Origin of the sequence: Roseburia sp. AF12-17LB (assembly GCF_003479605.1) — a bacterium.
Taxonomy (GTDB): Bacteria; Bacillota; Clostridia; order Lachnospirales; family Lachnospiraceae; genus Roseburia_C; species Roseburia_C amylophila.
Window position 1 is genome coordinate 115,344 of record NZ_QUHR01000007.1, and the last position, 44,432, is coordinate 159,775.

At 39.3% G+C, this 44,432-nt stretch carries 41 protein-coding genes, 1 tRNA gene and 5 pseudogenes (1 of these 47 only partly in view); 10 read left to right on the top strand and 37 right to left on the bottom strand.

What is annotated here, in order from left to right; genetic code table 11:
* The 4 genes in view from DWV68_RS09945 to DWV68_RS09960 are tightly spaced (at most 56 nt apart) and all read right to left on the bottom strand, a layout consistent with a single transcriptional unit that may run on beyond the window.
* Positions 1–718: the 5' portion of a DNA polymerase III subunit gene (locus DWV68_RS09945; RefSeq protein ID WP_118665683.1), read on the bottom strand. Its footprint begins 272 nt before the window's first position; the window shows 718 of its 990 coding nt (coding positions 1–718); it begins with the start codon at positions 716–718; its stop codon lies off the left edge, out of view.
* Between the two features lie 49 nt (positions 719–767).
* Positions 768–1,208, bottom strand: a complete 441-nt coding sequence (locus DWV68_RS09950; RefSeq protein ID WP_022244281.1) for a YaaR family protein — start codon at positions 1,206–1,208, stop codon at positions 768–770.
* An 8-nt stretch (positions 1,209–1,216) separates the two neighbouring features.
* Positions 1,217–1,807, bottom strand: coding sequence for a guanylate kinase (locus tag DWV68_RS09955; protein ID WP_022244282.1), 591 nt, complete (start codon positions 1,805–1,807; stop codon positions 1,217–1,219).
* A 56-nt stretch (positions 1,808–1,863) separates the two neighbouring features.
* The gene (locus DWV68_RS09960; RefSeq protein ID WP_118665685.1) at positions 1,864–3,279 is read right to left on the bottom strand and encodes an aminotransferase class I/II-fold pyridoxal phosphate-dependent enzyme; all 1,416 of its coding nucleotides are present in this window, start codon (positions 3,277–3,279) and stop codon (positions 1,864–1,866) included.
* A gap of 393 nt (positions 3,280–3,672) precedes the next feature.
* On the opposite strand from DWV68_RS09960, the gene DWV68_RS09965 reads away from it, so the two are divergent.
* The 3 genes from DWV68_RS09965 (at position 3,673) to mobA (ending at position 7,165) form a co-directional block, all read left to right on the top strand.
* On the top strand, positions 3,673–4,455 hold the full coding sequence (locus DWV68_RS09965) for a sporulation initiation factor Spo0A C-terminal domain-containing protein (RefSeq protein WP_118665687.1): 783 nt from the start codon (positions 3,673–3,675) through the stop codon (positions 4,453–4,455).
* A gap of 595 nt (positions 4,456–5,050) precedes the next feature.
* Positions 5,051–6,082, top strand: a complete 1,032-nt coding sequence (locus tag DWV68_RS09970) for an ATP-binding protein (RefSeq protein ID WP_197420849.1) — start codon at positions 5,051–5,053, stop codon at positions 6,080–6,082.
* Between the two features lie 36 nt (positions 6,083–6,118).
* Positions 6,119–7,165, top strand: coding sequence for a molybdenum cofactor guanylyltransferase (gene mobA, locus DWV68_RS09975; protein ID WP_243089530.1), 1,047 nt, complete (start codon positions 6,119–6,121; stop codon positions 7,163–7,165).
* Positions 7,166–7,169: 4 nt separating this feature from the next.
* Here the strand turns inward: mobA and DWV68_RS09980 are convergent, their stop codons facing one another.
* Entirely contained in the window at positions 7,170–8,039 is an 870-nt protein-coding gene (locus DWV68_RS09980) for a hypothetical protein (RefSeq protein WP_147403597.1), read from the bottom strand.
* A complete protein-coding gene (locus tag DWV68_RS09985; RefSeq protein WP_117699118.1) occupies positions 8,039–8,653 on the bottom strand; it encodes a type IV toxin-antitoxin system AbiEi family antitoxin domain-containing protein in 615 nt (204 codons plus the stop codon). The genes DWV68_RS09980 and DWV68_RS09985 overlap by 1 nt, the downstream gene beginning before the upstream one ends.
* Before the next feature lie 196 nt (positions 8,654–8,849).
* Here DWV68_RS09985 and DWV68_RS09990 point away from each other — a divergent pair, with 196 nt between their 5' ends.
* Positions 8,850–9,362, top strand: coding sequence for a hypothetical protein (locus DWV68_RS09990; RefSeq protein WP_117842281.1), 513 nt, complete (start codon positions 8,850–8,852; stop codon positions 9,360–9,362).
* 194 nt (positions 9,363–9,556) lie between these two features.
* Here the strand turns inward: DWV68_RS09990 and DWV68_RS09995 are convergent, their stop codons facing one another.
* On the bottom strand, positions 9,557–10,978 hold the full coding sequence (locus DWV68_RS09995) for a D-alanyl-D-alanine carboxypeptidase family protein (protein WP_118665691.1): 1,422 nt from the start codon (positions 10,976–10,978) through the stop codon (positions 9,557–9,559).
* A gap of 159 nt (positions 10,979–11,137) precedes the next feature.
* Between DWV68_RS09995 and trmB the strand changes: the two genes are divergently transcribed.
* Together trmB and DWV68_RS10005 are read left to right on the top strand one after the other, a co-directional pair.
* Entirely contained in the window at positions 11,138–11,788 is a 651-nt protein-coding gene (gene trmB / locus DWV68_RS10000) for a tRNA (guanosine(46)-N7)-methyltransferase TrmB (RefSeq protein WP_117699115.1), read from the top strand.
* A 194-nt stretch (positions 11,789–11,982) separates the two neighbouring features.
* Positions 11,983–12,816 carry a bacteriohemerythrin gene (locus DWV68_RS10005; protein WP_118665693.1) on the top strand — a complete coding sequence of 278 codons (834 nt, stop codon included), beginning with the start codon at positions 11,983–11,985 and terminating at the stop codon, positions 12,814–12,816.
* A 74-nt stretch (positions 12,817–12,890) separates the two neighbouring features.
* Here the strand turns inward: DWV68_RS10005 and DWV68_RS10010 are convergent, their stop codons facing one another.
* The 10 genes from DWV68_RS10010 to DWV68_RS14440 form a co-directional block, all read right to left on the bottom strand.
* Positions 12,891–13,526, bottom strand: a complete 636-nt coding sequence (locus tag DWV68_RS10010) for a DUF1638 domain-containing protein (RefSeq protein ID WP_117842350.1) — start codon at positions 13,524–13,526, stop codon at positions 12,891–12,893.
* A gap of 324 nt (positions 13,527–13,850) precedes the next feature.
* Positions 13,851–13,923 (bottom strand) — tRNA-Lys (locus DWV68_RS10015).
* 81 nt (positions 13,924–14,004) lie between these two features.
* Positions 14,005–15,390, bottom strand: coding sequence for a hypothetical protein (locus tag DWV68_RS10020; RefSeq protein WP_118665695.1), 1,386 nt, complete (start codon positions 15,388–15,390; stop codon positions 14,005–14,007).
* A 206-nt stretch (positions 15,391–15,596) separates the two neighbouring features.
* Positions 15,597–17,285 (bottom strand): EAL domain-containing protein, encoded by a 1,689-nt coding sequence (locus DWV68_RS10025; RefSeq protein ID WP_118542282.1) that lies wholly within the window; start codon positions 17,283–17,285, stop codon positions 15,597–15,599.
* 85 nt (positions 17,286–17,370) lie between these two features.
* Positions 17,371–19,089 carry a methyl-accepting chemotaxis protein gene (locus tag DWV68_RS10030; protein ID WP_117842347.1) on the bottom strand — a complete coding sequence of 573 codons (1,719 nt, stop codon included), beginning with the start codon at positions 19,087–19,089 and terminating at the stop codon, positions 17,371–17,373.
* Between the two features lie 150 nt (positions 19,090–19,239).
* Positions 19,240–20,631, bottom strand: coding sequence for an MATE family efflux transporter (locus DWV68_RS10035; RefSeq protein ID WP_117699328.1), 1,392 nt, complete (start codon positions 20,629–20,631; stop codon positions 19,240–19,242).
* Between the two features lie 23 nt (positions 20,632–20,654).
* Positions 20,655–22,373: a glycoside hydrolase family 13 protein gene (locus DWV68_RS10040; RefSeq protein WP_118665697.1), complete on the bottom strand. Its 1,719-nt coding sequence runs from the start codon at positions 22,371–22,373 to the stop codon at positions 20,655–20,657.
* A gap of 517 nt (positions 22,374–22,890) precedes the next feature.
* Positions 22,891–23,229, bottom strand: coding sequence for a hypothetical protein (locus DWV68_RS10045; protein WP_117842344.1), 339 nt, complete (start codon positions 23,227–23,229; stop codon positions 22,891–22,893).
* A 101-nt stretch (positions 23,230–23,330) separates the two neighbouring features.
* Positions 23,331–23,525 (bottom strand): hypothetical protein, encoded by a 195-nt coding sequence (locus DWV68_RS10050; RefSeq protein ID WP_117691176.1) that lies wholly within the window; start codon positions 23,523–23,525, stop codon positions 23,331–23,333.
* A 199-nt stretch (positions 23,526–23,724) separates the two neighbouring features.
* Positions 23,725–23,886 carry a hypothetical protein gene (locus tag DWV68_RS14440; protein ID WP_156454684.1) on the bottom strand — a complete coding sequence of 54 codons (162 nt, stop codon included), beginning with the start codon at positions 23,884–23,886 and terminating at the stop codon, positions 23,725–23,727.
* A gap of 108 nt (positions 23,887–23,994) precedes the next feature.
* On the opposite strand from DWV68_RS14440, the gene DWV68_RS10060 reads away from it, so the two are divergent.
* The 3 genes from DWV68_RS10060 to DWV68_RS10070 all read left to right on the top strand — a co-directional run bounded on the left by DWV68_RS10060 (position 23,995) and on the right by DWV68_RS10070 (position 25,056).
* Positions 23,995–24,435: a S24 family peptidase gene (locus DWV68_RS10060; RefSeq protein ID WP_242986250.1), complete on the top strand. Its 441-nt coding sequence runs from the start codon at positions 23,995–23,997 to the stop codon at positions 24,433–24,435.
* A gap of 83 nt (positions 24,436–24,518) precedes the next feature.
* Positions 24,519–24,800 carry a helix-turn-helix transcriptional regulator gene (locus DWV68_RS10065; RefSeq protein ID WP_117699037.1) on the top strand — a complete coding sequence of 94 codons (282 nt, stop codon included), beginning with the start codon at positions 24,519–24,521 and terminating at the stop codon, positions 24,798–24,800.
* A complete protein-coding gene (locus DWV68_RS10070) occupies positions 24,793–25,056 on the top strand; it encodes a hypothetical protein (RefSeq protein ID WP_117947892.1) in 264 nt (87 codons plus the stop codon). Before DWV68_RS10065 ends, DWV68_RS10070 begins: the two co-directional genes overlap by 8 nt.
* Positions 25,057–25,159: 103 nt before the next feature.
* Here DWV68_RS10070 and DWV68_RS10075 read toward each other — a convergent pair whose 3' ends face one another.
* The gene (locus tag DWV68_RS10075) at positions 25,160–26,578 is read right to left on the bottom strand and encodes a methyl-accepting chemotaxis protein (protein WP_117699035.1); all 1,419 of its coding nucleotides are present in this window, start codon (positions 26,576–26,578) and stop codon (positions 25,160–25,162) included.
* A 225-nt stretch (positions 26,579–26,803) separates the two neighbouring features.
* Between DWV68_RS10075 and DWV68_RS14995 the strand changes: the two are divergent.
* Positions 26,804–27,413 (top strand): annotated as a pseudogene (locus DWV68_RS14995) (ISL3 family transposase).
* Between the two features lie 144 nt (positions 27,414–27,557).
* On the opposite strand, the gene ftsH reads toward DWV68_RS14995, so the two are convergent.
* The 19 genes and pseudogenes from ftsH to DWV68_RS10185 form a co-directional block, all read right to left on the bottom strand.
* Complete coding sequence (gene ftsH / locus DWV68_RS10090; RefSeq protein ID WP_118542252.1) at positions 27,558–29,372, bottom strand: ATP-dependent zinc metalloprotease FtsH; 1,815 nt, start codon at positions 29,370–29,372, stop codon at positions 27,558–27,560.
* A 50-nt stretch (positions 29,373–29,422) separates the two neighbouring features.
* Positions 29,423–30,031 (bottom strand): annotated as a pseudogene (locus DWV68_RS10095) (linear amide C-N hydrolase); the annotation flags it as partial.
* Between the two features lie 277 nt (positions 30,032–30,308).
* Positions 30,309–30,392: pseudogene (locus tag DWV68_RS10100) on the bottom strand (CDP-alcohol phosphatidyltransferase family protein); the annotation flags it as partial.
* On the bottom strand, positions 30,377–31,426 hold the full coding sequence (locus tag DWV68_RS10105; protein ID WP_118057504.1) for an FUSC family protein: 1,050 nt from the start codon (positions 31,424–31,426) through the stop codon (positions 30,377–30,379). The pseudogene DWV68_RS10100 and the gene DWV68_RS10105, both read right to left, overlap by 16 nt.
* 31 nt (positions 31,427–31,457) lie before the next feature.
* Positions 31,458–32,501 carry a HAMP domain-containing sensor histidine kinase gene (locus DWV68_RS10110; protein ID WP_118665700.1) on the bottom strand — a complete coding sequence of 348 codons (1,044 nt, stop codon included), beginning with the start codon at positions 32,499–32,501 and terminating at the stop codon, positions 31,458–31,460.
* Complete coding sequence (locus DWV68_RS10115) at positions 32,501–33,211, bottom strand: response regulator transcription factor (protein WP_117699027.1); 711 nt, start codon at positions 33,209–33,211, stop codon at positions 32,501–32,503. The genes DWV68_RS10110 and DWV68_RS10115 overlap by 1 nt, the downstream gene beginning before the upstream one ends.
* Positions 33,190–34,623 (bottom strand): phospholipase D family protein, encoded by a 1,434-nt coding sequence (locus DWV68_RS10120; protein WP_118057502.1) that lies wholly within the window; start codon positions 34,621–34,623, stop codon positions 33,190–33,192. The genes DWV68_RS10115 and DWV68_RS10120 overlap by 22 nt, the downstream gene beginning before the upstream one ends.
* A gap of 196 nt (positions 34,624–34,819) precedes the next feature.
* On the bottom strand, positions 34,820–36,379 hold the full coding sequence (cls, locus tag DWV68_RS10125; protein ID WP_118057501.1) for a cardiolipin synthase: 1,560 nt from the start codon (positions 36,377–36,379) through the stop codon (positions 34,820–34,822).
* Positions 36,380–36,414: 35 nt separating this feature from the next.
* Positions 36,415–37,095 (bottom strand): GTP pyrophosphokinase, encoded by a 681-nt coding sequence (locus DWV68_RS10130; RefSeq protein WP_118057500.1) that lies wholly within the window; start codon positions 37,093–37,095, stop codon positions 36,415–36,417.
* A 38-nt stretch (positions 37,096–37,133) separates the two neighbouring features.
* Positions 37,134–37,259: pseudogene (locus DWV68_RS10135) on the bottom strand (choloylglycine hydrolase); the annotation flags it as partial.
* 322 nt (positions 37,260–37,581) lie between these two features.
* On the bottom strand, positions 37,582–38,346 hold the full coding sequence (locus tag DWV68_RS10145; protein WP_242988791.1) for an SdpI family protein: 765 nt from the start codon (positions 38,344–38,346) through the stop codon (positions 37,582–37,584).
* Between the two features lie 176 nt (positions 38,347–38,522).
* The gene (locus tag DWV68_RS10150) at positions 38,523–38,927 is read right to left on the bottom strand and encodes an arsenate reductase ArsC (protein ID WP_117699022.1); all 405 of its coding nucleotides are present in this window, start codon (positions 38,925–38,927) and stop codon (positions 38,523–38,525) included.
* Entirely contained in the window at positions 38,920–39,474 is a 555-nt protein-coding gene (locus DWV68_RS10155; protein WP_015526525.1) for a DUF5714 domain-containing protein, read from the bottom strand. The genes DWV68_RS10150 and DWV68_RS10155 overlap by 8 nt, the downstream gene beginning before the upstream one ends.
* The gene (locus DWV68_RS15190; protein WP_330416233.1) at positions 39,471–39,710 is read right to left on the bottom strand and encodes a hypothetical protein; all 240 of its coding nucleotides are present in this window, start codon (positions 39,708–39,710) and stop codon (positions 39,471–39,473) included. Before DWV68_RS15190 ends, DWV68_RS10155 begins: the two co-directional genes overlap by 4 nt.
* A 228-nt stretch (positions 39,711–39,938) precedes the next feature.
* Positions 39,939–40,223 (bottom strand): ArsR/SmtB family transcription factor, encoded by a 285-nt coding sequence (locus DWV68_RS10165; protein WP_117699020.1) that lies wholly within the window; start codon positions 40,221–40,223, stop codon positions 39,939–39,941.
* A gap of 121 nt (positions 40,224–40,344) precedes the next feature.
* Positions 40,345–41,079, bottom strand: coding sequence for a MerR family transcriptional regulator (locus DWV68_RS10170; protein WP_117699019.1), 735 nt, complete (start codon positions 41,077–41,079; stop codon positions 40,345–40,347).
* 37 nt (positions 41,080–41,116) lie between these two features.
* Complete coding sequence (locus tag DWV68_RS10175; protein ID WP_117842336.1) at positions 41,117–41,452, bottom strand: cysteine hydrolase family protein; 336 nt, start codon at positions 41,450–41,452, stop codon at positions 41,117–41,119.
* Between the two features lie 136 nt (positions 41,453–41,588).
* Positions 41,589–43,295, bottom strand: a complete 1,707-nt coding sequence (locus DWV68_RS10180) for a methyl-accepting chemotaxis protein (RefSeq protein WP_117699365.1) — start codon at positions 43,293–43,295, stop codon at positions 41,589–41,591.
* 379 nt (positions 43,296–43,674) lie between these two features.
* Positions 43,675–44,031, bottom strand: a pseudogene (locus tag DWV68_RS10185) (ParA family protein); the annotation flags it as partial.
* Positions 44,032–44,432: the final 401 nt, after the last annotated feature.

Below are 44,432 nucleotides of genomic sequence, written 5' to 3' on the forward strand. Positions count from 1 at the left end.
GTTTGATGGCTTCCTTAAATTCATAAAGCTCAATCTCATGGATTCGCTTTAATAACTGCACGGCTGCAGCTTTCAGCTCCTGAAAATCATCCGAAGATGCCAACGCCATTGCCTTTCCCACATTTCCCTGGGCAAATGCCACACACACATCCGCCTGATAATCCGGCACTTTACAGTGTTCCATCAGATATTTTCTGATTTTATCATCGGAAACTACCTTAAGGTTCAATACCACACACCGGGAAAGAATCGTCGGTAAAAATGCATCCGCATTGGTAGTCAGCAGAATGATAACCGCATATGCCGGCGGCTCTTCGATGGTTTTTAACAGTGCATTCTGCGCCTGCTGGTTCATTTTCTCTGCTTCATCTACAATATAAATCTTATATCTGCTGCTGTATGGCTTCACATCTACATCATTTACAAGCTGGCTGCGGATATCTGCAACGGAAAGCGTATTCGGCTTCTCATGTGTGACATAAATGATATCCGGCTGGTTGTGGTTCACTGCCTGCTTACAGGAATGGCACTCCATGCAGGGCTCAATGTCGTACTGTTCACACTGCAGGGTCTGGGCAAATGCCTCCGCCAGCATTTTCTTGCCGGATTTGTCCGGTCCGTTCAATATATATGCATGGGATATTTTATCCATTTTTATTGCATTCTGTAAATGCTCTATAATCTGTTCATGTCCAATGATTTCTGCAAATCCTGCCATGTGCGCTCCTTTCTCCTGAAGCTTCCTGCTGTCTTAGGCTGCCCTGTTTTTACGTGAAAATATCCAACAATAATCCTGCAATTTCCCCGATTTTATCCAATATGGTAATGTGGTCCGACTCATCCTTCACCAGCTCTTCTGCCAGTTCGTCTAAGTTCTTATCCACCAACTTGACGATTCCATAGACACGATGACGGCCTTTCCGGTCGAGAAAGTTCTCTCTGGAAAATTTATGGGAACGGGTTACGACTTCATTTAAGAAATCCTTCACCAGTCCGCGGTATTTCTTCATGTCCCGGATGTCCATATGCTGTGCAATAAGATTACCCTGCTTGGTAATGTCATCTAAGAGGCTGTTCAACCGCTGCTGAAGCTCCTGCTCTTCGATTGCACTGGTCAATGTAAATTTAAAGCTGCCGTCTCCGGTGTCTACCGGCGTGGTTCCGGTGGTCTGATTCACCGGTGCAGTGTCGTTTACTCTAATCTCCATTTTATCACCTATCCATTATATGATAGCACAAAAGCTGCAATTTCCTCTACTGTCTTTTGCAGATTATCATTCTCAAAATGTCTGGTAATTCCTGCCTTTTCCAATGCTTCTTCTGCAAAATCCGCATCATCTGCAAGAAATCTCCTGCAAAGCTCTGTATACTTTGGCTTATCCTGCATCCGCTCCCGGTCCAATGCCCGCTGCAGACGTAAACCATCTTCTACTTCTATATATATCGGTACGATTGCGTCTTTTCCATAATAGGCACAAAGCTGTGTATACACGGCAAGGGTGCCAATCAGAAGATAACTGTGCTCCGACAGATTGACCTGCCCGTCTGCAATTGTGGCATAGCGCCAGATTCCGTATATAGTATCATATGCGCGCTGCTCTATGACTTTTCCTTCTTTTTCGAGATTCAAAAGCCTTTGTTCATCAATAAAATGATACTCTACGCCCTCCGTCTCGCCGGCACGGATCGGCCGGGTAGTATATGGTACAATCGTCTGAAGCTGCAACGCTTTCTCATCCCGCAGCATCTTATATATGGTATCTTTTCCTGTTGAGCTCTTGCCCATCAGGCAGAAAATCTTTCCCATGTGTAAATCTCCTGTTTCTACGGTTTTGCCGTCTGTTTTCTAGTATAAAATAATTTTCAGGAAATGACAACTTTTATCTTTCCGTCCTCAGTCACGCCATGAATACGAAATGCATTCTCCCGGCAGGTTTTTATCACTGCCACCGCCTCTTTGGAAATCTCTTCTCCCGGCACCAGCATCGGGATGCCCGGCGGGTAAAGATAGACAAATGCTCCTGCCGTCTTGCCAACACTTTCCTTCAGCCCCATTTCCGCTGTCTTTGCATCCTGTGCTTCTGCAATGGATATACGGACCGTCCGCTTTGCATAGGCTTCGGTCAGAAACTGCGGCGTTATTGTTCTTCTTGCTGCGGCTTCTTTTTTATCAATTTCTTCCAGTGCCGCATACAGCCGGTCAAAACCTTCCTCGCTGTCAAAAATACTGGTCATTGCCAACGCATAATCTCCCTGACACATCTCTAACTGCAAATGGTATTTCTCCCTGAGCAGCTGATACAGCTCTTCCCCGGAAAGTCCGGCTTTCGTGGCACGGAGTACCAGCTTCGACGGGTCTTTGGCAAAGCCTTCTGTCTCTTTTAAATCCACTTCTCCCATGACTTCCACATTAGAAAAATGGGATGCTTTTTCATAAAAGTCTTTCATATGCTTCTCATATGCATCAAAATACTTCTCTTTCTCTTCCGTCAGCAGACGCACACATTCATCTATACTGGTCAAGAATAAGTAGGATGGAGAACTGGTTTCATAGATATTTAAGAACCACTCCAACCGTTCCTTATTTATATAAGAAGAATTCCAATGCAGAATTGCAGTCTGTGTAGGTGCCGGAAGCGTCTTATGCAGGCTCTGGATTACCACATCTGCTCCCAGTGTAATAGCTGATTTTGGGAAATACGGATGAAAACCAAGATGCGCACCATGAGCTTCGTCCACAATCAGCGGAATCCCATGCTGATGGGCAATTTCTGCTATTTTTTCTATATCTGATACGATTCCATCATAGGTTGGTGATGTAAGAAACACAGCCTCAATACTTTCATCCGCTTCTAATGCAGCTTCTACCTGCTCCGGCAGTATTCCACCCTGTATCCCGAATTCTGTAAAGACCGGATAGAGATATGTCACCTGCAACTCTCTTAAATATGCTGCATGATATGCTGCCTTATGGCTGTTTCGTGCCATCAGAAGATGTCCCTTTTTCGGTAATGCGGCACTGAGTGCTGCTAAAATACCGCAGGTACTTCCATTTACCAGAAAGAAAGAACTCTTTGCGCCCCATAATGCGGCTGCCCGCTCCTCGGCTTCCTTTATGATTCCTTCTGCGGCATGTAGATTATCAAATCCATCTATTTCTGTAATGTCATATGTATAAGGATTGATGTCACAATCCAGTCTCCGCTTATGTCCCGGCATATGAAGGGGATACATATCAGAGGATGCAAGTTTACATAATTCATCTTTTATATATGTCATGGTTCACCTGGCCTGTTATTATGGTTTCATACTCTTTGAATAATAGCTGATTTTCTAATTGATATTGCTATTTCTATAGTACGGCTTGAGGCAGGAAAAGACAAGGGATTTTTCCCTCCAGAAACGACTTTCGGGTGACCGCTTTGAAAGCAGCCACCCGAATCTATATGATAACTTTACACAACTCAAATTTTTTATCGATACTCCTTACTGGGTAGTTTACCACTTTTTTCCAACACAAACTTTATGCTTTTGTTGTTGGTTTTCGTTGGTTTGTATTGTTTTTTGTTGTTTTAAAGGGGTTTTTGAGATATAATAAGCTTAATTTTAAAGATGCCTTGTGAAATGTTATTTTATTGAAACGATATATGAGTAAATCAGGAGGACTTGTACATGGAAAAAACACTCCACATTTTATTAATCGAAGATGATATGAACACCTGCAATCGTATTTCAAACTATATTGCAACTAAAGATAATATGGATTTAGCCGGCGTCACCAATAATTCTTATGTTGGCATTCAATATGTACAGAATACACTTCCTGACGCTGTTATTCTTGATCTGGAATTGCATCATGGTGGTGGAAACGGACTGTTTTTCCTCTCTGACTTAAATAAACTGGGCTTAGAGAAAAAGCCTTATATTCTTGTCACTACTTACAACTCCAGCAAAATCACGCTGGAATCTGCCAGAAGACTTGGTGCTGATTTCATTATCGGCAAATATGAAGATTCTTATTCTCCGGAATCTGCTGTTGATTTTCTCGAACAGCTTCTTCCTATGATTGAAATGACAGAATCCACATCCAATACTTCTTATATGAAAGATAATCAAAAAGATTTAGAGCAGGGACTTATCCGCAGAATCCACCGGGAACTGGAGCTCATTGGTATCAGTCCAAAGGTTGTTGGTTACAAATATCTGACCGATGCCATTATGATAACAATTGATGGACCGACCACAAACATTTCCCAGATTCTTGGTAACAAGTATAAGAAGAGTAATTCCAGTGTGGAACGTGCCATGCAGAATGCCATTAACCGCGCATGGAATTCCAATGACACCGAAACTCTTCTTACCTGCTACACCGCCCACATTAATCCTGACCGCGGAATGCCTACCATTAAGGAGTTCATTTACTTTTACGCGGAAAAGATTACGGATGGACGTTAATGTTTGATAAACTGCTTGATAAAATCTAATAACCAATCCATTTCTATTCCTCCTTTTCAAAAATGTAAGGAGATTATAGAAAAATTCGGAACATTTCTTAGGTTTAAAATCGGGTTGGTTTTTATATGATTTTTAATACATTTATATGAGGTATTGTATGATTCAAAATATAATTCGTTGGTTCTTTGACCTTTTATGTTGCTACTATTTATATTTTAAATTATTAAATTTTAAACTTTCGCAAAAGAAATATGCTATTCTTCTTTCTTTTATATTCATTGGTGAAGCTTTCCTATTTAATTTTATCAATGCATGTCTGCCTCTATTTGCAATCCCTGTCTTTGTCCTTTTAAATGCTTTTATACTTACTTTGGTAACTAAGATACAGCTTACATTAAGTCTGCTATCCTTTACCATTTCTCTTAGTGTAAATTTCATTTTTCTTGCAATTTCAGGTGTTCTTATAGGATTCGCACTATTACCCTTCTTTTATGGAAATTACAACCTGCCATATGCTCTGATTCAAATTTCAGGTGGACTTCTTGAATTGCTCTTAATATTCCTTCTTTTCAAAATCAAAAGGCTCCGCCGCGGCATGCCATTTCTCTATCAAATCGGCTCTTCTGCCACAGGTTTTATCTTAAGCTGTTTTATTCTGCTCATTGTTACCATAATCAGCTTTTATGATTCCATTCCTGACATGCAGTTCCTCTTTCTCCTCATCGCCCTTTTCCTGATTGGACTTCTGCTTTATTGCTGGTGGCGGTTCCGGATTACCCGCGACTACCGGGAGAAGCTGCGGCAGGCGGAGCTTAGGGCTTTACAGAATGAACTCATTGAGAAAGATAACCGCATCCGGAAATTAGAGGAAAATAATGATGCCCTGGCTAAGATTATTCATAAAGATAACAAGCTGATTCCGGCAATGGAGCTGGCTGTCTGCGAATACTTAGAAACGGAAGCTACAGACGATGATACCAGAAAGAAGGGCGAACAGCTTGCCAGCGGGTTAAAGACCATGGCACAGGATCGGAAAGGTACGCTGAACTCCTACCGCCATGATGAACACACTCTTCCGGTGACCGGGGTCTGTGTTTTAGATGCGCTTTTTACCTATATGCAGCAGCGTGCCCTGGCACAAAATATCAACTTTTCCCTGCATATCACAGGCAATATTGTAAAAATGGCGGAAGATATCATTTCCGTGGAAGACCTTTCCCACCTTCTGGCGGATTTGCTGGAAAATGCCATGATTGCCATTGGTGATAATGAGGTGCGCAGTCTTTCTGTCTGCCTTTGTCATGACGAAGATACTTCCACCCTGGAGATTTCTGACAGTGGGAATGCCTTTGATGTGCAGCTCTTTGAGGATTTTGGTCAGACCCGGCACACCACCCATAAGGACAGCGGCGGCAGCGGAATCGGTCTTATGGACATCTGGAAGATAAAGAAACAATACCGTGCATCCCTGCACATCATTGAATATACGCCGGGAACTTCCACATTTACGAAAAAAATTTCCCTGGTCTTTGACCGGAAAAATCACTATCTGATTCAGACCTACCGCCGTAATGAAATTGAACGGGTACATATGCGAAATGATATGTTTGTTTTACAGTCAGACTGATTTATGTTATGATGGAAGAACTTTTGAGAAGGTAAAATGTTACATGAGGTAAATGTTATGAGTCATGCACTGGTTATACTATGTGGTGGAAAAAGTACAAGAATTGGAACGGACAAGGCTTTGCTCCCTTTTGGGGACTGCTGCCTGATTGAATATCTGGTCCGGAAATTTCAGCCGGATTTTCCGAAAATCTACCTTTCTGTCCAGCAGAAAAATGATTATGCGCATCTGAATCTTCCGGTGACAACCATTGGAGACATCTATGGAAATGCCGGTCCGCTGTCCGGTATCTTCAGCGCACTTTCCATGATCTCTGAGGAACGTGCCTTCTTCATTTCCGTAGATACACCTTTTGTAGAACCGGCACTGGGGCTTTACCTGCTGTCACAGCCACAGGAGCATCCTATCTGGGCGATTGAGCGCGCCAATGACCAGTTGGAGACTCTCTCCGCTGTCTACTCCAAAAGCTGCATTCCGCAGATAGGAAAAGCCATGCTGTTTCACCAGTATTCCTTTAACCGGCTTCATGAGAAATGCAATGCCGGCTATGTCCCGGAAAACGAGCTGGCAAATATATGTCCGGTTCCACTGAATGAACAATTTTTTAACATCAATACCCGCACCCATTATTATCATGCCTTAAAGCTGCTTTCCGAGCGGGGAGAGCTTTTTGATGAAGACAGCAATCTGGAGCTTCCGGCAACAGGCAATATTATTTCTTTTATTCCCGTGGTATCGCTGGTGGGGGATTCCATCATTGATAAAAAGACCTTCTGCATCCAGCTATTGGAGGCATTAAAAAAAGATGGCATTAAGGCTGCCATCTTTGATTCAGAAAAAGATTTTTCCAATATTACGAATGTAGACCTCATCCTCACCTGTGATTTAGAGGATGAAGACTGCTTTAAAATCGAGCTTTTGAGCAGTGAGTTAAATGAGACTCCGCTGCATCCCCTTTCCGGTCTTGTTGCCATCGCCAGTGATTTCGGTTACAAATGCGAAGAAGTTCCTTGCTTTGACTTCCGCAAGCCAAAGTCACTTCTTGGCTTCTTAAAGACGCTGATCCGCGACTATAGCCATTAAGTATCTACAGGAAACGGCACAGCTCCGGCATCCAGTCTCCGATAAAAATTTCATCTCTGATAATTGCACGCCAGACCGGTGGGAAGAAGGCTTCCAAAAGAGTCATCACTTCCACCCAGTCTGGCTCTTTTTTTCGCTCCCGCTTTAAGTATGCCGCCCATTTCCGCTTCATATAAGTATAATCCTTATAGTGAAGGACGGTATCCAGCCGGTCTTTTCCAAAGGCCAGCTCTCTCTTTGTTCCAATTTCAATAATCTGCTGCTCAACCTTTCTGCCATCTAACGCCTCTTTCTTTAAGATTCCATAAATTTCTTCATAGCAGGACAGATCGTTGATTAATTCCATTTTCTCTAAAATTTCCACAAAATTCTCTGCCACAACCTGCTCATAAGGATATTGCAGAAACTGGATTACCGTATTCTCCTGTAAGAAAAATGGCAATTCTCCATGGGCAGGCTGCATCTGCTCGTCCCGAAGCTCCTGAAAACGCAGGGTAATGGGAACTTCATGCTCCTTTGATTTTGCCAGCACCTCTATCTGATAGCTTCCCGCCCTTTCTTTCTCTATCTGATAGACATACTCCGGCTTCCGGCTTAACACCTCTTTCATGAGCTGCCCTAACTGCATTTCCGTTAAATGCTCATCCTTTACCACCTGATAATAATAGGAAAGGGAAAAGACTCTCTTCCGGCGGTAATTCTCCACACCGAGGCTGCTGCCATTTCTAAGATAAAGCTTCTCTGCAAATGTTGATTTACTTATCTGATATAGAAAATACTCGGTTACCGCAGAAGGAAGCAGGTCCACAAAAGGGATTTGCAAGTCCTCACTTCTCTGCCGAATCAATGATTCTCTCAGTATGCACTCTGCCACTACAGCCACACTCCAATTCTGCTCTGAATCTTTGCCACAACCTTGCGGGCTCTGGCATATTCCATTAATTTTGCAATATCTTTCTTTGGCTCATTGATAAATGCCAGCAGCGCCTTCTTTAAATCCTCCCGCTCCAGACGTTCCTCGTACTTGAGGCAATCACAGATAAGGCGCTCCTTTTCGTAAATCTTCATCTCGCCACCGGCAAAAGGAATGGCCGTTACACCAAGCTCCATGACTTCCGGCTCTGTATAATATGGTTTCACCACCGGATATTCCATGCGGAACCTTGACTTCGAAGTATTCTTGCTAATGGCAATACTCCATTCATAAGGACGCTTCTCAATATAACCGTAATAGTAAAGGGCGCTGTCCATACATAAGATTCCATCCGGAAACAGTCCCAGAATAATTTCTTCCTGCGGCTTCTCTTCATACCCCATGGAATAATATCCACTCTTTACATGGTCAAGTATGCCGGCTTTCACCAGTCCCTGAATACTTTTATAGGTCAATCCCAAAGGATATAATTTTTCGGCTTTCACAATGCCATTATTTTCTTCTAAAAGCTTCTTTATCTCTTCAATGGTCTGCTCTTTCTGCTTCGCATTCATAGATATCGCTCCTTCGCATTTTTCTTCTAGTATAAGTTAATTTTTGCCGCTTGTCAATTTCTGTTGCAATTTGTCTTATATTTTTCAGTTTGTCGTTGTAAAAGTTGTTTTCTTGTCGTATAATTTATTTGGAACAATATTTAATGTCGTATATGTCTATTTGAATATACGCTTGTTTTTAATAAATGAGGTATCTATGGAAACAGAAAATACTACCCGAAAAAACCCTTCCCGGGAAACCTGCCAGAAGATTATCAAACGTATTCTGGTCACAGAAGTATTAGAAAAGGGCTGCAATGAACATTTCCGTCAGGCTTCGGATTTTATGGGATATTTCCAGTCCCTGTACCCCGCTTCCGATGCGCTGACCAAACAGGTGCAGCGTGCCATCAAGGCAATGGATATGCCCCGGGATGAGAGAGGTTACTTTATTGTAAATAAAACATCCGAGCAATTTGAGCAGGACAAAGAAATCAGCCGCCTGCTGCAATCCAGTGAAGCTTCTTTAAAAAGTCTGGAGGAATCCGAACCGGTACTGATTGAAGTACCAACCGAGCTTGCCGATTATCTGATGTATACCTTAAGTTCTTCCATCAGCTTAAAGGGACATTATGATACTATGGTAAAGGCTTATAATGGCATCATTATCTACACCAGGGAGCGCAGCCGTATCCTTTCCTACCTCCAGACTCTGTTATCCACAAATTGATGATAATTATCCAAATAGTGTGGATAACTCTGCTACGATAACAGAATAATAATGGATTTATCCACAAATTATCAGAATATAACTCGTCCTAACTTTAATGTCCAAGATAACGTAAAACGACAATATTTAAATTTAAATATTGTCGTTTCTTTTTATTCTTGTCTTTTTCAGTTGTTCTATAGCAATTTTCGAGACTATTTTCTTCTTCTGTGCCGTCTTCTCTTGCTGCGATAGTTTCTCTTTATAGTTTTGTAACGCTTATCCGGTCTGCTCTTTGAGAAATATTTGTGTCTGATAATATAGAAATTATCCGCAAATCTCCGAATCAGAAATGCTATGACCACAAGGGCTGCGATACCGAGAATTCCCAATAACACTTTCCAGATGTTTATCTGGAACTTATGCTTCGTAGTGGTCCTGGTTCCTGCTTCCGTAGAAATCTCTTCTGATTTTACATTATCAAAAGAGAACGTATCTGCTTTTACTCCGGTGGAAACAATATCCGCACCGCCTACATCATGTCCTGCAAATGTATATCTGATATTTGCCAACACATCATCCGAAGTATTATCATAGCTTACTGTTGGCGCAGCTTCGCTGAATTCTGCACTCTTTGGCAGAACGATATTTCCCGCCGGGTCTATTTTTACAAAGGAGGAATTGGTATTGAGCATTCCTGTATCCATTTCTCCATTTTCAAGCCTTGTCTCATTCTGTGCTACATTATATAGCGAAAAGTTCTCAAAATAATAATTATACAATGCAATACTGTCTGTCCACTGCGCTGGCGACTGGGCATTCATAATGACACAGATAAGTGTCATATCGTCCTTTTCTGCAAAGGTAACCAGCGTACTGTTTGCCGCTGTGGTGTATCCGGTCTTACCACCTACACAGTATTCATAGAGATACTGTCCTCTGGTTTTAAAGGCATGAATCATTTCATTATGATTCTGCAGATAGGTGATCTCATCATGCTTGTTGGTTGGTGGAATCTGATAGGTCTTTGTTGCTGTAATCGCACGGAAAGTCTCATTCTGGTAAGCCGCCTTTGCAATCAGTGCCATATCATAACAGCAGGTGTAGTGAAGGGTTGCATCCTCTCCCTCAGATAGTCCGTGTGGATTGTTAAAATGTGTATTCACACAACCTAACTCTGCCGCTTTATCATTCATCATCTGAACGAAATTCTCAACGGTTCCGCCTACATGCTCCGCTACCGCATAGGCACATTCATTGGCAGACTCCAGCATGACTGCATAAAGACATTCCTCCATGGTCATCTGCTCTCCCACATCCCTGGAGATTCCGGAACCATGGGTGTTATAAACCGCCTCTTTGGAAAATGTTACTGTCTCATCCAGCGAACAGTTTTCCAGTGCCAGAAGCGTGGTCATAATCTTCGTGATACTTGCCGGACAATGCTGCTCCGTGGAATTCTTATCATAAAGAACCGTTCCTGTGCTCTCTTCCATCACAATCGCATTGGGTGATTCGGTTTCCGGGTCCTGGGGCCAGTACTCTGCCGCCTTTACCTTTTGTGTGTTTATACCCAATAAGCCAATCAGACAACACACTGCCAGTCCGACGCTTAATATTTTCTTTTTCTTTTTCATTTTCTGCTGCTCCTAAATTCTTCTTAACTTTAAGTATATATCAATCCATTTCCATGGTGCAATACCTTTCCATTAATATTCACAATTCTCTTTCTTTTAAACCATAAATATGATAAATTGTTTTCGAAAGATATATATAAGTAGAAAGGATTTCATATTATGAGACTTCGCAATATCCCGGCGGCTGCGCCGGCTGTAGAAGCCAGTGACCTCTGTATCAAGGATGCCGCTTCCCATAAAGGACACTGGAATGAAATATTTGGAAATGACCACCCGATCCGCATTGAAATCGGCATGGGCAAGGGACGCTTTATCATGGACTTAGCTGCCCGGAATCCGGATATCAACTATCTTGGCATGGAACGTTACGAAAGCGTATTGTATCGCGGACTCCAGAAATTGGAAGAAAATCCACTGCCAAACTTACGCCTTCTGTGTGAAGATGCGGCACTTCTGCCGGACTTTTTCGAAAAGGGCGAGTTAGACCGCATTTATCTTAATTTCTCCGACCCATGGCCAAAGGACCGCCATGCCAAAAGAAGACTGACCTCCCGCCAGTTCTTAGAGCGCTATGACAAAGTCTTAAAAGATGACGGACAGATTGAGTTTAAGACCGATAACGTAGGACTTTTTGACTTCTCCTTAGAAGAAATCGATGCTGCAGGCTGGAATCTGGACGCATTTACAAGGGATTTACACCATGATACTGCCATGAACGAAGGCAATATCATGACCGAATACGAAGAGAAATTCTCTTCCAGGGGAAATCCTATCTGCAAGCTGATTACTTCCAGAAATATTCCTTTATGACCTTTCCGATAGTGCCAGTGCACGGACACTGCCAGATGGCATGACCCATGAGATGAACCATTTGCCTGAGCATCCGGAGTTGGTTTATCAGTGAAATTTTTATAAATTTTTCTTTTTTTATTGTGGCTTATCTTCTGAGGGTTTATAATACGTCGTAGCATAAATCATTGATACAATGTAAGGAGATGTATACCATGTACGAATTTACAGAAGATTGTTTGATTCATATTCCACAAATTGATGAGGAACACCGCAAATTATTCCAGATGATAAATGATGCTCTTTCCCTTGTTAAAACAACCGAGGATATTTCCGGAACTGCCCAGAGCCTGCTTCTTCATCTGAAGGATTATGCGAATACACATTTCGCCCATGAAGAGGCTTATATGGAAGAGATTCATGACCCGGAGCTTCCTCTTCAGAAAAAGGAACATGCTGAATTTGCTGAGAAAATCAATTCCTTTATTTTAGATAAGTCCTCAAAAGAGGCTGCCAGAGCATCTTTCGAAGAACTGCTTTCCTATCTGGTACGCTGGCTGTACCACCATATCTTAAGCAGTGATATGATGATTGGAAAAATGTCCGCAGTTGAAGGGACTTCCGAAGACCCATTTGCCTTTACGGACAAATACAAGACCGGCATTGACCTTGTAGATAAAGAGCACCGCCGTCTCTTTGAAATTATAAAAGAGACCAATGACCTGATTCAAAACGATCTGCTGCATGACAAATATGATGAAATTATGCGGCTTTTAGTGGAATTAAAGGATTATACACAATTTCATTTTGCTGATGAGGAAATGCTGATGGAGAAGATACACTATCCGGAACTGGCTGCCCAGAAGCGTGCCCACACTGTTTTCGTTGAACGCCTGGTAGAAATTGACTTCTCAGAACTTGACGATATGGACAATAACCAGCAGACTTATCTTCTGGAACTGATCCAGTTTCTGCTGGGCTGGTTATCCAACCATATTATTGGTATGGATAAAAAAATTGCTGTCTATATGGACGAAATGAAAAAATAATAAACTGCAGAGCATACAGCATAAAACCGGCTTCCTGATATTAGACTTTATTCTAAATTAGAACGCCGGTTTTCTTATATAAAGTGTCTTTCTGTGACACGCTCTCCTTTTTCAAGATGAACGAAATTACAATCCCATTTTCCAGATAAAAGCTTTCTTATAATATTGCAGTCGGATGGCTCCACCGCCAGCTTCTTATTTAGAAGTTCTGCAGGTCTTTTCAGTCCATCTTTGGTTTTCTTTATATCATAGCTTTGCGTATCTATTAAAGTAATCTTCTCATAACCGCCATAGATTGTATCTAAAACTTCCATCCCCCGTTCTCTGCCATAAGCAGCAAGAACGGTACTGCACTGGCCTCCAATGGACTCCTTGTCAATTGTCCACGCTCTTGTCGCATAAAGAGAATTCTTATCCACATGATTCTCCAAAAGCTGGTGGATGCAGTCGTGGAAACGTGGCATTACAAGTTCGGTATTCCAGCTCACAATCCCTTCCGTGCCCCGCCCGCACAATCCATAGGTGAGCAGGATTATATCCACATCCTGGTGCCTGTCAATCTCCTGCTGCAGCAGATTTCTTAATACAGACGGGTTTCTATGCAATCCACGTTGCAGATATACAACAGGATATGTTATATTTAATTGTTTTCTGTACTTTTCAATTTCATCCTGCTGCATTGCACAGGCAATCAGAATTTTCTTTTCCAAATGATTTCCTCTTTATTTATATATTTTTCCATATCCTCTTGCATATAATATCTAAAAAAGGGTATGCCTCATGAAATTCAAATCAAACTGCTTTTCCAGAAAGGCTTTGCTTTTTTCCTACCGTAAGCCTGCCCTGCATACTAAATTTACTACAATTCAAAGGTCTTTGAAAGAAGTAAAAAATATACTGAACAAATAAACGATATCTTCATCATTCCTTATTTACATCTACAGAACCTGCCACGGGCAGCTTCTTACGGATTTTTTATAACAAAAAAAAGCACCAACCCCATGGCTCCACGTCCACAAAATCGGTACTTTACATGCGCCACCAGGGGTTCGAACCCTGGACACCCTGATTAAGAGTCAGGTGCTCTGCCAGCTGAGCTAGTGGCGCATTGCTTAACGCAAGGACTATTATATAATAGAATTTATCGAATTGCAAGTAATTTTTTATTTTTTTTAAAAATTTTGTAAATTACATATTAGCAAATAATGCCGCAATTTCTTCCGGTGTCATCATATGATTCGGGTCAGAATTTGCCTCGATAACAGGCTCTGCTGCCGGTTCTTCCACAACCGGTTCTGACACAGGTTCCTCTTCCGTTATCGGCTCAGATTCTTCTGAAATAGCATCTTCTGTTACAACTGGTGCTTCTTCAGCTGCTGAATCTGCATTTGCAATCAAAGCTGCAATCTCTTCCGGTGTCATCATATGATTCGGGTCGGAATTCATTTCCATAACCGGTTCATCAATGGTATTTACCATTTCTTCTGTAAATGCAGGTTCTTCCGGTTCTTCATCTGCAAATCCAAGTGTATCATCAAAACCAACTGGTTCTTCTGGTTCCGGTTCATTGTTTTCTTCTGCAGATCCGGTTTCTTCTGCTACTTCTTTTGTAGTCTCAGCTGCTTCGTCATTTCCGAATAAAGCATCTATATTTAATAAATCATCTTCTGCTAAATCCGGCATATCCTCTACAGTTGTCTCCGGTTCTGTTGCCGGTTCTTCCGGCATTACTTCGTCGATTGGTGCTTCCGGTTCTTCCGGCATTACTTCGTCGATTGGGGCTTCCGGTTCTTCCGGCATCACTTCGTCGATTGGTGCTTTCGGTTCTTCCGGCATCACTTCGTCGATTGGTGCTTCCGGTTCTTCCGGTGTTACTTCCTCAACTGGTGCGGCTGATGATGGCTGTACCGGCGCTGCTGTATAAGCAACAGCTGGCGCACCATTTATTTTTCCAACTTCAGCTAATATGGTATTGTGGATGGATAATTCCATTTCTTTCACGAAAGCTGCCATTTCCTGCTGTTTTAGCAGAAGGTCTTTATTGGCATTCTCAACTATGATACGCTGCTGCTCTAACACGTTCTTCTCAAGATTATCCAGACGGTCGGAAAGATTAAATATCTGCTCTAATAATTTGTCGTTGGAATTCATCAATGCATCGGAATTTTCTTTGTTACGGCTTATGGTAACTTTGGCAATGGATTTCTGTGCATCTATGATGTCCTTTGTCGGTGAACCGGCTGCCTCTTCGATACGATCAAGCTGATCCGCAATATCTTCAAAAGATTTGCGGGTTACAAGATAAGAAGCTTTTTCTGACTTAAACAGATTATCATACTGTTCGTACTGGTCAATCTCTTTCTTATAATTTTTCTGGATTGCACTGGCAATCAGAATATAAATATCAGCCAGTGCTACAACTGTAAGTACAATCAATGCCACATAATTGGACGGATAGTTAATCATCACATATAATTCCCCTAAAACCAGCACGGTTAATACCAGTACAGCCGTCACAATTCTCAGATTGTAAGAATCCTTCTTTTGTTTGATGTTCTGCTTTGCTTCTTCCATTGTAAAAATCCTCCATGATTTTTTATTTTTCACTAAATAGCAGGAGCAAACCGTAAAAACCTGCCACTATACTGGCAGTTCCCTGGATATGTCCTGCAGCCGGGTACTTACTTTCCCTGTAAGTATAATTAATTTTATTCTATCACAGGTAGAATTTTCCTTCAAGAAGCCTTTTTCAAAATAGAAATGAAAATTAAGATAGTTTGCTAGTTGATACCTTTACATATGAACTGATTTAAAAACTGATTTTTATCACATGGTCTGCCAAAAAGATAGCCCTGCAGATAATCAGCATGTATTTCTTTCAGCTTTTGATACCACTCTTCTTTTTCTATACCTTCTATACATATTTTGATATCTACACTATGTACCAGTTCAACTATTTTTTTTAACAGCTCAAAATCCCTTGTTTGACTCATAGCTTTTGCTGTAAAATGATTATCCAGTTTCACATAATTAGGATTCATGTTTACAATACAATGTAGATTCGAAAAACCTGTACCAAAATCATCCAGAATAAACTGTATTTTTTTCTCTTCGAATTTCTTCCGAAGCGTATAAAAATACGGTGTCATATCCGTATATCCGCTTTCTGTCAGTTCCGCACACAGGCTCTCCGGCGGAAGATTATATTGTTCTATAGACGAAAGTATGTCCTTCCAGATATCACTTTTCATCATCTGAATATAAGATATATTTACATTAACCTTAAATCCCGGTATATACTGCCGCATTTCATGGCACATTGCCGCAGCTTCATTTAATACAAATCTTCCGGCCGGAATAATAAGCCCGGTTTCTTCCAGTAATGGTATAAATTCCACAGGCGAGATACTTTCTTTTTTTCCACCTGAATACATGGAAAACCTCATAAGCGCTTCCGCACCAATTATATTTCCCGAGGAACAATCTATAATCGGCTGATAGTATACTTCAAATCCTTCAAATTCATTTGTCACGGCACCTCGAAGTGCACTTTTTATTTTCTCTTTTTTTAAAAATAACTTATAATCTTCTTTTTCAAAAAAATATACTCCGTTTCCTCCCATGGATTTTGCCTGTTTTAAAGAGAAAACCGCTATTTTACGATACTCGTCATAATATTTTAAAAGCTTCGTTGCATGAATAATTCCGGTAGATACTGTAAAAACCACCTTATATTTTTCAGAAATAATAAAATCTTCTATTTTTTTACATATTTCCTTCTGCAATAGCATAACATCATCTCTTGTATGGCTTTCCAGATCAACAATCATATACTCATCTGCAACAAGATGGTACAGCTGCTGGTTATCAGAAAGACATTCCTTGATACCGTCAGCAACACTTTTCAACACATAATTTCCATAATCTACGCCTAATGTACCATTAATCGCATTAAATCCATCAATCCCTATATGTATTAAAAATACTGACGAGCTGTCTTTTATATGGGAAGAAACAAAGGAATACATTTCTCTTTCACCCAAAAGTCCGCTGACATTATCTGCCCACTGTATATTTCCAATTTCGTTTACACAGCCTATAAGATAATGAGGTTTTCCATCGTTATCATTGATTACCTTTCCACGGCAGTTAATCCATACCGGCATCCCTTCTTTATCAAGCCATCTGTAATGCAGATTGTGATTTTTTTCGTTTCCATCCGCAATCCGCTGTAAATGTTCCCTAATCATCGGGCGGTCTTCTTCATATACAAAATAGCGGACACTGTCGGCAGCATTATCAAATGAATTGCCCGGCATCTTAAAACGCTTCACCGCTGCCTGTGAAATGATAAGGGTATTTTTCTGTAAATCTATAATATAAAGATAGTCATCCATACATGGTGCAAATACTTCTATTAAATCTTCTGCTCCTATTTCCTTGAGCAGTCTGCGTATGTTTGTATCCATAGTATAAGTGCCTTTCTTATAAAATTTTTATACTGATAAACTTTCTATTCTGTGGTAGAAATTATAGCTGGAAATCATTATCGTATTATACTGTTTTTTCTGATTCTGCCAATTTAAATTTACGAATCATTTCACGCAGATTTTCTGATTCGCTGCTCATCTCCTGGCTGGCAGCTGCACATTCCTCAGATGTTGCAGAATTGGTCTGTACAACATCATTAATTTGTTCAATTCCTTCATTAATCTGCTGGATTTCTGTTGTCTGTGTTTCTAACGTTTCCGCAATATTTGTAACTTCTTCTGTAATTATTTTAGAGTTCTCTGCAACATCTTCCAATTGCGCCGCAGTCTGTCCTGCAATCACCATACCCTTTTCTACTGCCTTCACAGAGGTTTCAATCAACATTGCAGATTCTTTCGCTGCCTGGGCACTCTGGTCCGCTAACGAATTTACCTGATTTGCTACAACTGCAAATCCTTTTCCGGCTTCTCCTGCCCTTGCTGCTTCGATAGAAGCATTCAATGCAAGCAGATTTGTCTGGGAAGCAATTTCATTAATTGTTGCAATAATTTTGTCAATTTCTTTTGATGCTTCACTAATTTCATTCATGGAATCAACCATTTCATGCATCTTACCATTACTTTCTAAAATGGCATTTCCAAGCTCATCCACCCTTCCACTAATTTCTTTTGCAGATTTTGAATTATTTTCTACCTGTTCAGATACACCTGCAACTGTTGCTGTCAGTTCCTCTACTACTGCCGCCTGATTTGTAGCTCCATCTGCAAGATCATTAGAACTTGATGCTACCTGGTCTGCTGCACTTGAAACTTCATTGGAAACATTTTGAATTCCTCTAATCGTTTCTCCTATACTTTTTTCAAATTGCATAAAAGAATTTAAAATTCCGACAAAATCTCCCCGCCACTCTACTTCCGGTTTAACATCAAAATTTCCTGCTGCAAACAATTTCATTGCACGGTCAATATCGTCTACATAGCTTCCCAGGATACGGATTGATTTACGCATACTGTGTGCCAGTCTTCCAATCTCGTCTTCTGAACGATAATCCAGCGTACTGTGTAAATTTCCTTCTGTCAGTTCCTTTGCGACATCCTCAACTGCCCGTAAAGGTTCAAGAATTGTATCCAGGACTTTTTTACCTGTTTTCTTTGTCAGTGTCCATGCAAAAATTAAACACACTATAATACATACAATTCCTGCTGCAGCAAAAATAAATGTAGTTCTGGCAGCCCTGCTGCTCTCCTGGTCTGTTATATCATCTAATTTTATTGCGATTTCCACCGCTTTATTTAATGCAGGTGTGCAATCATTCATGATTTCATCAACTGCTTCTTCCTTATCACCACTTTTAATTTCTTCTATAATGGAATAACCAATATTTCCCCAATCCGAAAGGGCTGATGAATATTCCTCATAATCTGAGTCAGGAATAATTCCGGTTCCCTTTAAATTTTTCAGTTCAGAATCAACTTCTTTCAGCAGCTTTTCTACTGTTTTCTCATAACTGACATATGAAGAAGTATCATCATCTAATGCCATTTCCCTGATATTTCTTGCTGCCGCATTCACATTAATTCTACATATTTTTACTGCCTGATCTGCTACAGTAACATTTTCTATATAATGTACCATATTAGCAAATAAAACACCTATGACCACTATAGAAAGCAAGCCTGAAATTAACATCATAATAATGACTTTTCTGTAGCCATAGTTTATCCTTTCCTGCAGATGCATGTTTTCTAATTTCCCTTTCATTTTATCTTTTTGTGAAAACATTGATTCTTATTTCCTTTCTCTTTATTATATTTCTCTTTTTTTCCAGACCTTGTTATATCAGAATTTTTTCAAAAGTCAATGATTTTTCAGTTCTAATTTTCAGATTCTATTTTTCTTATAAAATTTAACACTTCCTACTTTGGTTTTTCGTCATTTTTTTTTACAGTATTGTTCTAAAAAAACGGCCGCACCATCTTCTATAGCAGCAAAAGCCATCTTATCGTCTGGCCATGATTTTCTGAGTGCCACATAAGAAATCAGAAAATTTGCAAGCCAGCCAGCCGGTACAGCAAGCCAGACAAATGCAATGCCAAAACGCGGTGCGAGTATCAAAGCAACTGACAGACGAATTGCAAGATTTACCATATTTGCAATGAGAAATGGACGCATGATTCCAAGTCCCCGAAGAACTCCGTCTGTTGCCATCTTGATACCCATGAAAATGAAAAAGAAGCCGAGCCATCTCATATAATCTCCAGACACCTGATATGCCAGCGCTGTTCCATCTTTACCCAGAAATAATGAGGAAATCTGTGTATGCAGTGTTTCAATGACTATAAAAGCAAGGACTGCAAAACATAAATCTAACACCAGTGCAGCGTGGTATCCTTTTTTGATACGCCCAATTTTCTTTGCGCCAAGATTCTGGGAAACATACGGAGAGACTGCATTGCCTATGGACACAAATATCAGTGAAAAAACATTCTCTACCCTCATCGTTGCCGCATAACCTGCAAGAGCCTGTGTACCAAACGGATTTACAACCGCCTGTACAATCATCATACCAATTGACACTGTTGACTGCTGGAGGACCGACGGTACAGCAATGCGGAGCATGGAATGTAATTCCCTCCCGTCAAACCAGCGAGCCGGACTCTTATACTGGCGTATCCGGTATAAAAAGATTAAAAACGAAAATACTGCCGAAATGCCTTGTGCAATAAGCGTGGCTAGGGCTGCACCGAACACACCCAGACCAAGGCCTGCTACCATCCAAAGATCCATCATAATATTCAGAACAGAAGAAAAAATCAAAAGGCACAACGGAATCTTTGATTCACCGATTGAAGTAAACATCGTTGAAAGAATGTTGTACATAAACAGAAACGGAAATCCCACAAAATAAACACGAAGATATAGTACTGCTTCCTCCAGTATATCAGCGGGTGTCTGTAATATGCCCATCATGGAACGTGAAAAACAAAAGCCAGTAACTCCCAGAAGTATGCTAAGAACCAGAAAACTAATCAATGATGTTGATACGATTGTTTTCATTTTACTATAATCTCTGGCACCAAAATAACGGCTCACAAGTACACCTGCACCTACACCTGCACCAAGTGCTATACAAATGAATACATTCGTAAGGGCAGCACAGGCACCAACAGCCGCAAGGGCAGAAGATCCAACAAACTGACCCACAATGATTGAATCAGCCATATTGTAGACCTGTTGAAAAAAGCTTCCGAAAATCATTGGCATTGCAAAAACAGTCAGTGCTTTAAGGGGTGCATCTGTAATTAAATATTCATCTTTTGACATGATTTTCTTCCTCTGTAACTATTTTAAAGCACTATTACTACGGCATCAAGTCCCTCAACTTTTCCGTCAAACAGTTCTTCTCCAAGCAAATTATATTTTCCCTCATACTCATTAAATCTCTTCTCACTGCTGCTGCAGTTAAAAATCAATGCCATAGTTTCTTCACCATTTTTTCTAATCAGAACAATGGTTTCTTCCTCATCCCTTGTGATTGCCTCAATCAATTCACCTTCTACGATACATTTATATTTTTTTCGAACCTGCAACAGCTGTTTATACCATTCAAACATCTCTTTATCCTGGTATTCTTCATCCCAGTACATGCCACGTCTGCAATCCGGATCGTTTGCTCCCGGCATCGCATACTCATCTCCATAATAAATCATTGGCATTCCCGGCAATAACAATTGAAAAGCTGCTGCCAAATGCTGCTTTTTCTTATTATTCTTACATAAATGTAAAAATCTTGCTGTATCATGGCTGTCTATCAGATTCCACATAAGAGGATAACATTTCTTATTTAAGCGTCCTTTCAAATATCCAAGATTCTGTATAAACTGGCTGACCGTAATCTTTTCATCTGCAAGCAGATCTATCATATTCAGATAAAACGGATAATTCATGACCGTATCCCATTCATCTCCTTCAAGAAAATCTCCTGCATAATGCCAGATTTCTCCAATTATCAGCATATCTTTCTTTACTGCCTTAACTGCCTTTCTAAAATTCTTCCAGAAAAAATGACTGATTTCATCTCCTACATCCATTCTCCATCCGTCTATATCGCATTCCCTGATCCAATAGCATGCAACATCTGTAATAAATTTTTCAACTTCAGGATTTTTCAGATTTAATTTTGGCATTCCACCATAATAACCAAAGCATTTGAAGTTTGGAATCTCTCCCCTTTCACTTTTAAGTGGAAATTCATCAATAAAATACCAGTCCAGATATTTAGACTTATTTCCCTTTTCCAAAATATCTTCAAATGCAAAAAATTCCTTTCCTGTATGGTTAAACACCGCATCCATAACCACTTTCATTCCATATTCATGCGCTTTTTGTACCAGCTCTTTAAGATCCTCTGCTGTTCCGAATGAGGGATCTATCTGATAATAATCAATGGTATCATATTTATGGCTTGAATTTGATTTAAAGATTGGTGTCATATATAAAACATCAATTCCAAGACTATGGACATAATCCAGATGTTCTATAATTCCTCTGAGATCACCATGCAGATTATCCATAGACGTAACCGGTGCTTTATACCATACTTCCTTGTCTACCGGCTGTGATGATGCAAAACGGGACGGAAAAATCTGATATACGACCTTATTTTCTGCCCACTTTGGCACCACAAACATTTCTTCCTCCCGTAGATTCTGCGGGCAGTCAAACATTCTGTCTCTGTTTGTAATACATTCCTTACTAAACTCATAATTGCCGTAATATACTTTTTCCCCCTGCATGTCCGTAAATTCAAAAAAATAACGGAGACATATCAAATGCATCTGTATCTGCGCTTCATAATAATCCTGAAACTGTGAGGTCGCAACCTTCTTCATTGGAATTGTCTTTCGCGTATCCTTCCATTCCATTGGTATATACTTATCCTCATAATGAAGAATTATTTCCTTTATATCATCTCTTTTTACCTGGATGCGTATCACAAATAAATCCTTATCTATTGCATAGCAGAATCTTTTGTCCATATCATGAATAATTGCAGAGTATTCCATTCATTTTCTCCTTTACATATTCTGTTTTCTTCTTTCGTATTACTTACTTTTTCTATATCTTAACGTGATAATCCTGGCTTGTCTATAGATAACTTCCTCTGCAGCTTGCCGATTGACAAAAAATATCCGAATCTCTGTTATCCGTCTTTTCTGTCAATGACATTTTCTCCTTTTCCCTGAACGAAAAAAATCACCCAGACTAGAATTTTTAATCTAATCTGAGTGATGCTTCGTCAGGCCTGTTTTCATCTCTGTAAAGCACCTTTCAGTGCTCGTCCGGTGCTCGGAGCACCCGGAGGATGTAACCATTCCGTTCCATCGAGTTCACACAGTTGGCCACCATTACGATTCAGCTTGTAACAATGATCACTTGGTTTTCTTATTAGATTAACTATATTATAACGTGCTGTAGGTCGGATGTCGATGATTTTTTGACCATATTTATTGTTTTATATGTTACTTCTCTATTAGTTCTGCAAACTAGAATTTATTACTCCATCAAACTGGAAGTTTCCATTTATTTCTTTTTGCGGTATTTGGGTTCAATACCTACTACATACGCTACCATAGCCGCAATACTAATAAGCATTGCACCCAATATAGGTATAATAATCAAACCCGAATTCTGCCCATCTAATAAAGGCAATCCAATTAACGTAAACAAAATACCATACACGCACCACAATATGCCCAAAGCACGATTATAGCCTTTCAAATCTTCTATGGGCGCTACCTCGGCATTTGCCCAAAAACCGAAAGGTTTTGCTTTCTTGGAATTAAAATCATAAATGCCCATTACAATAAATAATACGCCGATTATTACCCAAATAACAAATGCTATTAATCTTCCTTCCATAATATGTATCCTTTCTTTGTAGTTCTGTAAATTCAAAGCTTCGCGAGCTTTGTACTTTCTTTAATTTTCTCAGTATTACTGAAAGTTTCAAGTGGAAATTATCAAATCAATTTTTTCGCATTATCTGCATTCAATTCAACATATCCACATTTTGGACATACATAACATGAAACAGTACTATTCTTTTCATTCTCAAAGATACCGTTTTTCTTATTAGTTAAATAAACAACCGTACCTACTGCATCTCCTTTTAATTTTGCTTTAATCATTTCCTCTTTACATCTTAAACAATCCATCTTTATTCCTCCATAAACTTCAAATTTGTACATATCTTTTTACACAGTATAGCACATACCTATCTCTATGCACATCAACAATTTAATCATCCTTATCCTCCTGTCGATCCAAATGCCCCGGTTCCACGTTCTTCCCATGATTCAAAGGTAAAATCTGGTATCAGAACCGGCATGATCACAATCTGCCCGACTTTGTCACCTATCTTATCATCTGCTGTGCCTGCCAGTTGTCTGCAAGCTCCGGCACATAATGAAGCATATCCAGATCAATTCTCTTTCCGATCAGCACATCCATTTCCACACCGTCATCCAGATTGTTTGGATCAGCTACCCTGATGCCGATTGCCGGTATTCCATGCATGCCAGACAGTTTCTCGCCTTATGTGAAATTCTTGAAATATACGATATCTATACAGAGTTTGTTGGCCAGAGTCCTCTTAATCCATTCCGGAACCTGAATGAAAATGGAATGAACAAAGTGCTTGAATATATCAGCGATCTGGAAAGCACCGGCAACTATAAACCGGCAGAGATCATTCCTATCCATGTGATCAGGGAAAGAAAAGTATTTTACAATACCGTTTCCGCTGGTACCGGCTCTTTTCTTGATAGTGACGAATATGAGATATTCTCCTCTCCTGACATTCCGGAGGCTGCCACATTTGGCGTATATGTAGATGGTGACAGTATGGAACCTAAATACCATAATAAGGATCTCATCTGGATTGAACAGACAGCATGCCTTGATGATGGCGAAATAGGTATCTTCTATCTTGATGGAAACGCATATGTGAATAAATTTCAGAATAACAGACTCGGAACCTACCTCATATCACTGAATAAAAAATATGATCCGATTCCGGTTACAGAGAACAGTTCCTTCAAAATATTCGGCCGTGTTCTTTCATAAGTCCTTTTTTTGGAACACTTAAAACTGTAGGATTATTATAGCGGAACAGACCTGAACAATTCTGAATTTGGAGGTGCATATATATGAATACTGATATGGATATAGACATAAACACCATGACAGACACAATTACCTGCAGACTTGTTGAAGCGAGGGCAGATCTTGGCATTACCCAGAAAGAACTTGCATCAGCAACCGGCATCAGCCTGAAAACTATTGCCAATATCGAGTCAAAACAGCATATTCCTTCTCTGCTATACGCCATGAGAATTGCAGATTTTTTTCACAAACCGGTAACAAGCCTATTCTGCTATCATCTTGGTGTTCAGCAGACTCCCTCTAAAGGAGATGATCTGAATGAATAATAAAAAAATGTTAGATTTCCAGACAATCGCTGTTAATTTTGATGGCACTCTCTGCTACAGCAAATGGCCGGAGCTTGGTCAGCCAAACCAGGCACTGATCGAATATCTCCAGGAATGGAAACGCAATGGCAACAAACTCATTCTCTGGACCTGCCGCGCCGGTGAAGCTCTGTCGAATGCTGTCGAATGGTGCCGGGAACAGAATCTTGAATTTGATGCAGTTAATGACAATCTTCCGGAAAACGCAAAGGCATAGAACCCGTAATGGGGCTATGCCTTTGTGCTTATTCTAGCATTCATTTTTAGTTAGTGCGGGTTATTTACCTAATACAGTTCTTCTCATAATAAAAATCTGTTAGTTAAACTTTTTCAAATTTTGCTACTTCATCCGATAAATCTTCCGAAAGGTTCTTATTTTCGTCCGCCTGCACTGTAATTGCTGAAATTGCTGTTACAAGTTGTGATATCTCTTGTGCTACGTTTGTAACACCTTTTGCAGATTCTTCAATCGCTATAGAAATGTTATTGATACCTTCATTCATATCATTCATTGTACCTAAGCTATCTTTTGACTTAACTGCAAACTCGTTAAATGTATTACTTGCCTGATCAGAATCAGCATCATAATTTCCAATAATTTTTACAAAGTTGTCATAATCAAGTGCTACCTTTTCATCTACAAAACGAATCATTTCCGTTGCATTTCCAGACAGATTGTTTACTGCCTCAATAACTTTTCCACTGATTTCCTGAATATTGTTTGCTGTCTCACGTGAACTATCTGCAAGCTGTCTGATTTCATCTGCAACAACGGCAAAGCCCCTGCCTGCTTCCCCTGCTCTTGCTGCTTCAATCGATGCATTAAGTGCTAAAAGATTTGTCTGTGCTGCGATATTTAAGATATTTTCTGTAAGTTTTGCAATTTCATTTACAGACTTAGATGCTTCTACTGCCTCTGCGACATCCTTTTGAATGCCATCAAATGTTTCTACTGTTTTTTCTTTTGATGCAATCGCTTCTTTATAGCTATTTTCTGCAGTAAGCTTCACTTCATGCATCTTCATTGCAGAGTTCTTAGCATCCTCATTCATGCCTTCCATTTTCTTTAGCAGATTATTACATCCTTGGGCTAAATCATATAGAGAAGCAGATACCTCTTCCATGGATGCTGCAAGTTCTTCCGATGTTGCACTCACATTGGATGCACTCATATTTGAAGATTCCGCCTCATTTTGTACAAGATAGGAAGATTTTTTCATATCTTTTGATACACTCTGAATCTTTACCATAAGATTTTGTAATGTTTCAATAAAATGGTTGACACCATTTGCAAGCTGACCAATTTCATCACTGGTTTCATCAAATACTCTTAACGTAAGATTACCCTGTCCTGATTCTATACCTAAAATGATATCATCCAAATCATTCTTTGCTCTTTTTGCTGGACGAACAATGGACTTATTAATAACAATCGAAAGAAGTACGATTACAATAATATCAGCTACCACAAGTGCAAGATCAAAAATGATGCTTCCATTTATTCTGTAGTTGATATGTCTGATGGCTTCTGCCACTTCTCCTTTTGCTGTTTCAAAAACCGCGGTATCATTATTTTCCACTGCTTCTTCATATTGTTCAAACTGTTCTATAAGCACATTATTCTTTCCTCGAATAGCTTGTAATGCCATTAAATTCAAGACTGTAATCAAAACTGCAAAAAAGCCTACAGACACTAACATTGTTACTAACTTTTTTCCCAAGTTCTTTCTCTTTTTCATGTTTATTTTTCTTCTTTCTGCGAAAGGCACCAATGCGTTATGTTTTGGAATTTTCTAGCATCATTCTACCCCACCCCACAAAATTTTGTCAATGCTTTATTCTCTTGATAGAAAATTTTAATCTTTACTCTGATGAGGATGGCGTGAAACACATCCGTATCAAAGCCAGACCTAATAAATGGCATGAGAATGACTGCCCTTTCTGTCACAAGTCATGTCCTGTTTATGACAAACATTCCAGCAGACCAACCACTTGGAGGGGGCTGGGAAACTGTAGGCCGCTGTGTCAATCGTGCTCTTCATGATTTAGAACCGGAGCGCTCAAGAAGACTTGATGGTCTGGTTAATATCGGCATTGACGAAACCAGTTACAAAAAGGGGCACAAGTACATTACAGTAATTGTTAATCACGATACCAACACAGTGGTATGGGCATCGGAAGGCCATGGAGTTTTATAAACAGCTTACTCCAGAGCAGCTATCCAGCATCAAGGTTGTTACAGGTGATGGTGCCAAATGGATCACCGAGTGTGTAAATGAATACACTCCTGACTGCGCCCGTTGTGTTGATTCCTTTCACGTAATCGAGTGGGCTATGACAGTTCTCGATGAAGTCAGAAAAGATATCTGGCATGATGCCTACAGCGAATATAAGCAGGTCAAAAAAGATAATCCATGTGGCAAGGGTCGTCCTAAAAAGGATGATCCTGAACTTGCTATTGTGAAAGCAGCTAAAGCTAAAGCAGATGAGATAAAAGGCTCTGCATACATGATAAAGGTTCTCTGTTTCCTTTTTGATACCAAATATCATATGCATTATATAATATCTTTCTAAACTCTTCCATGTTTCTATTATTGATAGTATTAAAATCTCCTATGAGAATATACTCTTCGTTAGAATGTTTCTGTAAAAATGAATACAATTCATTCCAAAATTGTTCATCATATTTGGGTGGAATTGGTTATCTAATTAACTACATTATTTTCTATCTAAAATATCCATAAATTCGTCACCTGTAATTGTTTCCTTCTCATACAGGTACATAGCCAGTTCGTCCAGTTTTTCCCTGTTTTCAGCAAGGATTTTTCTTGCTTTTTCATGCTCTGCTTTTACGAGCTGCACGACTTTTTCATCAATTTCCTTCTGGGTATCTGCGGAACAGGAAAGAGACGTATCTCCGCCAAGATACTGGTTGGTCACGTTTTCCATTGCCACCATGTCGAATTCATCTGTCATGCCGTAGCGGGTGATCATCGCTCTTGCAATTTTTGTTGCCTGTTCGATATCATTGGAGGCTCCGGTCGTGATCTCACCAAATACGATCTCCTCTGCCGCACGTCCGCCTGTAAATGTAGCAATCTTATTCTCAAGTTCTTTTTTCGTCATCAGATATTTATCACCCTGCTCAACCTGCATAGTGTAGCCGAGTGCACCTGAGGTACGCGGGATGATCGTAATCTTCTGGACCGGTGCTGAATGACTCTGTAATGCAGCTACCAGAGCGTGTCCTATCTCATGATATGCAACAACCTTCTTCTCCTGATCTGAAAGAACCGCATTCTTCTTCTGATATCCTGCAATAACCACTTCTATACTTTCTTCGAGATCAGATTCATTTACAACGGTCCTTCCACTACGGACAGCACGTAATGCTGCTTCATTTATAATATTGGCAAGCTCCGCACCGGATGCACCGGATGCCATACGTGCAATCGTATGCAGGTCAACATCATCAGATGCTTTTATCTTCTTTGCATGAACCTTTAAAATTGCTTCACGGCCTGCAAGATCCGGCAGTTCAACCGGCACACGCCTGTCAAAACGTCCCGGACGTGTAAGTGCCGGATCTAACGACTCCGGACGGTTCGTTGCAGCAAGAATGATGACACCATTATTTCCTTCAAATCCGTCCATCTCTGTAAGAAGCTGGTTTAAGGTCTGCTCCCTCTCATCATTTCCGCCCATTTGTCCGTCACGCTTTTTACCAATGGCATCAATTTCATCAATAAACACGATACATGGTGCCTTTTCCTTTGCCTGTCCGAAAAGATCTCGAACTTTGGAAGCTCCCATACCGACAAACATCTCAACAAATTCTGATCCGGACATTGAGAAAAATGGTACATTTGATTCACCTGCAACTGCTTTTGCAAGCATTGTTTTGCCGGTTCCCGGAGGTCCTACAAGAAGGACACCTTTTGGCATAGACGCACCTACATCGGTATACTTCTTCGGATTGTGAAGATAATCAACGATCTCTGAAAGGTTTTCTTTCGCCTCATCTTCTCCTGCAACATCTGAAAAACGGATTCCCTCACTGGATTGCACATAAATCTTCGCATTGCTTTTTCCCATTCCAAAAGCCATCGAATTTTTTCCTCCGGCATGCTCCATCAGTTTCTTCGCCATATAATTTCCCAGTGCGATAAAAAGGATCAATGGCAAAAACCCGGTCAGCAGGAAGCTGATGATTGGTGACATCTGCTTATCGATATCTTTTGCGAATACTGCTCCACATTCATATAGCCTGTCCGTCAGGTTCGGATCGTTCATCAGACCTGTTTTATAAATATTTTTTTGATCTTTATCTGTAAAGATGATCTGATTGTCCTTAACTTCTACTTCACCGATATTCTTCTTCTCGATCATGCTCATAAAAGTTCCATAATCCGTTTCCTTTACCTGATGCTCCATAAGGATTGGTGTGACAACCAGATTAAATACGATCAGCACTATTAACACAATCCCATAATAATATGCCAGTGGTTTTTTCGGTGTTTTAACTTCTTTCATGGTCTTTCCTCCTGTTGTTCTGCGTTATGCTTTCTCCGTGCATTTTCGTATTATTTATTCTGCCATCTGACTTCGCCCTTGGACAGAAGCGGATAACAGATCAGCTGATCTGAATCCAGATTTTCGGCATGCATGTCAACCGCTGTGATCTGATGATTATCATAAGTCGTATAATAATAAATACCTTTTGCTGTATTACAACAGGACGTGTATATCGTGATCTCATATTTGCCTTCTGTCACCTCACAGCATCCACGTTGCTGATCTACGGATCCTAAGATATGAAAGAACTGGCTTACACTCTCATCCTCTTCTTCACCGGAGATCGAATTTAATTTTGTAAAGGCAACTTTCACAAATCTTGACTGGCTGGAAAGATCTCCAGGTATTCCCATTCCACCCATTCCTCTGCTATATGCATCAAGCTGTAATACTCCTGCAAAAGTACTCTCCGGCTGTTTTCTGGATACTCCGGCATAATTATTAAGTGCAAACATCTGACCCGGGAATGGTGGATTATTGGTAAGCACTCCTACCGGATTATCATATACATGCAGCCCATCCTTCATAGACTCAACAACAATACAGGAGTCTTTGTCTGCAATGATCCAGTGAAGCTGTGCTGTCGGCAGCTGTTCGCTGAATGCTGTGCCTGTCAGGTACAATCGAAAATACCCTATCCACCTCCGTCCAAAGAGAAATAGGGATTTCATGTATCGGGTTGCATAAATCTCGTTACCATTATACTGCATTATAAGGCAGATAAGCAATCTGTCTTTTTGTCATAAAAAACCTTATCTAAATGACATTGAATGATTTATTTTCTATCTAAAATTTTATTAAACCGACTAAAGACTCCATAGTTTGTGTGTTTGACTTACTGTTTATATCTATCTTCTCCTAAATATTTTTCTAGTCATTGCAATATAAAATTGCTTATACAGTCTCTCCCTTAAGAGTCCTGGTATTCTGGATAATATACAGAGCGACCAATATGACCATCATTATAGCGCACTTTCCTTTTTTTTAGACATAAACCAATAAAATATAACACAAAATGCTAAAGCAAACACAACACCAAAAACATTTTGAATCACTCTAAGACTAACCGCTCCTTTTAATCCATAACTTTCCGCAGCAATTGCGAGAGCGCCAAAGGTATTAAATACAGCCTGCCAGCCGTATTGCGCTGAAAATCCTACACCAATTCCACCAAGAATTCCTATATAAGCATAGATGGATGATGGAAGCAGAAAATATAATACGGTGAAGCATATAACACCTACAATATTTCCGACAATCCTTTTACGGACTCTGTATTGCATGTCTTCCACAAACGGCAAAATTGCTGACATAGCCGCAATACCAGCCCACATTGCACGTGGCATATTACAAAGTTCTGCAATACAAAGGACAATCGGTACGCATAAAATCTGACATATCTGCCATTTTGTTCTGGAAGAAGTGATATCAAATTCTTGTATCAGATCTTTCAGATTTCTTTTATAAGTTCTGTTTTTATGATTTCGATAAAATACGAAGCAGGTAAGTGCTGCACCTAAAGCCATTCCGACTAATCGCATCTGATAGCTTTTTCCCGTAACATCATAACCATATAGCAGCAGATACCCAAGAACCAATGTAGATTGATTAAACATGAATGGATTATGGCATCCGAACAGAATCAACACAGCCAGTGCCGCAATATTTAACAGCATTCCCAATACCGGTGAAAACTGATTTGCTAAATGCGGACATACAGTCATAATTACAAAGAACAAAGCCAAAAGCATCGTAGATTGTCCGGTGTGGATCCCCAGATCCGCATTCCGAAATACCATAAGGCATAATAAGACTACTACACCTACAATGCTATTCTCATTTCCAAATAAGATACTGAAAATAGTAACAAATAAAAAACAAAATGCCATTGTAACAGCTATCTTCACCAGATATACCCACATATGATATAATTTTTCTTTTCGTGTTTCACTCTTTTTCAACAGGTTTTTAGAACCTGCCTGATTTAACTGCAATTCCTGATAAAATGTCATGTAATTCCTCCTCTATCTGTTTTTCTTAAACTTATATGGCCTCATCTTTCTGTATTGGAAGCTCTACAACAAATCTGCATCCACCATATTCACGGTTTTCTGCTTTGATTGTTCCTCCGGCACTATCTACAATCCGTTTTACAAGTGCAAGACCTAGGCCATTTCCTTCTGCTTTATGAGATCCATCTACCTGATAGAACTTGTCAAATATTCTGGATTTTACATCATCCTCTATTCCCGGTCCTTCATCTTCCAGAATGAACTTAACAGAATCCTGTTCTTGTTTCAGAAACATCGTAATTGTCCCCTTTGAAGGGCTGAACTTAATCGCATTATCCAAAAGATTTATCCAGATATGCATAAAAAGTCCTTCATTCCCAGTATATTTAACTTCCTCCAATTCTACCTGAAAACCAATTTCTTTTTCTGTCCATTTTGTTTCCAATGAAAGAAATGCCTGGCGGATCTGTTCATCCAGACGATATTCTGTTTTTTTCATTGGTATATTCTGATTCTCTAACTTGGATAACAGCAAAATATTACCAACCAATCCGGAAAGTCTTTGGGTGTTAAATAAGATTTTTTCTACATATTCCTCTTGATCCGGAGACAGTTCTTCTCCCTGAAGCAGCATTGTATATCCTTCAATGGCATTAATCGGGGTCTTAAACTCATGAGAAACATTAGATACAAAATCCATCTGCAGCATCTCTGTTGCACGAAGTTCTTTTGTCATAACGTTAAAACTTTGATAAGATTCTCCAACTTCTGCTATACGGCTGTTCGTTTCCAAATGCTGTTCAAAATCTCCCCGAGAAACTTCCTTCATTGCTTTACTAAGTCTGGTAATTGGTTCCAGTAACTTTGCATTGATAAAAGAAGTGATCAGCCCTGCAATCAATGTATTGAAAATCAAAAGCCAGCCAAGCACAGGTATGCTGTCCGGCAGATTAAAAAAATGATTCAAAAAAGCAAATAATAAAGCAGATATGACTGTTGAAAATACAAGTGCCAGCCAGATTGCACCAGTCAGACAGGATCGGATCCGCAATCCTTTTTCTTTCTTTTGTTTCATTATTTTTTCACCACCTTGTATCCAATTCCACGCATTGTTACGATTTCAAAATCAGGGTTATCTTTAAAACGCTCTCTGATTCTTCCTATATGTACCTCTATCGTATGTGGGTCTGCCTCCGTCTCGTATCCCCATACTTCATCCATCAACTGTTGTTTTGTAAATGTTCTGCCTGGCGAAGCTGCAAGCTTATATAAAAGCAGGAATTCTTTTTTAGGCAAAACAAGACTTTCCTTATCAGTTGTAACCGTCATTGCATCATAATCAAACTCTGTTGAACCGATCACAATTTTGTGTTCATTCAGTATCTGTGCACGGCGAAGCAGTGCTCCGACTCTTAAAACCATTTCATTCACATTTACCGGTTTTACCATATAATCGTCACTTCCCGAAAGAAATCCCTGGCGCATATCATCAAAGGAACCTTTCGCAGTGATCATAAGTACCGGTATCTGATATCCTGCTGAACGAAGTTCTGACACCAGTTCATAACCATCCATAACCGGCATCATAATATCAGAAATGATCAGATCAATATATTCCTTATCCAATATTTCTAATGCCTGTGCTCCATCCGATGCACTTTTGACTTGATATCCATTCTTCTCAAGCACTTTTTGGAATAGCTGGCTTAATTCTTTATCATCTTCTACAATCAATATTTGAAACACGTTTTCCTTCCTCCTTATTAAAACAGATACCTTGCCCATCCAAGCAGATGCTGTACTAAAAATATTTTTCTCTGACGTTTCTTTGTTAATTCGATTGGCTCTACATGATATGGATCATTATAAGTTCCGCCTTCTAATATCTGACGGGACACTTTTTCATATTCCATCATGCCCTCTTCCAACTGTTTATTAATATCTTTACTGCGTATTACAAGCATCAGTTCCGTATCCAGATATGTACTTCTCATGTCCATATTAAAGGAACCGATTACAGACAGATCATCGTCAATCAGAATACTTTTTCCGTGGTATGAATAGCCGCCTTCATACTCCCAGATATCAATTCCTGTATTTAAAATTCTGTTTCTGTTTCTCGCATAATCAGCAGAACCAAACGGATTTCCATTGTTGGCAACCGAATTGGTCATGATAGAAAATTCCGGAACTCTCTCCGCAATCTCTTTCCATGTATTATACATCATATCATTGCAGATAATATATGGTGTATGAATTTTCACGCGCTCTTTTGCATTTTTCATTAGTTCTCCCAACTGATACCACACTACTGGTTCTTTGGGACCTGTGTGGATAGGATTTGACACTAATGCAATCTTTTCTGTCTCAAAAGTTTCGTCCGTGTAATCGGTATCGCAGATTCTTTCCTTATTCTCTTCAAAATATTTCTGATAGCCGTTCTGCAGCTCTAAAACTGCGTTCTTTACAGATTTTCTATTTGCCAGTTTTTTATTGTTATGAAAATAACCACTGTCTTCCTGATTCCATATGGTTTCAAAATACTCTGACAACTGGTTAACTGAATTTTCTTTCTCAGGTTCATCGCAAACCACTAACACGTCTCTGTCATAGTTCTTATGTCCCGGAAAATCACCCAGGAAATAATTGTATGTATTTCTTCCCCCAAGAATATATCTCTTTCCATCTGCAATCAAATATTTATCATGCATTCTACCCATCATTTTCCACGGTTTCAACGGATTGGCCTTATTATATAGTTTAATTTCAACATTCTCATGGGAAGATAATCCATAGAAATACGGATTTCCTTCCATATCAATCCAGCTCTCCATTCCATCTACTAACAGACGAATATGTACACCTCTGTCTGCCGCATCATGCAGTGCTCCTAAAATCAATTTTCCACTTTCATCGGATTGAAATGCAAAAGTAGAAAGAATAATTTCCTTTTTTGCATTCTTGATCAAACGCACTCTTTGTAAAAGCGCTTCTGGATTCTTTTCTATGATTACTGCCCGTTCTGTATTTTCACTGCATTCGTTCCATGACCCATTTTTTGTTTCTTTTTTGGTTGTATTGGACACTTCCGGCTGCTTTTTATATGCAACGCAGATTCCGAGCAATTCATAAAAAGCCACACATAAAAAAATTGTCAGTATAACAAGAAGGATTTTACATATTTTATGCTTTTTCATTGTACATCACCTGATTCCTTTTTTTCATACTTATACAATACAAAGTCAATCTCAATTTAACCTCAACAAGGTTTGTTTTTTTCATCCATGCAAAATCTTCTTTGTACAACAGACTGTTAGATATAACAAAAACGACCTTTCAAAAACAGTTAACTTCTAAATCAACTGTTTTTTGAAAGGTCGTTTCATCAGATTCTTATAGCAATCCAGCAAATAATCTCATAAATAATTGTCCCAGTCGCAAATATGCACTTCGTCCGGTTTGATATTGGTCTGTCACATCACGACATTCTCCCATCGTTCTTATCAGATCATTTTTTATTTCCACAACTGCCTGACAATCTACCATAAAACAGCCGTTTTCAAAATGGTGATATAAACTTCGATAATCCAGATTAATTGTTCCACAAGTTGCCATACAGTCATCTGCCACACTCATTTTTGCATGACAGAAACCAGGAGTCCACTCATAAACACGAACACCATGTTTAACTAATCCATGATAAAAAGAACGAGTTATATTATAAATGAATTTTTTATCAGGGATACCAGGTGTGATAATTCTTACGTCTACCCCTCGCTTAGCAGCCAAGCATAACGCATGCGTCATTTCATCTGTTATGATTAGATATGGAGTCATAAACCAACAATATTTTTCAGCTTTATTTATCATACTGATATAAACTTCTTCTCCTACTTGCTCATTATCCATAGGGCTGTCTGCATAAGGTTGAACAAACCCAGTTTGCTGTGCCGCATAATCATATTGGAAAAGGTATTTCCTAAAATCAGAATCATTAGCATCCTTATCACTTACTGCATTCCACATTTCCAAAAATGTCACCGTAAGCGACTGAACAGCATCTCCTTCTAAACGAATACCTGTATCTTTCCACTGTCCATACGGGTGTGTGTAATTAAAATATTCGTTTGCTAGATTATATCCACCTGTAAATCCGACTTTTCCATCAATAACTGTTATTTTTCTATGATCACGATTGTTCAAAAACAGATTTAAACCTGGCATAAACGGATTGAATACACGGCAATGAATTCCTATTGCCTCCATCTTTTTCACAAAATCTGTGTTAATAAAGCCTATAGAACCCATATCATCGTAGAATACTCTAACTTCCACACCTGCTTTTACTCGCTCTTCCAGAACATCTTGAATCTTATGCCATGCTTCAGCGTCTTCTATCGCATGATATTCCATAAAGATAAACTTCTGTGCTTTCTCCAAATCCTTAAGCTGTGCCTCTAATCCTTTCACTGCTTCATCAAAATACACAATATCCGTATTCTGATAGATTGGATACTGCGAATTTCTTTGTATGTAACTTGCTATATTTCCTGCTTTCGGAATTGTTTCTTTTATTCTGCTCAAACACTCCTGACTGTCCGGAAGCATTGGTAACAATTTGCTATCAATTTCTGCATATCGCTCACGCATTTTATGTGTGCCACCATTCAAACCAATCAACAAATACAGGCCTACACCCATAATTGGGAAAATTAGAATTAAGATGACCCAAGGCATTTTCATAGAGGATGTCTTATTTGATGCGTACAATCCCAAAACCAAGATCCCACTCAAAATCCTTGTAAATAAATTTATGATTTCTGCATATTCATTCAAGCGTGTTACGATAGTAATAATAAAAATCACTTCCAGAAGAATGCAGATTATGGAAAAACACAGCCGTTTTACCCCATTTTTTGTTTTTGCTTTGCCTTCTAAAGTATCTTGTTTCATATATATTCCACCTTCCTACTTGCTCAGTTTTCTCCCTAAATTTCGTGAAACATACCAATTTTGTCTTTTATTCTCTGCATTTCATTATCTGCTTCAATGATAGCTCTTGCAGAATGAAGTAATTCTTCACTTATCTCATCATAGCCAGGCATTTCTTCAATTCCTTTTTTATAGCGAAGTTGATGTTCCAATGTTGCCCAGAAATCCATACCATTGGTTCGAATCTGTAATTCTACACGCATAGGTGTTTTACCCTTAGCAAAAAATACTGGTATTTCAACAATCATATGATAGCTTCGATAACCATTCGATTTTGGATTTTTTATATAATCTTTTATTTCAATAACTTTAATATCATCCTGTTGGGTAATCAAATCTGATATCATATAAATATCGTCAATAAACGCACAAACTATTCGAACGCCTGCTACATCATTGAGATATGTCTGTATATTTTCTGTTGTAAATTCATATCCCATCTTCTGCAGTTTATCGTAAATACTATTGGGCTTCTTAATTCTTGTTTTTATAAAAGAAATAGGATTTCGATTGTTCTCAACTGAAAATTCATCATCCAAAACCTCAAGTTTAGTTTGTATCTCCCGAATAGCACAACGATACATCATCATTAAATTATAAAATTTTGTAGCATTATTTAAAAACTGTAGTGATTCCGGACTGTCCATCCTAAGTTTTTTTACTTCATCTTTTGTCATGGAACTTTCCTTTCTACCTCATCCCTGATTTCAAAACATTATTTATTTTGATAGTTGATTCTTTCTCCTTGAATTACTGGATAACAAATCATTTTATCACTATCCAGATTTTCTACATGCATATCTACTGCACTGATCTGATGGTTTTCATAAGTATTATAATAAATTCTCCGCAAACCATTGAAAACACTGGATTTGTCGCAGGTGAGCTTTCCCTTATTGTTTCCCTTGTGTTATATCGTCCCACCAGTGTTTACGAACTCTGATAAGGGAAAATACAAGGGCACAAGAGGTCCGGTGGACCTCTGCTCTGTGCCGACCGAAGCGGCAGCGGAGACCAAAAAAATTATATAAAACAGTATAACACAAAATAAAAGTGACATGGTGAACTGATTGAAATGCTTCTGATTTTTGTAGCAAATAATTGATTGAACGATAAGGAGATAAGATACGATGAGAATAATTTCTTCTCAGCGTTTCCGACAACTATTTTCTTTCCTTTGACACCTTCTCACTTATTCTCTGATAGATTTCCCTTGTCTCTGCGTCATTTTCCCCATTTACAACTAATATTTTTCCATCTATGTTCACGACAACATATGAATGGCAGGAGGCATGAGTGTAGCGGATATAATCTCCGAAGATATCGTTTTTGAAGTTTCCCATAGCATACTTCAGGTTTCCAAAACCATTAGTTCTGTAATCTTTATCGTTCTGCAATACATTTTCTTCATAAGAAATGCTGTCAATTTGCGAATACTCCCCTGTATAATCATTCCATCCTTTTGCTTCAATGTTAAAATCACGATCATTACAACGAATCTGAATGCTTCCCCAAAACAAAGTCCATATAGTAAACACAATAACGGAAATTGCGATGATCAGATATATCACACTTTTTTTTTTATTATACTGAATTTTTAAGCCTTCTCCGGTTGCCAGCTTTTTCTTATAAAAAAGGTAGGAGTAGAGAATGCTAATGATTGCAGCTGCCATAATACTTATAATATACACAACCAGTGCAGCCATGCTTTCCCCAAAAAGTCCACAAATCATACATAAAATACCTGATGCCATCCATAATTTGCCGCTGAATCTATGTGTTGCATTCCAGTTTTCTTCATCCATTAAAGACCATACAACTCTTATTCCTATGGTATTATTCTGTTTCACTTTTGGCAAATAATTTCCAATAACCATAAACAGCAGTCCAGTTCTATAGTAAATTACTGCCATAAACAGATTTTCCATATCTGCTCCCATATTGACCAGTCTTGCAATACCATTATAGAGTAATGTTATAATTTTCTTATTAGATTAGCTATATTATAACGTGCTGTAGGTTGGATGTCGATGATTTTTTGACCATATTTATTGTTTTATATGTTACTTCTCTATTAGTTCTGCAAACTTGAATCTGATGCTGTCTACCTCTTATCCAATCCATTTTTTAATTTCAAAATATCTTTTCTGATTTTTTCAATGACTATCTTAAATTCCTCATCACTTTTTCCTGTTGGATCTTCAAGTCCCCAGTTATCATCAAACGGTCTTCCTATAAATGGACATCCCACATTACACCCCATTGATATTGCAATATCCGGATTTGGAATATCACTAACCAGCTTACTGAACTGTCCATCTGCTTCCATATCTATATTATATAATTCCTTCATAATACGGACAGCATCTTGGTTAATCTGTGGTTTTGTTTCTGTACCCGCCGAATAACTTTGAAACACATCTGATGCCAGATGTCTTCCAAAAGCCTCAGCAATCTGACTTCGGCAGGAATTATGGACACAAATAAATGCCACTTTTACATTACTCATGAAATGGACACCTCTCCTTTATACACTGCTCATTAAAATCTGTGAATCCACATTGCATTTGTTCGTATTGCAATGTTACTCCATAATGAGCATTCACATAATCAATACCATTCTTAAATGCTATCATTGCATCTCTCTTGCAGCACCTTGGTCCGTTTATGGCTCCTAATTCTCCGATTGCTTTCGAGGTAAACTGCATATGATTTCCCCATGTTCCATCTGTTGAAAGCGGACCTGTTCCGTCGATGATTGCAAGTGCAGCGCCAATGGATGTAATTGCTCCGCATATTCCCCATAAACCGCACATTGCTCCCGGCATCCGAAGTCCTTCTGACATCAGCCTGTCCAATGCCTGTTCTAAGTCTATCTCTCCACCTGCGTTTTTGTAGGCTACTAGCAAACTTGCACCATCTAATATATGGTGTTCCGGTCCATGAATGCTGATATATTCCTTCTCTGCAATCTGCTTAAAAATAACAACCGGATTTGTTCCCTGTTCTTTCTTTATATCTTTTACAATCAGTTCTGCTTTTTCTCTTACTGTCATAGAAACCTTCCTTTCGTCTTATTTGCAATTCTTACAAGCATAAGCATTACCGGAACTTCTGTTAAGACACCCACAGTAGTAGCAAGTGCAGCCTCACTTGTTGTTCCAAACAATGCAATCGCCACTGCCACCGCAAGTTCAAAGAAATCAGATGCTCCTATCATTCCTGCAGGTGTTGCAATATTGTGTGGCAGTTTTAACAGATAACACGCTACGTATGCGATTCCAAAGATCAAAAATGTCTGAATTATCAAAGGTATTGCAATCAGTATTATGTGTATAGGATTTTTCAGAATAACTTCCGACTGAAACATAAATATCAGCACTAATGTCAATAGTAATCATCATTGGATAAATCATAATCCAGATTAATACAGCCATAGGAATAGATATCCCTGCATATTCAAACTCATTTAATATATTGGGTATCATCGGGAAAAAATGTCCTATGGATACATCGATGATCATGCATAGAATAACCCACATGTCAAACTGCCAATAAAATTCTTGAATTCTAATAAAGTATCACAATTCAAAGAGTAATGATGCCATTTACCTTCTTTGCGATCATTCACCAATCCACATTCCACCAGTATCTTCATATGATGAGACAGGGTTGGCTGTGTAATTTCAAATTTTTCCAAGAGCCTGCATCCACATTTTTCGCCATCTGACAACATTTGCACTATTTCTAATCTGTTTGAATCTCCAAGTGCCTTGCAGATTAATGCAACATTTGTTAGTTCCATTTCATTTACCTCGCATTGATATTTATCTATATGTCTAGATTAACATATACATAGATAATTATCAATGTGTTTTTATAAAATAAAGCCATACATTTTCATGTACAGCTTTAAAAACAGGAAGTTACCTTCTACTCATATAAAATATATCAATAGCATTACTTGCAAACTCTGCTGTGCCAACTCCTCCAACATCATCAATATTTTCCGTAAGTTCTCCTCCACCGGCATACATTCTTCCAAGACCGCATAAAATCTTATCAGAACATGTATAAAAATGATCTGTAATGTAATCCTGAAGTTTCCTTACCTGCAACTGCACCTGTTCATCTTCTGGGTCCATTTCTTTCATTTGTCCGAATTCAACAAATAATTGCATAAACTCATTTGCAACAGTAGCTTCATCGTCTTTCGTCCAGTTCTTTGTTTTCTCTTCAAACTCCTTATACTCAGAGGTTTGTCCCCATTGTTCTTTTGCTCGTTTAGAATACTCATCAATCTTTGTTGTATCAAATACTTTAAAATCCATATATTTCACTCCTATTCCTTTTATTCCTCGAGCGAAACTAATAAGATTTTCAAGATGCTCTTTTTTCATAGTAAGCAATTCAATCTGCTGCTCTAATGCTTTATTCCTGTCAAAGTTAGGGGCATCAATTATCTTTTTAATCTCCTTAAGCGGAAATTCCAATTCTTTAAACAGTAAAATTTGTTGCAGCCTTTCCAAGGATGTATCGTCATACAACCTATAACCTGACTCTGTATATTCAATAGGTTTTAAGAGACCAATGGTATCATAATACTGCAGAGTGCGTATACTCACTCCTGTTAATTTACTTACCTCATTCACTGTCATCATTGTCATTTCCTCCTCTCGATAAACATATCGTAAACTATTACGTTGCGTAGGAGTCAATAGTTCCGATTGCAGCTTCATTCACGATTACTTTATATCCATTTTTTATAGCACCTAATGCTGTCAGTGCAACGCAAGCCCCACCATCTACACCCACAACTTCAACATATTCAATATTGTGTTTTTTCAGCAATATATCAAGTCCAGAATTAGTAAATGCATTACCTTTATATTTTATGAATATATTATCAGATACTATATGCAATTCTTTAGCAAAATCAATATCTTCTGTTCCTTCATATGCATGAAATGGTGCAAACTTATTTATCAGATTCTTCTTCATTACATTTTTTATATAACCTCCTATATCTACCATTACAATTCTAATAGATAATACGGAAATGAAAATTTCAGTTATAATGAAAGTTTTATGTTATAAAAAATACCGATCTTAATTCTCCACTATTTACGGATTATTAAGACCGGTATTTATTTCATTTTTTAATTAGCAATTAATCCCGACGTAGTGTAAACTTTCCTACCAGATCGTTTAATGTATATGCCTGTGCGGATAATTCCTCACTGGTAGCAGACGATTCCTCTGCTCCCGCAGAGTTCGACTGCACTACTTCCGATATCTGATTCACACCAAGTTCTGCCTGTTGCATCGCCTGTGCCTGCGCAGCAGACTCTTCACTCAATCGTTTTGCATCTGTCGCAATCTCCTTGACTCCCGTAACGATCTGCTCCAGAGATTCCGCTGCTACCTCCACTGCCTGGTTGCCATTCTCGATCTCCTGCAGCGATCCCTCGATCAGGCTTCTGGTATCTACTGCCGACTGTGCACTCTGTTCGGCCAGTTTACGGATCTGTTCTGCCACCACTGCAAATCCCCGTCCGGCTTCTCCTGCTCTGGCCGCCTCAATTGCCGCATTCAGAGACAACAGGTTCGTCTGACTCGCAATATCTTCAATGTCAGCAATAATATTCTGTATCTTTTTAGATGTTTCATTGATTCGCTCCATTTCCTCCATCAATGACCTCATCTGCGTATGCCCTGCATCCGCCTGCTGTGCATAATTCTCAGCCTTTTCCGTCGTCCTCTGCAGTTCGCCGGCTGTACGTGACACGGCATCTGTGATATTCGTAATGGTTGCCGTCAGTTCTTCCACAGATCCTGCCTGCTCTGTTGCTCCTTCTGCCAACGCCTGGGCAGATTGTGCAAGATTCTCCGATCCGGCAGATACCTGCTTAGCGGCCTCTTCTACCTGCTGTAAGGTACTGTTCATCTGTCGGTTCATCTTACGCATGGCATCTTTCAGTGCCACAAACTGTCCTACATATTTCTCTTCGATCTTAGTACCGATGGCATAATTACCCTCCGCCATCTGTCCCAATAATTCTCCTGCATCCGTAATGATCAGATTCAGGTCAGCAGCCATGCCTTTTGCGACCTGTATCATATAGGATATCTCATCTTCCGTGTTTCTGTCCGGGAATGCACTATTCAGATCTCCCTGTGCAAAAGTCTGAAGTCGATCTGCCAGCGCTATCATCGGTTCTTCGATATTTCCTGCCATTTTCTTGCCTAATACCACAGAACTCCAGAAAGAGGTCACTACGATAACCAGAATCGCGATCAGCATAAAACGCTCCATATGACGCAGATCTACCTCCGCCTGATCTCCTTTTTCGACGCACAGATTCATCAAGTCTACAAACTCCGCGTATATCCGTTCGTACTGTGCGGTCAGCTCTCCGATATCCAGATCCTGCGCCTTCAGATATCCGTCCTCGTCATCGGAAGTAGCCAGTTCCAATACCTGTGCATCCAATTCCCAGTACCCGTCCAGTTCCTGCAATATTTTATTATAGGCATCCCTGCCTTCGGTGAATTTGATTGAGCGGTTCAATTCATCTATGTAAGCCTCAAACGCTTCCTTTTTCTGGTCATGCAGTTCGATCTGCTTGTCTATCACTGCTTTGTCATCATAGCCTACTACTGCACGTAATGCGCTCCGGCTCTCCGAAAATGCCGCGACCGCTTTACCGATATCTCCCTGTGTAAATCCGTATCGGCTCAATGCCTTTTCATACTGTATCGCTGCGATCAGTAGTACTACGATTCCAATAACTGCCGCAATCGCACCGATTATTGCTACTTTCACAAATCCTTTCGTCAGTTGCTTTTTAATACCTTGTTGCTTTTGTGTGGCCATATAAAGCTCCCCCTAGTTTATCCGTTAAATAAGCTGCCGTGATTGACATCTTTATACAATAGTAGCACATCCCCTTTCATTATTCAACTGTACGAGATGGGTTTCCAGAGATTTTGCAAGACTGAAACTTGACTTTGCAGTTCATGTAACAGTTCTTTCATGTACTCCGACCTCCCATTACATAAAAATCCAGTTTTTCATTTATCATTCTGATTTCTTCGTCTTTAGTCATGTTAAAACCTCCCTACATTATATACATGGCACTTCTCGACAAATTCTTACAAATAACTACAAATTTTTTCACAAGAAACGAAAAAAACGATACTGCATAGATTTCTTACTCCACACAATATCGTTCTTCTATATTTATACTTCCCCGAAGTTCCGGATGATGCAGAAGCTCTACTCTTCCTATTGTCTTGATCAGCTGCTGTAAACCTTTGACCGGAAGGTATGCTGCCTGCACCGGTATCAATACAGAATCTGCACATGCCAATGCATTAATTGTCATCATTCCAAGCGAAGGCATACAATCAATAATGATGAAATCATAAAATTCTCTCAGCCTGTCTACCATAGATCTCAGAATCAGTTCCCTGCTCATGGCATTTACCAAAGACACCTCTATTGCTGATAATTCAATGTTGGCTGGGATAAGGTCTACGCCTTCTTTATGGTGTAAGATTGTCTTTTCTATATTCAGTTTTTCATCATTCACAATGTTCATCATCAGTGTTCTGTCAATGACACTTCCTCCTTTTCCCTGAACGAAAAAAATCGCCCAGACTAGAATTTTTAATCTAATCTGAGCGATGCTTCGTCAGGCCTGTTCTCTTCAAACAAGAAAACCATTTTTACATTCATTGACAACCTAAATCTTATCCTACACTTTAGTTATCTCCATTGGGTGCTTGGATAGATTTAGTTCTCGGTGCCCGTTTTGTCTTTTCGGTGCTCCAATTACTCATTTTTATTTTTTTTCGGTGCTCGCAAGCACCATAAAATAAAAATGCAACAATGAATTTTTACGATCATTGTTGCAAAAAATCGATGTTCCCGGCGGGAATTGAACCCACAACTAGCGCTTAGGAGTTCAAGTCACTACAGAAAATCTATGTTTTTCTTGGTCAACATAAG

Coding starts and splice junctions, on each gene's coding strand:
- DWV68_RS09950 (WP_022244281.1), bottom strand. CDS start 1,208: ATGGAGATTAGAGTAAACGACACTGCACCGGTGAATCAGACCACCGGA.
- DWV68_RS09955 (WP_022244282.1), bottom strand. CDS start 1,807: ATGGGAAAGATTTTCTGCCTGATGGGCAAGAGCTCAACAGGAAAAGAT.
- DWV68_RS09960 (WP_118665685.1), bottom strand. CDS start 3,279: ATGACATATATAAAAGATGAATTATGTAAACTTGCATCCTCTGATATG.
- DWV68_RS09965 (WP_118665687.1), top strand. CDS start 3,673: ATGGAAAAAACACTCCACATTTTATTAATCGAAGATGATATGAACACC.
- DWV68_RS09970 (WP_197420849.1), top strand. CDS start 5,051: ATGCCATTTCTCTATCAAATCGGCTCTTCTGCCACAGGTTTTATCTTA.
- mobA (WP_243089530.1), top strand. CDS start 6,119: ATGTTACATGAGGTAAATGTTATGAGTCATGCACTGGTTATACTATGT.
- DWV68_RS09985 (WP_117699118.1), bottom strand. CDS start 8,653: ATGAATGCGAAGCAGAAAGAGCAGACCATTGAAGAGATAAAGAAGCTT.
- DWV68_RS09990 (WP_117842281.1), top strand. CDS start 8,850: ATGGAAACAGAAAATACTACCCGAAAAAACCCTTCCCGGGAAACCTGC.
- DWV68_RS09995 (WP_118665691.1), bottom strand. CDS start 10,978: ATGAAAAAGAAAAAGAAAATATTAAGCGTCGGACTGGCAGTGTGTTGT.
- trmB (WP_117699115.1), top strand. CDS start 11,138: ATGAGACTTCGCAATATCCCGGCGGCTGCGCCGGCTGTAGAAGCCAGT.
- DWV68_RS10005 (WP_118665693.1), top strand. CDS start 11,983: ATGTACGAATTTACAGAAGATTGTTTGATTCATATTCCACAAATTGAT.
- DWV68_RS10020 (WP_118665695.1), bottom strand. CDS start 15,390: ATGGAAGAAGCAAAGCAGAACATCAAACAAAAGAAGGATTCTTACAAT.
- DWV68_RS10025 (WP_118542282.1), bottom strand. CDS start 17,285: ATGGATACAAACATACGCAGACTGCTCAAGGAAATAGGAGCAGAAGAT.
- DWV68_RS10030 (WP_117842347.1), bottom strand. CDS start 19,089: ATGTTTTCACAAAAAGATAAAATGAAAGGGAAATTAGAAAACATGCAT.
- DWV68_RS10035 (WP_117699328.1), bottom strand. CDS start 20,631: ATGTCAAAAGATGAATATTTAATTACAGATGCACCCCTTAAAGCACTG.
- DWV68_RS10040 (WP_118665697.1), bottom strand. CDS start 22,373: ATGGAATACTCTGCAATTATTCATGATATGGACAAAAGATTCTGCTAT.
- DWV68_RS10045 (WP_117842344.1), bottom strand. CDS start 23,229: ATGGAAGGAAGATTAATAGCATTTGTTATTTGGGTAATAATCGGCGTA.
- DWV68_RS10050 (WP_117691176.1), bottom strand. CDS start 23,525: ATGGATTGTTTAAGATGTAAAGAGGAAATGATTAAAGCAAAATTAAAA.
- DWV68_RS14440 (WP_156454684.1), bottom strand. CDS start 23,886: ATGCATGGAATACCGGCAATCGGCATCAGGGTAGCTGATCCAAACAAT.
- DWV68_RS10060 (WP_242986250.1), top strand. CDS start 23,995: ATGAACAAAGTGCTTGAATATATCAGCGATCTGGAAAGCACCGGCAAC.
- DWV68_RS10065 (WP_117699037.1), top strand. CDS start 24,519: ATGAATACTGATATGGATATAGACATAAACACCATGACAGACACAATT.
- DWV68_RS10070 (WP_117947892.1), top strand. CDS start 24,793: ATGAATAATAAAAAAATGTTAGATTTCCAGACAATCGCTGTTAATTTT.
- DWV68_RS10075 (WP_117699035.1), bottom strand. CDS start 26,578: ATGAAAAAGAGAAAGAACTTGGGAAAAAAGTTAGTAACAATGTTAGTG.
- ftsH (WP_118542252.1), bottom strand. CDS start 29,372: ATGAAAGAAGTTAAAACACCGAAAAAACCACTGGCATATTATTATGGG.
- DWV68_RS10105 (WP_118057504.1), bottom strand. CDS start 31,426: ATGACATTTTATCAGGAATTGCAGTTAAATCAGGCAGGTTCTAAAAAC.
- DWV68_RS10110 (WP_118665700.1), bottom strand. CDS start 32,501: ATGAAACAAAAGAAAGAAAAAGGATTGCGGATCCGATCCTGTCTGACT.
- DWV68_RS10115 (WP_117699027.1), bottom strand. CDS start 33,211: ATGGGCAAGGTATCTGTTTTAATAAGGAGGAAGGAAAACGTGTTTCAA.
- DWV68_RS10120 (WP_118057502.1), bottom strand. CDS start 34,623: ATGAAAAAGCATAAAATATGTAAAATCCTTCTTGTTATACTGACAATT.
- cls (WP_118057501.1), bottom strand. CDS start 36,379: ATGAAACAAGATACTTTAGAAGGCAAAGCAAAAACAAAAAATGGGGTA.
- DWV68_RS10130 (WP_118057500.1), bottom strand. CDS start 37,095: ATGACAAAAGATGAAGTAAAAAAACTTAGGATGGACAGTCCGGAATCA.
- DWV68_RS10145 (WP_242988791.1), bottom strand. CDS start 38,346: ATGGAAAATCTGTTTATGGCAGTAATTTACTATAGAACTGGACTGCTG.
- DWV68_RS10150 (WP_117699022.1), bottom strand. CDS start 38,927: ATGAGTAATGTAAAAGTGGCATTTATTTGTGTCCATAATTCCTGCCGA.
- DWV68_RS10155 (WP_015526525.1), bottom strand. CDS start 39,474: ATGACAGTAAGAGAAAAAGCAGAACTGATTGTAAAAGATATAAAGAAA.
- DWV68_RS10165 (WP_117699020.1), bottom strand. CDS start 40,223: ATGGAACTAACAAATGTTGCATTAATCTGCAAGGCACTTGGAGATTCA.
- DWV68_RS10170 (WP_117699019.1), bottom strand. CDS start 41,079: ATGATGACAGTGAATGAGGTAAGTAAATTAACAGGAGTGAGTATACGC.
- DWV68_RS10175 (WP_117842336.1), bottom strand. CDS start 41,452: ATGGTAGATATAGGAGGTTATATAAAAAATGTAATGAAGAAGAATCTG.
- DWV68_RS10180 (WP_117699365.1), bottom strand. CDS start 43,295: ATGGCCACACAAAAGCAACAAGGTATTAAAAAGCAACTGACGAAAGGA.